This window comes from Salinifilum ghardaiensis, assembly GCF_054491345.1.
This window is the reverse complement of the sequence record NZ_CM137101.1, coordinates 3,486,384-3,543,568: the sequence shown is the minus strand read 5'-3', so window position 1 is coordinate 3,543,568 and position 57,185 is coordinate 3,486,384. Positions and strand designations below refer to the sequence as shown.

Here is a 57,185-nt window from a genome sequence, read left to right as displayed (position 1 = left end):
TAGTCCAGGCCGGCCCGGCGCAGCTTCGCGTCCTCCACCGAGAAGCCCAGCGGTTCGACCAGGTGCAGCGCGGCGCCGCAACCGGCCGCCATGCGGATGGCGTTGCCGGTGTTCCCGGGGATTTCCGGTTGGTAGAAGACCACGTGAAACACCTGGAACCGTATCGCACCCGGCCGGCGCGCCCGCGGCGGCGCGGGCTCCGCCGGGCGTGCGCGCGGGCACCCCGCCGCGTTCTGGTATGCAAGGAGCATGGCGACGCGGGGGAAGGCTCAGCAGCGGACTCCGGCGGAGCACCTGCCGATCGCCCGCGTCCTCGTCGACGTCGCCCTGCCCGCGCACCTGGACCGCACCTTCGACTACCGGGTGCCCGAGCACCTGTCCGCGACGGCGCGGGTGGGCTGCCGGGTGCGGGTGCGCTTCCGGGGCAAGCTCGCCGACGGGTTCGTCCTCGAACGCGCGGGGAGCACCGACTTCCCCGGCAAGCTCGCCTGGCTGGAGCGCGTCGCCTCCGCCGAGCCGGTGCTCACCCCCGAGCTGCTGGAGCTGTGCCGCGGCGTCGCCGCCCGCTACGGCGGCATGGTCTCGGACGTGGTGCGGTTGGCCGTGCCTCCGCGATCGCCCTCGGGGGAGAGGACCGCGCCGACCGGGCCCGCCGCGGCGCCCGCCCGTCCCGCCGCCGAGGCGTGGCAGCGCTACGCCCGCGGTCCCGCCTTCCTCGACGCGCTCGCCGGTGAGCGCGGCCCCCGCGCCGTGTGGCAGGCGTTGCCGGGGGAGGACTGGCCGCGGCGGCTCGCGGAGGCCGGTGCCACGGCGGCCTCCTCCGGCAGGGGTGCGCTGCTGGTGGTGCCCGACCACCGCGACCTGGCGCGGCTGCACGAGGCCTGCGTCGAGCTGCTCGGAACCGGCGGGGTGGTTGCGCTGACCGGGGAACTGCCCCCGGCCGAGCGGTACCGGCGGTGGCTGGCGGTGCTGCGCGGCTGCGCCCGCGTCGTCGTCGGCACCCGCGGCGCCATGTTCGCGCCGGTGCGCGACCTCGGTCTCGCCGCCGTGTGGGACGACGGGGACGAGCTGCACAGCTACCCGCAGGTGCCCTATCCGCACGTGCGGGACGTGCTCACCCACCGCGCGCACAGCAGCGGTGCCGGGCTGCTCGTGGGCGCGTTCGCCCGCACCGCGGAAGCGCAGCTGCTCGTCGAGTCCGGCTGGGCACCGGAGATCACCGCCGACCGCGGCACCGTGCGCGCCGCGTCCCCGCGGATGACCGCCATCGGTGAGCACGACTCCCAGCTCGCCCGCGATCCCGCCGCCCGCGCGGCCCGCCTGCCGTCGGTGGCCTTCGACGCGGCCCGCGCAGCGCTGCAGCGCGAGGCCCCGGTGCTCGTGCAGGTCCCGCGCAGGGGCTACGTGCCGGCCCTGGCGTGCGCCGACTGCCGGGAACGCGCCCGCTGCCGCCACTGCGCCGGACCGCTGGCGCTGTCGTCGCACGGCGACGGCGGGGCGCGGCCCGCGTCCTGCCGGTGGTGCGGGGCGACCGAGGCCGCGTTCCGCTGCCCGCAGTGCGGCTCGCGGCGGCTGCGCGCCGTCGCCGTCGGCGCCGAGCGCACCGCCGAGGAGCTCGGACGCGCGTTCAGCAACGTGCCCGTGCGCACCTCGGGTGCGGGGGACGTGCTGGCCACCGTGCCCGCGAGACCCGCGCTGATCGTGTCGACACCGGGGGCGGAACCGGCCGCCGAGGGCGGCTACGGGGCCGCGCTGCTGCTCGACGGCAGCACCCTGCTCGGCAGGCCGGAACTGCGGGCGACCGAGACCGCGCTGCGGCTGTGGTTCACCGCCGCGGCCCTCGTGCGCCCGGCGAGCGCGGGCGGGCGCGTCGTCGTCATGGCCGACTCCGACCTGCAGCCCGTGCAGGCGCTGGTGCGCTGGGATCCGGGGTGGTACGCGGAGCTGGAACTGGCCGAGCGCGAGCAGCTCGGATTCCCGCCCGCCCGCCGCGTCGCCGCCGTCGACGGCACTCCCGAAGCCGTGGAGTCCCTCGTGGACTCGGCCGAACTGCCCGACACGGCCGAGGTGCTCGGCCCCGTGCCGCTCAGCGAGATCGCGGGCGCGAGCGCCGCCGACGAGGAGGACGAGCGCGAGCGCTTGCTGGTGCGCGTGGACCGGAGCGAAAGCCGAGCCCTGGCGCAGTCCCTGCACGCGGCGCAGGTCGCGCGCGCCGCGCGGAAGGCCAGCGAGCTGCGGGTCCGACTCGACCCGCTGGAGATGATCTAGCGGTCGCCGCTGCTGCGGTTCGCTGCTGCGACCGCCGCCGGGCGCTCAGCGCGGCGGCGGGCTCGTCCCCCGACCGAGCGGCGGCACGTCCCTCAGGCGTCGGGGATGTTCTCGAGGACCTCGGTGGCGATCGTGTCGGCGTAGCCGCAGGGGTCCTGCATCTCGGGTGCCTTGCCGCCGGTGCGGGTGAAGTCGACGCGGAACGACGCGCTGTCGGGGACGCCGACGTCCGTGGAGCAGAGGCGGCTCTGCCGGCCCTCGTGGTTGGCGGGATATCCCTGCACCTCGGCGGGCGGGGCGCAGCCGGCGAGGCCGAGCGCGGCGAGCCGCGGTGGGGCCGAGGGCGGTGCGGGCGGAGCACGGTCGTGGTCCTCACAGTTGCCGGGATGTCGCTTCGTCGTCGGTGGCGCGGTGGTCGCGCTGGGCTGCTTCCAGCTGCTCGATCTGGCTCTGCAGCCGATCGATGGTCTTGTCGACGACCCAGGCGAGCTGGCCCGGCTCCTCGCCGGCCATGTTCCCCGGGGACTGCTTGATCTTCCGGCTGACCTCGTCCTCGGCCGGGCCGGCGAACTCGCGCAGGTCCGTGGCTCTGCGTTGGATCATCCGCAGTTTCTCTGCTGGAGTTCGAGCGATCAGTGCCTGGTCCGGAGAGCACTGCACAACCCCGCGCCGGCGGGCGGGCCGGAATCGGGGCATTCGATGCGCGCCCGCTCGCATCACCCGGCAGCACCGGCCGGGGCGGGCCGGCGGTTGCGGAGCGGGCGCCGGAGGCGCAGCGCCTGCTGGGCCCGCTCCGCCCGCTGCGGGACTCCCGGTTTCCTGCGAGGGCGGTTTCCTGCGAGGGCGGTTTCCTGCGAGGGCGGTTTCCTGCGAGGTCCCGGCACCGCTCGCCGTTCAGCCCGTGGACTTGGACAGCAGGGTCAGCTCCTCCTGCGTCAGCTCCAGCTCGACCGAGGCCAGCAGGGCTTCGAGCTGGTGCAGGTCGCGGGCGCTGGCGATCGGCGCCGTCACGCTCGGCTGCTGCCGCAGCCAGGCCAGGGACACGGCCGTCGGGGTGCTGCTGTGCGCGGCGGCGACCTCGTCGAGGGCGGCCAGCGCGCGCTGCCCGCGTTCGTCGAGGTAGGCCAGCGCGCCTTCCGCGCGCGGCCCGTCGGCGGTGCCGTCGTTCGTGCGGTACTTGCCGGTCAGGAAGCCCTTGGCCAGCGAGTAGTACGGCAGCACGCCGAGCCCTTCCCGGTGGGCCAGGTCGGCCAGCTCGGTTTCGTAGTCCCGCTCCACGAGGTTGTAGTGCGGCTGCAGCGCGACGTAGCGGGGCAGCCCGTCCCGGTCGGCCGCGCGCAGCGCCGCGTCGAGCCGCTCGGCGCTGAAGTTCGACGCGGCGATGTGGCGCAGCTTGCCGGCGCGGACGAGCTCGTCGAGCGCGCCGAGGGTCTCCTCCACCGGTACCGACGGGTCGTCGAAGTGCACGTAGTACAGGTCGATGTGGTCGGTCCCCAGCCGCCGCAGCGAGTCCTCGGCCGCGGCGCGGATCGCCGGTGCGGTGGTCCCGTTGTTCGGCGGGAGCGCACCGCCCTTGGTCGCGAGGACGACGTCGTCGCGCCGGCCGCGCCGCCGCAGCCAGTCGCCGATGATCGTCTCGGACTCGCCGCCGGAGTTGCCGGTGGCGAACGCGCTGTACACGTCCGCCGTGTCGATGAAGTTGCCACCCGCCGCGGTGTAGGCGTCGAGCACGGCGAAGGACTGCTCCTCGTCGGCGGTCCAGCCGAAGACGTTGCCGCCGAGGTTGAGGCCGAACACGTCGAGGTCGCTGTTTCCGATCGTGGTCATGCCACCGACCCTAGCCCAGTTCGCGCGGAGGCCCAGTTCGCGCGGGTGCCGGCCCGCCCGAGCCCGCTCCGCGCGGGCGCCCGGTCCTCGGGAACCGGTGCCCTGTCCGGAGCATCCTCGGTTGCACGGTGCGTGCTGTTGTGCGCGCGGGCGGTGGTGGGCAGAGTTGGGAGATCACTGCTTCGGTGGAGGTGCGGATGTCGACGGGACGGGTGCTGATCGGGCTGCTGTGCGCGGGGGTGTTGACGGTGTCGGCGACGCCGGCGGCGGCCGGTGGGGCCGGGCGGCACGTGCCCGCGCCGCCGAAGCGGTCCGAGGCCGCTGGGTACGGCGGTGCGGTCTCCAGCGTGGACGCGGACGCGACGCGCGCGGGCATCGGCGTGCTGCGCCGCGGGGGGAGCGCGACCGACGCGGCGGTGGCGGTGGCCGCGGCGCTGGGGGTGACCGAACCGTACTCCGCGGGCGTCGGCGGGGGCGGCTACTTCGTGCGCTACGACGCCGACACCGGAGGAGTGTCCACGATAGACGGACGCGAGACCGCCCCGGCCGCGGCGCACGAACGCATGTTCACAGTGGATGGTCGGCCGATGCCGCGGGACGAGGCCATCACCAGCGGGCTGAGCGTCGGCGTGCCCGGTACGCCGATGCTCTGGCAGGAGGCGCTCGACCGCTGGGGGAGCGAGGACCTCTCCGAGGTTCTGCGGCCCGCGGAACGCCTGGCGCGCAACGGGTTCACCGTCGACGAGACGTTCCGCGAACAGACGCGGGAGAACGCCGAGCGGTTCCGGGACTTCCCCGCGACGGCTGAGCTGTTCATGCCCGGCGGCGAACCGCCCGAGGTCGGCACGCGGATGCGCAACCCCGACCTCGCCGAGACCTACCGGATGCTGGCGCGCGACGGGGTGGGGGCGTTCTACGACGGGCCGATCGGCGCCGACGTCGTCGACACCGTCAACGACCCGCCGGTGCGCCCCGGCGCGGACCGCACCGTCCGCCCGGGCGGGATGAGCCGGCAGGACCTGCGCGACTACCGCGCCGCGGAGCGCGAACCCGCGCGCACCACCTACCGCGGCCGCGAGGTCCACGGCATGGCCCCGAGCAGTTCCGGCGGCACCACCGTGGGCGAGGCGCTGAACATCCTGGAGCGCTCGGACCTGTCCGGCATGGACCGGACGAGCTACCTGCACCGGCTGTCCGAGGCCACCAAGATCGGCTTCGCCGACCGCAACCGGTGGGTCGGCGACCCCGCCTACTCCGACGTGCCCACCGAGGAACTGCTCGGCGATCGGTTCGCCGCCGCGCGGGAGTGCCTCATCGACGACGGCGCGGCGCTGCCGACCCCGGTCGCCCCGGGCGACCCGCGGGACCCGGCGGACTGCCGGGGCGGTACCGCACCGCAGCGCCCCGATGCGGAGGGGCCGAGCACGACCCACCTGACGGTCGCCGACGCCGAGGGCAACGTCGTCTCCTACACGCTGACCATCGAGCAGACCGGCGGCAGCGGGATCACCGTGCCCGGCAGGGGCTTCCTGCTCAACAACGAGCTCACCGACTTCTCGTTCACCCCGCACGCGCCCGGCGTGCCGGACCCGAACCTGCCGGAACCGGGCAAGCGACCGCGCAGCTCGATGAGCCCGACCATCGTCACCGAGGACGGCCGGCCCGTGGCGGCGCTCGGAACCCCGGGCGGGACGACGATCATCACCACCGTCACGCAGCTGCTCACCGAGCACCTCGACCGCGGCCGCACGCTCGCGGAGGCGATCGCCGCACCGCGGATCTCGCAGCGCAACGAGTCCGAGACCGACGCCGAACCGGCGTTCCTCGCCCGGCCGGAGGCCGCGGAGCTCCGGGCGCGCGGGCACCGCTTCGCGGAGGCGGACGAGATCGGCGCGGCGACAGGTGTGCGCCGCCTGCCCGACGGGCGGTGGGTCGCCGCGGCCGAACCGACCCGGCGCGGCGGCGGCTCCGCGGAGGTGGTCGTGCCCGCGCCCGCGCCGTGATCGGCCGCGCTCCCGCCCGGGGCGTTCGGTGCCTCGGGCGGGCACCCGCGGACGCCCTCCGCGGTGGCGGCTCCGTAGACTCGGTGGGCAGTCACCGCGCGTCGATCCCCAGGAGCCCCCGTGACAGTTCAGCCCGTCCGCCTGTTCGGCGATCCCGTGCTGCGCACTCCCGCCGAGGAGGTCGTCGACTTCGACGGGGAGCTGCGCACCTTGGTCCGGGACCTGTGGGACACGATGGAGGAGCAGGGCGGAGCCGGTCTGGCCGCTCCCCAGCTGGGCGTGGGGCTGCGCGTGTTCACCTACCACTGCGACGGCTTCGCCGGGCACCTGATCAACCCGAGCTTCGACGTGGTCGGTGACGAGGAGCAGTTCGGCCCCGAGGGGTGCCTGTCGATCCCGGGCATGGGTTGGGACTGCCTCCGGTACCGCCGGGTCGTGGCGCGGGGCTGGAACATGCACGGCGAACCGGTCGAGGTCGAGGGCAGCGACCTGCTCGCCCGCTGCATCCAGCACGAGACCGACCACCTCGACGGGGTGCTGTTCGTCGACCGGCTGGACCGGGCGACGCGCGAGCGCGCGCTGCGCGAGATCGGGCGGGCCGAGTGGTTCGACGGAGCCGAACCGGTGATCAAGCAGAACCCGCATCCGTTGTTCGGGGGGCAGTGACATGCGGCTGGTGTTCGCGGGAACGCCCGAGGCGGCCGTACCGGGTTTGCGCGCGCTGCTGGCCTCGCCGCGGCACGAGGTCGCGGCCGTGGTGACGCGGCCGGACGCGCCGACCGGCCGGGGGCGCAGGGTGGAGCGCTCCCCGGTGGGCAAGGTCGCCGAGGAGAACGGCCTCGAGGTGCTCGCCCCGGAGCGGGCCGATGATCCCGCCTTCCTGGAGCGGCTGGCCGGGATCGGCCCGGACTGCTGCCCGGTGGTGGCCTACGGCGCGCTGCTCAAGCAGCGGGCGCTGGAGGTTCCGCGGCACGGGTGGGTCAACCTGCACTTCTCCCTGCTGCCGGCCTGGCGCGGGGCGGCGCCGGTGCAGGCGGCGCTGCGGCACGGCGACGAGATCACCGGGGCGAGCACGTTCCGCATCGTGCCGGACCTCGACGCGGGACCGGTGTTCGGCGTGGTGACCGAGGAGATCGGAGCGCGCGACACGGCGGGCGAACTCCTCGCCCGCCTGGCCGAGTCCGGCGCGCGCCTGCTCGAGTCCACGATGGACGGAATCGAGGACGGCGTGCTGCAGGCCCAGCCGCAGCCGGACGAGGGCGTCAGTTACGCGTCCAAAGTGACCGTCGAGGACGCCAAAGTGGACTTCACCCGGCCGGCCCACCTGGTCGACAGGCTCATCCGCTCGGTCACGCCCGAGCCGGGCGCGTGGGCCTGGCGGGACGGGGAGCGGTTCAAGCTCGGACCGGTGCGCCCGCTGCCCGATCGGCCGCGACTGCCACCGGGCGAGATCGCGGTGGAGCGCAAGCGCGTGCTCGTGGGCACCGGCACCGATGCCGTCGAGCTCGGTGACGTGCAGGCTCCGGGCAAGAAGCGCATGTCCGCGCCGGACTGGGCGCGCGGGACGCGGATCGAACGAGGAGAGCAGCTGACGTGAACGACCGCGGCAAGGACCGTCGGACGGGTGGACCGCGCCGCGACGCGCGCTCCGGCGGCAACGGCCACCGGGCCGGCAAGCCCGACCGGTCCGGTGGGAAGGGCCAGAGCTCCGGCGGTGGCCACCACTCCGGCGGCGAGAAGGACCCCGCGCGGCTGGCCGCGCTGGACACGCTGCGCGCGGTCCGGGAGCGCGACGCCTACGCCAACCTGGCGCTGCCGAACCTGCTGCGGCAGCGCAACATCACCGGTCGGGACGCGGCCCTGGCCACCGAGCTCGCCTACGGCGCCAGCCGGGCCCAGGGCCTGCTCGACGCGATCATCGGCGAGTGCAGTTCGCGCCCGCTCGGCGAGATCGAGCCGAAGCTGCTCGACGCGCTGCGCATCGGCGTGTACCAGCTGCTGCGCACGCGCATCCCCACGCACGCTGCCGTCGGCGCGACCGTGAACCTGGTGCGGGCGATCATGGGCGATCGGCCGGGCGGGTTCGCCAACGCGGTGCTGCGGCAGGCGGCCAAGCACGACGAGCAGGGGTGGATCGACGAGGTCGCCCCGGACGCGGCGGAGGACCCGGTGGGGAACCAGGCCGTGCGCCACGCCCACCCGCGGTGGATCGCGCAGGCCTTCGCCGACGCGCTCGGCTCCGCGGCGGAGCTGGGCGACGTGCTCGCCGCCGACGACGCGCGCCCGGAGGTGCACCTCGTCGCCCGTCCCGGGCAGATCAGCGCCGACGAGCTCGCCGCGGTCACCGGTGGTGATCCCGCGCCGTACTCGCCGTACGGGGTGCGGCTGGAGGCCGGCGCGGGCGATCCCGGCGACCTGGAGCCGGTGCAGGAGGGCTTCGCCGGGGTGCAGGACGAGGGCAGCCAGCTGGTCACGGTCGCGCTGACCAAGGCCGAGCTCGGTGCGGGCCCGGACGAGCGCTGGCTGGACCTGTGCGCCGGCCCGGGTGGCAAGGCCAACCTGCTCGGTTCGCTGGTCACGATGGACGGCGGTCAGCTGGACGCGGTGGAGCAGGCGTCGCACCGCGCGGACCTCGTGCGCCGCGCCACCGAGGAACTCTCGGTGAACGTGTACGAAGTGGACGGTCGTGATCCCGGGCTCGAGCCGGGCTACGACCGGGTGCTGGTGGACGCTCCGTGCACCGGGCTCGGCGCGCTGCGGCGCCGGCCGGAGGCGCGGTGGCGGCGGCAGCCGTCCGACGTCGGGGACCTCACCGAGCTGCAGCGGGAACTGCTGCGCTCGGCGGTGCGCCTGACCCGCTCCGGCGGTGTCCTCGCCTACGTGGTCTGCTCGCCGCACCTCGCCGAAACCGGAGGAGTGGTGTCCACTGTGGTCCAGCTCGGGGACGTGGAGCAGCTCGACGCGCGCCCGCACTTCCCCGGGGTGCCCGATCTCGGGGACGGGCCCGGGGTGCAGCTGTGGCCGCACCGGCACGGCACGGACGCGATGTACTGCGCGCTGCTGCGGAAGCGGTGAGAACCATGAGCGCTGAGCACGTCCCCGCGCCGGAGCAGGCGCGGCGGTGGGCCGAGTGGCTCGACGCCGCGTTGCGGGAAGCCCGGGCGGGGGAGGCCGAAGGCGGGATCCCCATCGGCGCGGCCCTGTTCGACGCGGACGGAAACCTGCTGGGACGCGGGCGCAACCGCCGCGTCCAGGACGACGACCCCGCGGCGCACGCGGAGACCGCCGCGTTCCGCGCCGCCGGACGGCAGCGCTCCTACGCGGGAACGACGATGGTGACCACGCTGTCGCCGTGCTGGTACTGCAGCGGCCTGGTCCGGCAATTCGGCATCGGGCACGTCGTGATCGGGGAGGCGCGGAACTTCCACGGCGGGCACGACTGGCTGGCCCAGCACGGGGTGCGCGTGGGGATCCTCGACGACGCGGCGTGCCGGCGGATGATGGCCGACTTCATCGCGCGGCGCCCGGAGCTGTGGAACGAGGACATCGGCGGGTGAACTCCGCGGTGCGGGAACTCCGCGGTGCGGCCGCCGCGCCCGGCGCGGCCGCCCGCCGACAGGAAGGAGCAGGTGATGGTGATGTCCGAGCAGTCCGCTGCGGCCGCGGGGACGGAATCCCCGGGGACGGGCGCCGGGGGCGCGAGCGGCGGCGCCGCGGGCACCCCGGTGCGCGTGACCCGCACCGGCGAGCACGCGTTCACGGCCGTCAACGAGCGCGGCGCCGAGGTCGCCATCGGCCGCGAAGGTGCGCCCGGCGCGTTCACCCCCGGTGAGCTGCTGCTCGCGGCCATCGCCGGTTGCTCGGCGGTGACCGGCGAGAACCTGCTCGTGCGGCGCCTGGGCGAGGACGCCGAGATCACCGTCGACGCCGACCGGACCAAGAACCCGGAGGACAAGCACCGGTTCGCCACCGTGCGGACGCAGCTGCGCGCGGCGCTCGACGAGATCGACGACGCCGAGGAGCGGGAGAAGCTCGTCGCTGCGGTGCAGCGCGCCATCGCGAAGTACTGCACCGTCAGCCGCACCGTCGCGGAGGGCACTCCGATCCACCTCGACATCGCCGACGCGCGGGGAGCGGAGGGGTAGTCGTCGTGGACGACACCGCGCACGCGCAGCAGGAGACGGCGTCGCCGGGACTGCGGCGGGAGCTGAACGGCCGCCAGGTGACGATGCTCGCCGTCGGCGGGGCGATCGGGACCGGGCTGTTCCTCGGCTCGGGCCTGGCCGTCTCCATCGCCGGCCCGGCCGTGCTCATCGCCTACCTCGTCGCGGCGCTGGTCGCGCTGGCGCTGGCGTACGCGCTGGCCGAGATGGTCGTGGTGCATCCGGAAGCCGGGGGTTTCGGCCCGATCGCCCAGCGCTACCTCGGCGGGTCGGCCGGGTTCGTGCAGCGCTGGATCTACTGGGCCGCCCAGGTGGTCAACATCGGCAGCGACGTGGTCGCGGCGGGGCTGTACGTGCAGTTCTGGTACCCGGACCTGCCGCTGTGGCTGCCCGTGGTGCTCTTCTCCGCGCTGCTGCTGGCGGTCAACGCGGGCGCGGTGCGCTTCTTCGGCGAGTTCGAGTACTGGTTCGCGATGGTCAAGGTCGTCACGATCATCGCGTTCATCGCCATCGGCCTGGCCGGCATCTTCCTCGGCCTGCCCGGCCGCGAACCCCTCGGGCTGGCCGCGCTGACCGAGCACGGCGGCTTCCTGCCGAACGGCGTGGGCGCGGTGTGGCTGGCGCTGACGATCGTCACGTTCTCCTACCTGGGCACCGAGGCCGTGGCGGTGGCCGCGGCCGAGTCGCGGGACCCGGGCCGGGACGTCCCGCGGGCGGCCCGCGGGATGGTGCTGCGGCTGGCCCTGTTCTACGTGCTCGGCATGTTCGTCGTGGTGGCGATCCTGCCGTGGAACCAGGTCTCCACCGAGGAGGACGTGCTGCAGAGCCCGTTCGTGCGGCTGTTCGCGATGGTCGGCGTCCCCGCCGCGGCGGGCGTGATGAACTTCGTCGTGCTCACGGCCGCGCTCTCGGCGGTGAACACGAACCTGTACGTCTCCTCCCGCATGGGGCACTCGCTGGCCCTCGACGGGTACGCCCCGCGCTGGTTCGCCCGGGTCGGCCGCAACGGGGCACCGCGGCGCGCGCTGGGCCTGTCCGCGGTGGGACTCGTGCTGGCCGCGATCGTCTCCGCGGTCTCGCCGGAGACGGCGTTCCCGTTCATGGTGGGGCTGGCGCTGTTCGGCGCGCTGGTGACGTGGCTGATCGTGTTCGCCAGCCAGCTGGCGTTCCGCCGCCGGCGCCGCGCCGAGGGGATGCCCGCCTCCTCGGTGCGGCTGCCGGGTGCGCCGGTGACCACGGTGCTGGCGATGCTGTTCCTCGCCGCGGTGCTGGCGACGATGCCGTTCACCGAGCAGTTCGCCACCGCCTGGCAGGCGGGGGTGCCGTTCCTGGTGCTGCTGCTGGCGGTCTACGCGGTGGTGCGGCGCCGGCAGCGCCGCGGCTGACACCCGCCGCAGCCGACCCGTCCCGGCACCCCGGCCGGTCGCACCCGACTGGACGTTTCCGCACCGCCGCGGCTGCTGCACGCTGGGGGCAGCCGCGGAAACACGCGCAGGCGCGGGCAATTCGGGTGCGCGGGACGGACATGGCTGCCAAGTACGCCCAGATCGCCGAGGACCTCCGGGAACGCATCGCAGCAGGGGAGTACGCACCGGGTGCGCTCCTGCCCAGCGAACCGGAGCTCGGAGAGCTCTACGGCGTCAGCTGGATCACGATCCGCTCCGCTTTCGACGAGCTCCGGGACGAAGGAGTGCTCACCGGTGCCCGCGGAAAGGGGTCGTGGTGGCGCCACCGAAGCGGATCACACGGGTCAACTCGCAGGAACGGCTGTCGCGGGCCCGGCGGCAGGCGAACGCGGCGGCCTTCCTCGCCGAGGCCGACCGGTACGGTTTCCGGGCCTCGAGCAGCGTCAAGGTCCGGTTCGAAGCAGCGGGGGACGACTACGCCGCGGTGCTCGGCATCGCCCCGGAGGAGGACGTCTGCGTGCGCGACCGCGTGCTGCGCGCCGACGGCGAACCGGTGCAGCTGGCCACCTCCCGCCTGCCGCGCGCGGTCACCCGCGGCACGGCGCTGGAAACCGCGGACACCGGCACCGGCGGTGCCTACGCGCGGTTGGACGAGTCGGTGGGGTTGACCCGGTTCGCCGAGAGCGTCGGCGGGAGGGCGGCCACGAGCGCGGAGCGCTCGGCGCTGAGCAGCACCGTGGTGCTGCACGTGCGGCGGCTGGCCTACTCCGGCGCGCGCGTGGTCGAGTGCAACGACATGATCATGCCCGCCGACCGCTACGAGCTCGAGTACAGCTGGCCCGCGGACTGAGGCGTCCCAGGACTGAGGATTCCCAGCGCAGCGGCCCCATCGGAGGAGGCGGCGGGCCCGGGTGCGGGGTGCGCGAGCCGCCGCCTGAGCCCCCGCGCGCCCCCGCGGACGGCCGGAGCCGGATGTACCCGGAAGCGGGATTTACAATCCCGCTGTGTCGAACGGACAGCGAACCGCCCAACCGCTCATCGCCCCGTCCATCCTGTCGGCCGACTTCGCGCGGCTCGCCGACGAGCTCGCCGCGATCGACGGCGAGCCCGGCCAGCGCGCCGACTGGGTCCACGTCGACGTGATGGACGCGCACTTCGTGCCGAACCTGACGATCGGCCTGCCGGTGGTCGAATCACTGCTCAAGACCACCGACATCCCGCTGGACTGCCACCTGATGATCGACGACCCTGACCAGTGGGCGATCGGTTACGCCGAGGCCGGCTCGCACAACGTGACCGTGCACGTCGAGGCCGCCGAGGACCCGGTCGCCCTGGCGAAGGACCTCCGCGCGGCCGGGGCCCAGGCGGGCCTGTCGATCAAGCCGAACACGCCGTTCGAGCAGTACGTGGACGTGCTGCGGCACTACGACACGCTGCTGGTCATGTCGGTGGAACCGGGCTTCGGCGGGCAGAAGTTCATGCCCGACGTGCTCGAGAAGGTCCGCGCCGCGCGGCGGATGGTCGACACCGGCCACCTCAACCTGCTCGTCGAGATCGACGGCGGCATCAACAACGACACCGTGGAGCAGGCGGCCGAAGCGGGCGTGGACTGCTTCGTCGCCGGCTCCGCCGTCTACGGCGCCGAGGACCCCGCCCGCGCCGTGCGCGCGCTGCGCGAGCAGGCCGCGCCGGGTTTCGCGCACGCGAGGCAGTGACCCGTGCACGAGCGGGAACCGCAGGACCGGTCCACCGCCCCCGCCGGGGCCGGTGCGGGCGCTGACGCCTGGGACGCGGCCATGCTCGACGCGATCGACCTCGGCCGGGGCGCGCGCGGCTCCACCAGCCCCAACCCGCCCGTCGGCTGCGTCGTCCTCGACGCCGAGGGGCGCGTCGCCGGGCGCGGTGCCACCCGCCCGCCCGGCGGGCCGCACGCCGAGGTCGTCGCGCTGGAGCAGGCCGGTGCGCGCGCGGCGGGCGGAACCGCGGTGGTCACGCTGGAACCCTGCGCCCGCGCGGGGCGCACCCCGCCGTGCGTGGACGAGCTCGTGAACGCGGGCGTGGCCCGCGTCGTGCACGCCGTGTCCGACCCGCACCCCTCCGGGGCCGGCGGCGCCGAGCGGTTGCGCGCCGCCGGGGTCGAGGTGCGCTCGGGAGTGCGGGCCGCCGAGGCGGCCGCGGGGCCGCTGCGCGCGTGGCTGCACTTCGCCCGCACCGGACGCCCGCACGTGACGTGGAAGTACGCGGCCAGCCTGGACGGCCGGTCCGCGGCCGCCGACGGCACGAGCCAGTGGATCAGCTCCGCGGTCTCGCGCGCCGAGACGCACCGCCTGCGCGGCGCGGTCGACGCGATCGCGGTGGGCACCGGCACCGTGCTCACCGACGACCCGCAGCTGACCGCCCGCGGTGCGGACGGCGAGCCGCTGCCGCGGCAGCCGCTGCGCGTCGTCCTCGGCGACCGGCCGCTCCCGGTCGGCGCGCGGATCACCGACGCCTCGGCCGAGACCGCGCACCTGCCGGGCGGCGATCCGGACGCGGCGCTGGCGCAGCTCGCCGAGCGCGGAGTCGTCGACCTGCTGCTCGAAGGGGGGCCGCACCTGGCCGGGGCGTTCATCGCCGCCGGACGCGTGGACCGCGTCCTGGCCTACATCGCGCCGGTGCTGCTGGGAGCGGGTCCGGCCGCACTGGTCGACGCGGGCATCGGCACCCTCGCCGAGGCCCAGCGCTGGGAGATCGAGGACGTCGCCCGCACCGGAGGCGACCTGCGCGTCAGCGCGGTGCCCCGGACGACCCCGACAGCATCGTGAAGCGAGGAGGCAGCAGGTGTTCACCGGCATCGTCGAGGAGCTCGGCACGGTCGTGGCGGTGGAGCCGCACGAGGCCGGCAGCCGGTTGACCGTGTCCGGGCCGCTGGTGACGGGCGATGCCCGCCACGGCGACTCCATCGCGGTCAACGGCGTGTGCCTGACCGTCGTGGAGGTGGTCGGCGACCGGTTCACCGTCGACGTCGTCGAGGAGACGCTGCGGCGCTCCTCGCTGCGCGGCGGAGTGGTCGGCGACCGGGTCAACCTGGAGCGGGCCATGGCTCTCGGGGACCGCCTGGGCGGCCACATCGTGCAGGGGCACGTCGACGGCACGGCCGCCGTCCGCGGTATCGACGCGGAGGGGCTCACCCGCTTCGACCTGCCCGCGGAGCTCGCCCGCTACGTCGTGGAGAAGGGCTCGATCACCCTCGACGGCGTCTCGCTGACGGTGGCCTCGCTCGGCGAGACCGACTTCGGCGTGGCCCTGATCCCCACCACCGAGGAGCTCACCACGCTCGGCGGCCGCACCGCGGGTGACGTGGTCAACATCGAAGTGGATGTGCTGGCCAAACACGTGGAACGCTTGTCCGCAGCGCAACTCAGTCGTGTCCGCCCCGACGCCGCGGCGCGCGGAGAGGACAATGGCAAGGACGGGATCCCGCAGCGCTAGCGGCGCGAGGGGTTCGCAACGAGCAGGCCGGCAGGCCAGACGGGAAAAGGCACGGCACCGTGGACACCAGTTCCTTCACAAGCATCGAACGCGCTCTCGCGGACCTCCGAGCGGGACGGCCCGTGGTCGTCGTGGACGACGAGGACCGCGAGAACGAGGGCGACCTGATCTTCGCCGCGGAGCACGCGACGCCCGAGCTCGTCGCGTTCATGGTCCGCTACACCTCCGGTTACCTCTGCGTGGCGTTGACCGGTCAGGACTGCGACCGGCTCGACCTGCCGCCGATGTACTACTGGAACCAGGACCGCAAGGGCACGGCGTACACGGTCACCGTGGACGCGGCCGAAGGCGTCAGCACCGGCATCTCCGCGGCCGACCGGGCGCGGACCACGGCACTGCTGGCCGATCCCGACGCGACGCCGGCCGACCTCACCCGCCCGGGGCACGTGGTGCCGCTGCGCGCCCGGGACGGCGGGGTGCTGCGCCGGCCCGGGCACACCGAGGCCGCGGTGGACCTGGCGCGGCTGGCCGGCACGCGCCCGGCCGGTGCGCTCTGCGAGGTGGTCAGCCAGAAGAACGAGGGCGAGATGGCCCGGCGGGACGAGCTGGACCTGTTCGCCGCCGAGCACGACCTGGCGCTGATCACGATCGCGGACCTCATCGCCTACCGGCGGCGCTTCGAGAAGCAGGTCGAACGCGTGGCCGAGGCCCGCATCCCCACCGTGCACGGCACGTTCCGCACGGTCGGCTACGACAGCACCCTCGACGGCATCGAGCACATCGCGCTGGTCTACGGCGAGATCGGCGACGGCGAGGACATCCTCGTGCGGGTGCACTCGGAGTGCCTCACGGGTGACGTCCTCGGCTCGCTGCGCTGCGACTGCGGCCCGCAGCTCGACGCGGCGATGGCCAAGGTCGCCGAAGCCGGCCGCGGCGTGGTGCTGTACATGCGCGGGCACGAGGGCCGCGGCATCGGCCTGCTGCACAAGCTGCAGGCCTACCAGCTGCAGGACCGCGGTGCCGACACGGTGGACGCGAACGTCGAGCTCGGCATGCCCGTGGACGGCCGCGACTACGGCCAGGGCGCGCAGATCCTCCGCGACCTGGGGATCAAGTCGATGCGCCTGCTGACCAACAACCCCGACAAGCGCGTCGGGCTGGAGGGATACGGCCTGCGCATCGTCGGCCGGGTCCCGCTGCCCATCCGCCCGAACCCGGAGAACCTGCGCTACCTGCAGACCAAGCGCGACCGGATGGGCCACGACCTGGACAATCTCGAGGACGGCGAGGACTCCTCGATCGGCGACACGGGAGTGACGGCATGAGTGGCGAGGGGCGCCCGCGGGTCGACGTGCCGCGGGCCGGAGGACTGCGCATCGGCATCGCCGCGATCCGCTGGCACGCGCAGTTCGTCGAGCAGATGCTCGTGCGGGCGCAGGAGGCCGCCCGCGAGGCCGGCGCGGCCGAGCCCGCGGTGGTGCGGGTGCCCGGTTCGGTCGAGCTGCCCGTGGTGTGCCAGCAGCTCGCCCACCAGCACGACGCCGTCGTCGCGCTCGGCGTGGTCGTCCGCGGCAGCACACCGCACTTCGACTACGTGTGCGACTCGGTGACCCAGGGGTTGACCCGGGTCGCGCTGGACGAGTCCACCGCGGTGGGCAACGGCGTGCTCACCTGCGAGACGGACCAGCAGGCGCTCGAGCGCGCCGGCTTCGAGGACTCGGTGGAGGACAAGGGCTTCGAGGCGACCGCCGCGGCGCTGGAGACGGCGCTGGTGCTGCGCGACCTCCGCGGCGGCGACATCGGGGAGCGCGGGTTCCTGTGAGCGCCCAGCGAGTAGAGGTCCGCCCCCGCAAGGTGCGCCGGGTGGCCGTTCCGGTGTCGGTGGTGCTCGTCGCGCTGTTCGTCGTCGTGGCCGTGATGCTGCGCGAGACTCCCACCGGCGTGTACTTCCGCGTGTCCGACCAGGTGTCCATGGCGCTGCTCGGCGTGCTGCTCGGCGCGGCGGCCCTGGTGCCCACGCTGCCGCGGTTGCGGGCCGACCGCTCCGGGGTGGAGGTGCGCAACGCGTTCATCAGCAAGCACCACCCGTGGAGCGAGGTGCGGGGCATCACCTTCCCCGAGGGGGCGGCGTGGGCGCGCGTGGAACTGCCCGACGACGAGTACACGCCGGTGATGGCGATCCAGGCCACCGACGGCGAGCACGCCGTGGTCGCGATGCGCCGGCTGCGCGAACTGCGCCGCACCGCCGAAGCCGAGCGGGGAGCGGAGCAGCGCGAGCAGGACCCGCAGGATCCGGACGCGGACGCGGGGCACCGCTCCCCCTCCGAGCAGCAGGACTCCGAATCCTGAGGTCCCGCTGAGCGCGCGCGGTGTGCCCCGCGTGCCTGTGGCCAGGGGTGTGTGCACTTTCCCGTGGGGTTCAAACGCTGGTTCGGGTGGGGCGCGCCGGATGGGAGGAAGCCGGCTCCGAGCGGATCCGATGACGGAGGAAGGGGGCGAATGTGCTCGACGACACCGCGTTCGTCGACCACGTCGCGGACGGTCTGGCGGCGCTGCCGGGCGTCGTCGCGGTGAGCTTGGGCGGTTCGCGCGCCGAGGGCACCCACCGCGCCGACAGCGACTGGGACGTCGCGCTGTACTACCGCGGCGGGTTCGACGCGGCGGACCTGCGCGCGCTCGGCTGGCCCGGTGAGGTGTTCGACCCCGGGGACTGGGGCCGCGTGTTCAACGGCGGGGCCTGGCTGGAGGTCGACGGGCGCCCGGTGGACGTGCACTACCGCGATCTCGACGACGTGGAGTTCCACCTCGCCGAGGCGCGGCAGGGCCGGTTCGCCTGGGAGCCGCTGCTGTTCCACCTCGCCGGCATCCCCGGGTACCTGGTGGTCGGCGAACTGGCGATCAACCGGGTGCTGCGCGGTGACCTGCCGCGGCCCGAGTTCCCCGCGGCGCTGCGCCGCAGCGCTCCCGAGGTGTGGTGGCAGCAGGCCGATCTCGGCCTGTCCTACGCCCGGGCGAACCACGCCCCGGCCGGGCGGGCGGCGCAGACGGCGGGAGCGGTGTCCCAGGCCGCCTGCCAAGCGGCGCACGCCGTGCTCGCCGCCCGCGGCGAGTGGGTCACGAACGAGAAGCGGCTGCTGCGGCGCGCTGGGCTGGAGGGCATCGACCCCCTGCTCACCGGACTGCCCGGCGGTTCCGCGGAGCTCGTCGAGCTCGTGGACACCGCGCGGTCCCGGCTGCGGGCGGCGGTCGAGGCGGCCCGCCTGGAGTAACCCCGTCCGGAGCGACCGGGATCGGCGCGCACCCGGACCCGCCTCGTTCCCCTTGTCTTCCCGCCGGCACCCCCTTCCCCCGACCGCGCCGAGCGGGTGCGGTCGGGGGTGCGCTCACGCCGGGCGCGGCGGGCGGATGGCATCGGCCGCCAGGGCGATGAGCACGGCCAGCGCCGCGGGCACCGCCAGGCCCGCGGTGAGCCCGAACGCCTGCGCCACCAGGCCGATCACCACGGGTCCGGCGAGCAGCCCGGCGTAGCCGAAGGTGGCGACCTGGGCGAGGTCGCGTCCGCTGCGCTGCCGGTCGCGGTTGCCCGCGGCGTTGAACACCTGCGGAACGATGCACGACAGGCCCGCGCCGAACAGGGCGAACCCGGCCAGCGCCACCCACGGGTCGCGCACGAGCAGCGTCATCGCCAGTCCGCAACCGGCGACGAGCCCGCAGGCGCGCACCAGCGCCACCGCACCGAAGCGCTGCACCAGCCCGTCGCCGAGGAACCGGAACACCGCCATGGCCGCGGAGAACACCGCGTACCCGGTGGCGGCCACGGCCGGACCCGCGTGCACCACCTCGGTGAGGTAGAGCGGCGACCAGTCGGCCATGGCGCCCTCGCCGAGCGTGCAGCAGAAGCCGAGCGCGCCGAGCAGCACGATGATCGCCGGGACCCGCGCGCGGGCCGGCGCCGGCTCCGCCCCCGGTGCCTCCGCGGCCGGGCCGTCCTCCGAGGGCAGCAGGAACCGCCGGGACAGCAGCACCACCGCCGCCAGCACCGCGGCGGCGGTGAGGAAGTGCGGGGCCACCGGCACCCCGGACCGCGCGGCCAGCGCCCCGAACCCGGCGCCCAGCAACCCGCCGATGCTGAACAGGGCGTGGAACGTGGTCAGGATCGGTCGCCCGTAGCGGTGCTGCACCCGCAGCGCGTGGCTGTTCATCGCCACGTCGACGGTGCCGTGCCCGATGCCGAACAGGGCCACCGCCCCGACCAGCGCGGGCAGGTTCGGCGCGATCCCGGGCAGCAGCACGCTCCCGGCGAGCAGGACCCCGGCGGGGCCGAGCACGCGGGCGCTGCCGAACCGGTCGGCCAGGCGGCCGACGCCCTGCATCGCCACCACCGAGCCGGCGGCGAGCGCGAACAGCGCGACCGTCACCCCCGCCTCGTCGAGCGCGAGGTCGCCGGCGATGGCCGGGATGCGCGAGGTCCAAGTGGCCAGTGCCACCCCGGTGACCACGAAGTAGCCGGTGACCGCCCAGCGGGCGCGGCGTTCGGTGCGGCTCGGGGCGGTCGTCGTCGGCTCGACCACGTGGTTCCTTCCCGGACGGCGGAGTGGATCGCGGTCCCGCATCCTGCCGGGCGCCCGCGTGGCGGCGGAAGAGCGGGGCGCATCAGTCGGTGCACCGCCACGTCCGGCGGGCCGGGTACCGCGCGGCCCGCGCACCGGTGCGCACCGCCGCGCCCGGATGGGGGACAATGGCGGTGGCAGGTCAGGCGGCAGTCAGTCCGTGTGGGAGGGGATCGTGAGCGCAACCGCGGAACGCGCGACGGCCGAACCGGCGGGTCCCGGGGTGCGCCTCGGTGACATCCAGCTGCGCAACCGCCTGGTCACCGCCTCCAGCCTGCTCGGCTACGGGGTCTCCAACGCCCGCGTCATGGCCTACGGGATGAGCCCGATCTCCCAGTTCGTGCCGCTGGAGCGCTTCGGCGCGGTCACCACCCGCACCCTCACCGTCGAGCCCCGCGAGGGCCACTTCACCACGCGCGACCAGTGGCCGCTGCGCGAGCTGCCCTCGCTGCTCAAGCGCTACGGCCGCGCGCTGCGGCAGGTCGACGGCGGCTGGCTCAACGCCTTCGGCTGGTGCAACGTCGGCATCGACAGCTACCTGCGGGACTACTACCCGCGCACCCGCGGCCAGAACACGATCATCTCGGTGGGCGGGTTCTCCGCCGAGGAGTTCGTCACCCTCGTCGACCGGATCAACGCTGCCGTGCCCGCCGGGGACATCGCGGCGGTGGAGTTCAACGTCTCCTGCCACAACGTCAACTTCGACTTCAACGCGATCATCGAGTCGGTGCTGGCCGAAGCGGTTCCGCGCAGCGCACACCCGGTGATCCTCAAGCTCTCCCCGGACTACGACTACCTCGGCCACGCGCGCCTGGCCGCCGATTACGGGGTCTCCGCGCTGACGGCGATCAACACGGTCAAGGGGCTGCGGCTGGACCCGGGGACGGGCGCGCCGCTGCTGGCCAACGGCTTCGGTGGGGTCTCCGGGCGGGCGATCAAGCCGATCGGCCTGCGCGTGGTGCGCGAGCTGCGCGACGCCGGCGTGCGGCTGCCGATCATCGGCACCGGGGGGGTGCGCACGTTCGACGACTGCCGCGAGTACTTCTGGGCGGGCGCCGACGCGGTCAGCCTCGGCAGCGCCAGCTGGTTCGCCAGCTACCCGGGCTACGCCCTCTCGCCGGTGCACGGCGCGCGGATCCGCCGGCTGCTCAACCGGGTGGAGCGCTGCGAACCGCCGCAGCGCGGCTGAGCGAGCGGCCTGCCCCGTCAACCGCGGTCGGGCCGCACGCCCCGCGGGGTGCAGGGTTCGAACACGGGGGAGGGAACCACGTAAGCTGGGGCCGTGGCCGATCCGTCCACCTACCGCCCCGCCCCCGGAACCATCCCGGACCAGCCCGGTGTGTACCGGTTCCACGACGAGTCCGGGCAGGTCATCTACGTCGGCAAGGCGAAGAGCCTGCGCAGCAGGCTGTCGAACTACTTCGCCGACCTGTCGCGGCTGCACCCGCGGACCCAGCGGATGGTCACCACGGCCACCGGCGTGCGGTGGACGGTCGTCAACACCGAGGTCGAGGCGCTGCAACTGGAGTACTCCTGGATCAAGGAGTACGACCCGAAGTTCAACGTCCGCTACCGCGACGACAAGTCCTACCCGGTGCTGGCGGTGACGCTGCACCAGGAGTACCCGCGGCTGCACGTCTACCGGGGGCCGCGGAAGAAGGGCGTGCGCTACTTCGGCCCGTACGCGCACGCGTGGGCGATCCGGGAAACGCTGGACACGCTGCTGCGCGTGTTCCCCGCGCGCACCTGCTCGGACAACGTGTTCCGGCGGCACGCGCAGATGGGCCGGCCCTGCCTGCTCGGCTACATCGGCAAGTGCTCCGCGCCGTGCGTGGGCCGGGTCGACGCCGCGGACCACCGCGCGATCGTCGACGACTTCTGCGACTTCCTCGCCGGGCGCACCGACCAGCTCATGCGCCGCCTGGAACGCACCATGCAGGAGGCCTCCGAGCAGCTGGAGTTCGAGCGGGCCGCGCGGCTGCGCGACGACCTGGAGGCGCTGCGCCGCGCCATGGAGAAGCAGGCGGTGGTGCTCGGCGACGGCACCGACGCCGACGTGGCCGCCTTCGCCGAGGACGAGCTGGCCGCGGCGGTGCAGGTGTTCCACGTGCGCGGCGGCCGGGTGCGCGGGCAGCGCGGCTGGGTCATCGACAAGGTCGAGGACACCGACCTGGCGGGGCTGACCGCGCAGTTCCTCACCCAGTTCTACGGGGAGCAGGCCGCGCTGGCCGACCAGGCCGACGCCGGCGGCAGCCCCGTGCCCAAGCGGATCCTCGTGCCCCAGCTGCCGGAGGACGTGGAGACGATCTCCTCCTGGCTCGGCGAGTTGCGGGGCAGCAAGGTCGCGGTGAGCGTGCCGCAGCGCGGTGACAAGCGCACCCTGCTGGAGACGGTCCAGCGCAACGCCCAGGAGGCCTTCCAGCAGCACAAGCTGCGCCGCGCCGGTGACCTCACCGCGCGCTCGGCCGCGCTGCAGGAGCTGCAGGAGGCGCTCGCCCTGGACAGCGCGCCGCTGCGGATCGAGTGCGTCGACGTCAGCCACGTGCAGGGCAGCGACGTGGTCGCCTCGCTGGTCGTGTTCGAGGACGGCGTGCCGCGCAAGTCCGAGTACCGGCGGTTCTCCGTCCGCGAGGGAGCCGAGGGCGGTGACGTCGCCTCGATCGCCGAGGTGGTGCGGCGCCGGTTCGCCCGCTACCTCGCCGAGACCGGCGGCACGCCGGAGGGCGTGCAGCCCGACGCCACCAGCGAAGCCGCCGAGGTCGGAACGGGGACCGGGGCCGCAGCGGACGTCGGGGCCGCAGCGGACGCCGGGGCCGCAGCGGACGCGGAGACCGCCGGCGGCCAGGAGTCCGGTGCGGAGGCCACCGCGGACGAGGCGGGGACGGCCCCGGGCATCGACCCGGAGACCGGGAAACCGCGCAAGTTCTCCTACCCGCCGAACCTGCTCGTGGTCGACGGCGGTGCACCGCAGGCCAACGCCGCGGCCGACGCGCTGGCCGAGCTCGGGGTGACCGACGTGGCGGTCGTCGGCCTGGCCAAGCGGCTCGAGGAGATCTGGCTGCCGGCCGAGCCGGACCCGGTGGTCCTGCCGCGCACGAGCGAGGCGCTGTACCTGCTGCAGCGCGTGCGGGACGAGGCGCACCGGTTCGCGATCAGCTACCACCGCTCCAAGCGCAGCAAGCGGATGACGGCCTCCGAGCTGGACTCGATCCCGGGGCTGGGCCAGACGCGGCGCGCCGCCCTGCTCAAGCACTTCGGCTCGGTGCGCAAGCTGCGGCAGGCCGGCGTGGACGACATCGCGCAGGTGCCCGGCATCGGGCGGCGCACCGCGGAAACCGTGCGCGCCGCGCTCGCGGGGGAGCAGAATGGTGGCACGGGTTGATCTCGGCGAACACCGAAGGGGGAGGACGTGAGCGAGGAGCAGTCGGGCATCGAGGTCGCGCTGGTCAGCGGCCTGTCCGGCGCCGGCCGCAGCACCGCGGCCAAGTGCCTGGAGGATCTGGGCTGGTTCGTGGTGGACAACCTGCCACCCGAGCTGATCTCGACGATGGTGGAACTGGGGGCGCGGTCGAGCGGGGCGATCACGCGGGTCGCCGTGGTCATGGACGTGCGCAGCCGGGCGTTCACCGAGGACCTCGGCTCGGTGATCAAGGACCTGGACGCGCGGGGCTACAAGCCGCGCGTGGTCTTCCTCGAGGCCACCGACGCGGAGCTGATCCGCCGGTTCGAGCAGGTGCGGCGGGGGCATCCGCTGCAGGGGGAGGGCCGGCTGGCCGACGGGATCGCCGCGGAGCGGTCGCTGCTGTCGAAGCTGCGCGCCGAGGCCGATCTGATGCTGGACACGACGGGGCTGTCGGTGCACCAGCTGCGGTCGAAGATCGAGGACGCCTTCGGCAGCGAGGCGCACACGAGCACGCGGGTGACGGTGCTGTCGTTCGGCTACAAGTACGGGCTGCCGATGGACGCCGATCTGGTGATGGACTGCCGGTTCCTGCCGAACCCGTTCTGGATCCCGGAGCTGCGCGAGCACAACGGGCTCGACGAGGAGGTCAGCAACTACGTGCTGGGGCAGGAGGGAGCTGACGAGTTCCTCACCCGCTACCGGGAGCTGCTGCAGCTGGTCGGCGCCGGGTACCACCGCGAGGGCAAGCGCTACCTCACCCTGGCCATGGGCTGCACCGGTGGCAAGCACCGCAGCGTGGTCCTGGCGGAGGAGCTGGCCCGCCGCCTCGGCGAGGACGGGAGCGTGGTCAAGACCGTGCACCGGGATTTGGGGCGCGAGTGAACGCGGGGGAGGATGCGCACGCGCGAACCGGGGACGCCGCGGCGCCCCGCGTGGTGGCGCTGGGCGGCGGGCACGGCCTGCAGGCCACGCTGTCCGCGCTGCGGAGGATCACGCCGAACGTGACCGCGGTGGTCACCGTGGCCGATGACGGCGGCTCCTCGGGGCGGCTGCGCCAGGAGCTGGGCATGCTCCCGCCGGGTGATCTGCGCAAGGCGCTCGCCGCGCTGTCCGGTGCGGAGGACGCGGAGCGGCTGTGGTCGCAGCTGTTCGAGCACCGCTTCGGCGGCAACGGCGCACTGGCCGGGCACGCGGTCGGCAATCTCGTGCTGGCCGGGCTGCTGGACGTGCTGGGCGACCCGGTGCGGGTGCTCGACCACGCCTGCGCCCTGCTCGGCACCGCGGGGCGGGTGCTGCCGATGTCGCGGAGTCCGCTGGACATGCAGGCGGACGTGGTCGGGCTCGACTCCGATCCGGACGCGGTGCGGTCCATCCGGGGTCAGGTCGCCATCGCGAGTACACCCGGTCGTGTGAAACAGGTGCGATTGTTCGCCGCGGGGGAGGAGGACCCGCGGGGTTGCCCGGAGGCCGTGCAGGCCGTGCGGGAGGCCGATCTCGTGGTCCTCGGGCCCGGCTCGTGGTTCACCAGCGTGCTGCCGCACGTGCTGGTCCCGGAGCTGCGGGAGGCTCTCGTGGCCACGGAGGCGCAGCGGTTCGTCGTCCTCAATCTTGTCCCTCAACCAGGTGAAACGGCGGGTTTCTCGCCCGAGCAGCACCTCGACGTACTCTCGCAGCACGCGCCGCAGCTGCGGGTCGACGCGGTGTTGGCCGACGCCGCCTCCGTGCCGACTCCGGGACGCCTCCGCGCTGCGGCGGATGATCTCGGTGCGCAGACTGTGCTGTGCACCATCGCTTCCGGGGCCGCCCGAGGGCGGCACGACCCGGAGGCGTTGGCGGCGAGCCTGCGAACCGCGCTGGAAAGGAGGATGGACCGGTGGCGATGACCGCAGCGGTCAAAGACGAATTGAGTCGGTTGTCGGTGACCAAGACGTGCTGCCGGCGGGCTGAGGTGTCCTCCCTGCTGCGCTTTTCCGGCGGTCTGCACATCGTTGCCGGACGGGTCGTCGTCGAGGCCGAGCTGGACAGCGGATCCACGGCGCGTCGGCTGCGCAAGGAGATCCACGACCTGTTCGGGCAGCACTCCGACGTGCACGTGATCACCTCGGGCGGCCTGCGCAAGGGCACCCGGTACGTGGTGCGCGTCGTCTCCGGGGGGGAGAGCCTCGCGCGGCAGACCGGCCTGCTCGATCCGCGCGGTCGACCGGTCCGCGGACTGCCGGCCCACGTCGTCTCCGGCGGCGAGTGCGACGCCGAGGCCGCCTGGCGGGGTGCGTTCCTCGCGCACGGCTCGCTGACCGAGCCGGGGCGGTCCTCCTCGCTCGAGGTGACCTGCCCCGGGCCGGAAGCGGCCCTGGCGCTCGTCGGCGCGGCCCGGCGGCTCGGCGTGCAGGCCAAGTCGCGGGAGGTGCGCGGCGCCGACCGCGTCGTCGTCCGCGACGGGGACACCATCGGCGCGCTGCTCACCCGGATCGGGGCGCACACCAGCGTGCTCGCCTGGGAGGAGCGGCGGATGCGCCGCGAGGTGCGGGCCACGGCCAACCGCCTGGCCAACTTCGACGACGCCAACCTCCGCCGGTCCGCGCGGGCGGCCGTGGCCGCGGCCGCCCGGGTGGAGCGCGCGATGGAGCTGCTCGGCGGCACCGCCCCGGAGCACCTGCTGGTGGCGGGCCGGCTGCGGCTGTCGAACCGGCAGGCCTCCCTCGAGGAACTGGGCCAGCTCGCCGATCCGCCGATGACCAAGGACGCCGTCGCCGGGCGGATCCGGCGGCTGCTGGCCATGGCGGACAAGCGCGCCCGCGAGCTCGGCCTGCCCGACACCGAGTCCGCGGTGACCCAGGAGATGCTCGAGGCCGAGGTCTGACCCGCCCAGGTGGGGCGCTGACGTGCGGCGGGAGGCCGGTCGGCGCTGCGCGCACCGCCGGGTGCGCCCACCCGGGGGACAGATAGGGTGGAACCGAGACCAGCAACCTCACCCACCGCCGCGGCGGCTGGGTCAGTCACGAGGAGAGATCAGCGTGACCACTCGCGTAGGGATCAACGGCTTCGGTCGCATCGGTCGGAACTTCTGGCGCGCCGCGCTCGCCAGCAACCAGGACATCGAAGTCGTGGCCGCCAACGACCTCGGCGACGTCGCGACCATGGCGCACCTGCTGAAGTACGACAGCGTCCTCGGGCGCCTCGACGAGGAGGTCAAGGTCACCGACGAGGGCATCGAGGTGGGCGGCAAGCTCATCAAGATCCTCGCGGAGAAGGACCCGGGCAAGCTGCCGTGGGGGGACCTGGGCGTGGACGTGGTCGTCGAGTCGACCGGTCTGTTCACCCAGGCCGAGCAGGCGCGCAAGCACGTCGACGAGGGCGGCGCGCGCAAGGTCCTGATCTCGGCTCCGGCCAAGGGCGAGGACCTCACCGTGGTGCTGGGCGTCAACGACGACCAGTACGACGGTTCGCAGACCGTCCTGTCCAACGCCTCGTGCACCACCAACTGCCTGGCGCCGATGGCCAAGGTGCTCAACGACTCCTTCGGCATCGAGCAGGGCCTGATGACCACGGTGCACGCCTACACCGCCGACCAGAACCTCCAGGACGGCCCGCACAAGGACCTGCGCCGCGCGCGTGCCGCCGCGGTCAACGTGGTGCCGACCTCCACCGGTGCGGCCAAGGCCATCGGCCTGGTCCTGCCGGAGCTCAACGGCAAGCTCGACGGCTACGCGATGCGCGTGCCGGTGCCGACCGGTTCGGTCACCGACCTGACCGCCACGATCTCGGCCAGCGGCGTCACCGAGGAGGACGTGAACGAGGCGTTCCGCGAGGCCGCTGCCGCCGGCAGGCTGCAGGGCGTGCTGCGCTACAGCGAGGACCCGATCGTCTCCACCGACATCGTCACCGACCCGCACTCCACGATCTACGACGCGCCGCTGACCAAGGTCATCGGCAACCAGGTCAAGATCGTCGGTTGGTACGACAACGAGTGGGGCTACTCCAACCGCCTGGTGGACATCACCGCGCTGGTCGGCAAGAAGATCTCCTGAGTCGGAACCCGGAGCGGATCGTGAAGAACCTGGACGATCTGCTGTCCGCGGGTGTTGCGGGTCGGCGCGTGCTCGTGCGCGCCGACCTCAACGTCCCGCTGGACGGCGAGACGATCACCGACGACGGCCGGGTGCAGGCGGTGCTGCCGACGCTGCGGAAGCTGCAGCAGGCCGGCGCGCGCACGGTCGTCACCGCCCACCTGGGGCGGCCCAAGGGCGAGCCGGACCCGCAGTTCTCGCTGCGCCCGGTGGCCCGGCGCCTGGGTGAGCTGCTGGACACCACCGTGGACCTGGCCGGCGATGTCGTCGGCGAGTCCGCGCAGGACCGGGTGCGGGCGCTGGCCGACGGCGGCGTCGTGCTGCTGGAGAACGTGCGTTTCGACCCGCGGGAGACCAGCGAGGACGACGCCGAGCGGGCCGCGCTGGCCGACGAGCTGGCGGCGCTGGTCGGTTCCGAGGCGGCCTTCGTCTCCGACGGTTTCGGCGTGGTGCACCGCAAGCAGGCCTCCGTCTACGACGTGGCCAAGCTGCTGCCCGCCTACGGCGGCGGTCTCGTTCTGTCCGAAGTGGACGTGCTGCGCACGCTGACCGGTGATCCGCAGCGGCCGTACGCGGTCGTGCTCGGCGGTTCGAAGGTCTCCGACAAGCTCGGCGTGATCCAGGCGCTGCTGCCCAAGGTGGACGAGCTGCTCATCACCGGCGGCATGGCCTACACGTTCCTGGCCGCGCAGGGCTACGAGGTCGGCCAGTCGCTGGTGCAGCAGGAGCAGCTGGACAGCACCCGCGAGCTGCTGCGCGAGCACGGCGACAAGCTCATGCTGCCGGTCGACGTCGTCGTCGCCGACCGGTTCGCCGCCGACGCGGCCACGCGGACCGTGGCCGTGGACGAGATCCCGGCCGACTGGATGGGCCTGGACATCGGCCCGGACAGCCGCCAGCGCTTCGCCGAGGTCATCGGCGGTGCCCGAACCGTGTTCTGGAACGGGCCCGCGGGCGTGTTCGAGTTCGCCGCCTTCGCCGAGGGCACCCGCGCCATCGCGCAGTCCGTCGTGGACTCCTCGGCGTTCAGCGTCGTCGGCGGCGGCGACTCGGCGGCGGCGGTGCGCCAGCTCGGCCTGCCCGAGGACGGCTTCTCGCACATCTCCACCGGAGGCGGAGCTTCCCTGGAGTTCCTGGAAGGCAAGACGCTGCCCGGCGTGGCGGTGCTGGAAGGCGGTGAGTGATGAGCCGGCTGCCGCTGATCGCGGGCAACTGGAAGATGAACCTCAACCACCTCGAGGCCATCGCCCTGGTGCAGAAGCTCGCCTTCGCCCTGCCGGAGAAGTACTTCTCCAAGGTCGAGGTGGCCGTGCTGCCGCCGTTCACCGACATCCGCAGCGTGCAGACGCTCGTCGACGGCGACAAGCTGCTGGTCAAGTACGGCGCGCAGGACGTCTCCCAGCACGACTCCGGTGCCTACACCGGTGAGGTCTCCGGGAGCATGCTGGCCAAGCTGGGCTGCAGCTACGTCGTGGTCGGCCACTCCGAGCGCCGCGAGCAGCACGCCGAGACCGACGAGGTCGTCAACCGCAAGGTGCGGGCGGCGTTGAAGAACGGGATCACGCCGATCACGTGCGTCGGCGAGGCGCTGGACGTGCGCGAGTCCGGCGAGCACGTCGCCCACTGCACCGGCCAGCTCATCGAGGGGCTCAAGGGCCTCCGGGCCGAGCAGGTGCGCGGGAGCGTGATCGCCTACGAGCCGGTGTGGGCCATCGGTACCGGCAAGGTCGCCACCTCCGAGGACGCCCAGGAGGTCTGCGGTGCGCTGCGGCGGGCGCTGACCGACAAGTACGGCCCGGAGGTGGCCGAGGAGGTCCGCATCCTCTACGGCGGCTCGGTGAAGTCGAGCAACATCGGCGAGCTGCTCGGCCAGCAGGACATCGACGGCGCGCTCGTCGGGGGCGCGAGCCTCAACGGCGACGAGTTCGCCAAGATGAGCGCGATGGCCGCGGGCGGCCCGCTGCCGTGACCGCACTGCGGTGGACCTCCCGGGGGCGCCGCGAGGACGTTGGCGGGGCGCCGGTCGCGGGTCCGCTCGCGCCGGCGCCCGCGCTCTCGGCGGGTGCCCGTGCGCACCGGCGCGGGTGGTGCCTCGTTACCCTGGCGCCGTACCGCACCGCGCGTGGGGTCGTCCGCGAGCGACCGGGTGATCACCTGCGGTGGGCTCCCCGGTACGCTGTGTTGCGAACCGCTGTACGAACGAGGACGAGATGACTCTTATTCTGCAGATCGCGCTGCTCGCGCTGAGCGTGCTGCTCGTGTTGCTGGTGCTGTTGCACAAGGCCAAGGGCGGCGGACTGTCCTCGCTGTTCGGCGGCGGTATGCAATCCAACCTGGCCGGTTCCAGCGTGGCGGAGAAGAACCTCGACCGCTTCACGCTGTTCGTCATCGCGTTGTGGGTGATCTGCATCATCGGGACCGGCCTGCTGATCAAGATGGGCGGCTAGGACGAGCGCTCGCGAACCGCGATCGGGGCGGTCCGCACGGCGGCTGCGGCGGCGCCGGTGCGCAGCGGAGACCGACCGCTCCGAGCACGCGTTCGCAAGTCACACGGTGGGGTGAACAGAGATGACTGGCGGCGAGGCCATTCGCGGGGTGCGGGTCGGTTCCGGGCCGAACGTGAGCGAGGCGGAGCGCGGTGAGTCCGCGCCGCGGCAGCGCGTGGACTACTGGTGCGCCAACGGGCACCGGGTCCGCCCGTCCTTCGCCGCGGACGTCGCGCCGCCGGCGGAGTGGGAGTGCTCGCGCTGCGGCCAGCCCGCGGGCCGCGACCGCGCGGATCCGCCGGAGGGCCGGCGCACCGAGCCGTACAAGAGCCACCTCGCCTACGTGCAGGAACGCCGCACCGACGCGGACGGCGAGGCCCTGCTGGGCGAGGCGCTGAACCGGCTGCGCGCCCGCCGCGGCGAGGCGTGACCCCCGCGGCGAGCCCCGAACGCCCCGGCACCCCGACCGCACCTCCCGGGGTGGCGACGTTCCCCGGGAGTCCGGGCGAGGAGCGGTGCGCGGCCGGGCCCGGCTGCTCCTCCGGTGAGCGCGGGGCGCGGCCGCGTGGTCGCGGACGGTGTGGCCTACGTCTAGGCCGGAGGTCAGCGCTGCGCCCACCGGGTTAGGCTCGCCGCCTCGAACAGCGCTCCGGCACCCGGTCGGGCGCCTCGCACGCGGAGGTGAGAGCCATGATCCCTGCCACGACGGACCTCGCGGACCGCGACGGCGAATCGGTCCGCAGCTGCGATGTGCAGTTCCGCGACTGCGGCGGCGTCGTGCACTTCTCCGGGACGATCCGCACGGTCCGCTGCTACCAGGACAACGGCCTGGTCAAGAAGATCCTCGCCGAACCGGGTGAGGGTGCGGTGCTCGTCATCGACGGTGCCGGATCGCTGCACACCGCGCTGATGGGTGATCTCATCGCCGAGTCCGGTCGCGCGCAGGGCTGGAGCGGGGTGCTCATCAACGGCGCGGTGCGCGACGCCGCCGTGCTCGCCGACATGCAGTTCGGCGTGAAGGCCCTCGGCACGAACCCCCGCAAGAGCTCCAAGACCGGCGAGGGGGAGCGCGACGTCCCGGTCGAGCTCGGCGGGGTGCGCTTCGTCCCGGGCGAGCACGTCGTCTGCGACCGCGACGGCGTGGTGGTCACGGCCGACCTCGCGTTCTGATCACCGCGGGGCGGGAGTACGCTGCGCGGGTGCTTTCCGGAGGCATGGCGTCACCGAACACGCCTCAGGTCACGGCGCAACGCTCGGGGGCGGCGGCACTGCTGCGGCGGCCGCCGGTCCTCGTCGTACTCGGATTCGCCCTGATGATCGCCATCGGCACGGGAGTGCTCATGCTCCCGATGATGACCGAGACGGGCGAGGTCGACTTCGTCACCGCGCTGTTCACCGCCACCTCGGCCGTGTGCATCACCGGCCTGATCGTGGTGGACACGCCGGGCTACTGGTCCACCGCCGGAGAGGTCGTCCTGCTCGTGCTGTTCCAGATCGGCGGCGTGGGCATCATGACGCTGGCCTCGCTGCTGAGCGTGGCGGTGTTCCGCCGCTTCGGCCTGCGGATGCGGCTGAGCGCGCAGACCGAGACCAAGACGCTGGGTCTCGGCGAGGTGCGCGGGGTGGTGTGGCGCATCCTCGTGCTCGCGGTGACGATCGAGACGATCACGGCGGTGTTCCTGGTCACCCGCCTGCACGCGACCTATGGGCGGGACCTGCCGAGCGCGCTGTACGAGGGGATCTTCCACGCCGTCTCGGCGTTCAACCACGCCGGGTTCGCCCTGTACTCCGACAGCCTGTCCGGCTTCGTCGGCGATGCGTGGGTGTGCTTGCCGGTGATCTTCGCCGTCATCGCCGGCGGGCTCGGCTTCCCGGTGTGGCTGGAGCTGTTCCACCGGTGCAGCACGCCCCGGCAGTGGAGCCTGCACACCAAGATCACCCTGCTGGCCACGGGCGTGCTCTTCGCCGTCGGCATCATCGCCGTCATGGCCGGGGAGTGGACCAACGAGTCGACGCTCGGACCGCTGTCCTGGCCGGAGAAGCTGCTGGCGGCGACCTTCGCCGGCGTCATGCCCCGCACGGCCGGGTTGAGCACGGTGCCGGTGGAGGACATGCACGCGGTGACCCTGCTCGTGCAGGACGTGCTCATGTTCATCGGCGGCGGCAGCGCGGGCACCGCCGGCGGCATCAAGGTCACCACGTTCGCGCTGCTGGCGTTCGTCATCTTCGCCGAGATCCGCGGGGAGCCCAGCGTGCACGTGATGGGGCGTAGGATTCCCGAAGGGGTGCAGCGGCAGGCACTGACCATCGTGCTCATCGGCGTGGCCGCTGTCGTGGTGTCCACGATCGTCCTGCTCGCCATCACTCCGTTCCGGCTGGACCGGGTGCTGTTCGAGTCGATCTCAGCGTTCGCCACCGTGGGGCTGTCCACGGGGATCACCGGGGAGCTGCCCTCGGCGGGGCAGGTCCTGCTGGTGGTGCTGATGTTCATCGGGCGGCTCGGTCCGATCACGCTGGCGTCGGCGCTGGCCCTGCGGGAGCGCACGCGCCGCTACGAACGACCCGAGGAGCGACCCATCGTTGGCTAGACGAGGCACGGAGAACCAGATCGTCGTCATCGGCCTGGGCCGGTTCGGCAGCTCGCTGGCCTCCGAACTCATCCAGGGCGGGGCCGAGGTCATGGGCATCGACAGCCGCCCCACCGTGGTCCAGCGGCACGCCGACTCGTTCACGCACACGGCCGTCGCCGACACCACGGACCGGGAGAGCCTGCGCCAGCTCGGCGTGCACCAGTTCCGGCGCGCCGTCGTGGCCATCGGCACCAGCTTGGAGGCCAGCATCCTCACGACCTCGCTGCTGGTCGACTTCGGCATCCCGAACATCTGGGCCAAGGCGACGAGCCGCCAGCACGGCCGGATCCTGGAGCGGGTCGGCGTGCACTACGTGGTCCTGCCCGAGCACGACATGGGCGAACGCGTGGCGCACCTGGTCACCGGCCGGATGCTCGACTACATCGAGATCGAGCACGACTACGCGCTGGCGAAGACCCTGGCGCCGGTGGAGGCGGTGGGGCGCTCGCTCGGCGAGACCCAGCTGCGGCACAAGTACGGCGTCACCGTGGTGGGGATCAAGACGCGGGGGCGCGAGTTCACCTACGCGACGGCCGCGACCGTGGTGCAGGAGGGCGATGTGCTCATCGTCGCCGGCAACACGCGGGCCGTGGAGCACTTCTCCGACATCACCTAGCAAGACCCCCGGGGTGTTCCCCCGCCGTCCCCCGCGCTACCCGTCCCGCTCGGTGCGCACGGGGCGGCGCGCGGAGGTGTCGACGTCGAGCTGGAAGACGTCGGGGCGGGCGTAGTGGCCCGCGACGTCGAAGTCGTACTTGCCCTCCGCGATCTGCCCGAGGTCGAGCCGTGCGTGCAGCACCGCCTCCTCGTCGAGGGACGGTCCGGCGAGGACCTCCCCGAGCGGCGAGACGATGACCGAGTTGCCGCGGCACAGGACTTCTTCGGAGGACCCCTGCAGCGGGTAGTCCGCCGGGTAGTCGCCGCGGCGGGCGAACTGGTTGGCCGACAGCACGAAGCACCGTCCCTCGGCAGCCACGTGCCGCATGCCGGCGACCCAGGTCTCCCGGGCGTCGGCGGTCGGCGCGCAGTACAGCTGCACGCCCTCGGAGTACATGTGCATCCGCAGCAGCGGCATGTAGTTCTCCCAGCAGATCACCGTGCCGAGGCGGCCGAGCGGGGTCTGCACCACCGGCATCGTCGAGCCGTCCCCGAAGCCCCACACGAGCCGTTCGGCCGCGGTGGGCATGAGCTTGCGGTGCTTGCCGAGCAGTTCGCCGGAGGGGGCGAACATCAGCGCGGTGCAGTAGAGCGTGCCCCCGTCCCGCTCGATCACGCCGATGACCAGGTGCACGCTGTGCGTCCGAGCGAGCTCGCCCAGCCGCTCGCAGGTCGGGCCGGGCACGTCCACGCTGGACTCCCAGTAGCGCCGGTACCAGCGGCGCCCCTCGGGAGTGCGCTCACCGACGCTGGCGCCGAACGTGAGGCCGCGCGGGTAGGCGGACACGAAGGCTTCCGGGAACACCACGAGCTCGGCTCCGCCGGCGGTGGCGCGCTGCAGCAACCCCTCGGCCTTGTCCAGGGTCGCACCGGGGTCGAAGGCCACCGGTGCCGCCTGCACGACCGCCGCATCGACCGTTCGCTCGTTCACATCCGCCTCCTGGGGTGCGTCTGATCGCCGGGGGAACGGTCGCACAGCAACGCGCCCGGCACCACGCCTCGGCGCGAACGGGTCCGGCGCGAACGGGGAGCATCGCCAACACCGCAGGACTCCGCCGCGGAGGGCGGGGAGCACGTCAGCGCGGCACGAGAACGGGGCGTGCCCGCGCGGCAGCACCGCGCGGGCACGCCCCGTTCAGCACGCGAGGCCGGTGCCCCGGAGAGCCCTCGGAGCGGCTGGCCGAGCACGCGGCCGCCGGTCCCCGCGCGGTCGGTCAGCCGCCCGCCGGCAGCTCGGCCGCGGCGGCTTCGTCCAGCAGGCACAGCGTCCGCTGGCGGCCCCGCGCGCCCGCGGCCGGGATGTCCGCCGGCGGAGTGGCCCCGTCCAGCGCGGCGGCCACGGCCTGGGCCTTGCCGGAACCGGTCGTCATCAACCACACCTCGGTGGCGGCGTTGATCGCCGGCAGCGTCAGCGAGATCCGCGCCGGCGGCGGTTTCGGGCAGTCCCGCACGCCGACGACGGTGCGCACCGACTCCCGCACGTGCGGGGTGTCGGGGAACAGCGAGGCCGTGTGGCCCTCCTCGCCGACGCCGAGCATGCACACGTCGAACCGCGGCACCCGCGGGTGCGCACCATCCGGCGCGTGCTGGGCCAGGACCTCGGCGTAGTGCTCCGCGGCCGCTTCCACGTCCTCGCCGAACGCGCCGTCCGCGGGCGGCAGGCAGTGCACGCGGCGCGGGTCGAGCCGCAGGTGGTCCAGCAGCACCTGCCGGGCCTGCCGTTCGTTGCGCTCCTCGTCGTCCGCGGGGACGTAGCGCTCGTCGCCCCAGTAGACGTCGACGCGCGACCAGTCCACCGCGTCCCGGGCCGGGGACGTGCGGACGTGCTCCAGCACGGCGTTGCCGGTGCGGCCGCCGGTGAGCACCACCGAGGCGGCGCCGCGCTCGGCCTGGGCGTCGGCCAGCTTCGTGATCAGCCGCGCCGCGGCCGCCGCGGCGAGCAGATCACCGTTGTCGTGGACGAGGACGGTGCTCATGCTCCGGCCTCCGTTCCCGCCGCGGCCTGCTCCTGCTCGGAGGACCGCGCCTCCTCCGGGCTCTGCCGGTCGACGCGGTCGAGCCAGCCCAGCGTCTCCTCGTAGATCTCGTCGCGGTCGAGGCGGCGCAGCTCCTCGCTGAGGCAGTCGCGCACGTGCCGGCGCTGCAGCGCCACCCGCCGCTCCGGCTGGCCGGGCTGGGTGAGCGTGCCTGTCTGGCCGTCCGGGCGGATGATCTCGATGTTGCCGGAGGGGCGTTCCAGCACGGCCGCGACGATGCCGGGGCCGCGCTCGTGCTCCTGGCGCCGCACCGTGATGTTCAGGTTGCTGGCCAGCCACGCGGCCAGCAGGTCCGTGGACGGCGAGTCCGCGGCACCGGTGACCGCTGCCGCGGTGATGTCCTCGTGGGGCGGCAGGTCCAGCGCGGCGGTCAGCAGCGCGCGCCACGAGGTCAACCGGGTCCAGGCCAGGTCCGTGTCGCCAGCGGAGTAGGACTTCACCCGCTGCCGCAGCGTCTGGATGGGGTCGACCTCGGCGGCCGCGTCGGTGATCCGCCGGTGCGCCAGCGCCCCGATCGGGTCCTTGGCCGGGTGCTCCGGCGCGTCGGAGGGCCACCAGGCCACCACCGGGGTGTCGGAGAGCAGCAGCGGCACCACGCAACCCGCTCCCTCGTCCGCCAACGGGCCGTACAGCCGCAGCACGAGCACCTCGGAGGCCCCGGCGTCACCGCCGATGCGGATCTGGGCGTCCAGCCGCGGCGCGGCTTGCCGGGCCCCGCGCGCCACCACGATCACCCGGCAGGGGTGCTCGCGGCTGGCGTCGTTGGCGTCCTGGATGGACTGCTCCACCTCGGTGCCGTCCCCGGTGACGATGACCAGGGTGAGCACCCGGCCCAGCGCGACCGCACCACCGGTCTCGCGCAGCTCGACGAGTTTGTTGTTCACCTGCGACGTGGTGGTCGACGGCAGGTCGATGATCACGGTCGCCTCCAGGAGCGTCCACTGCGGGCCAGCATCTTGTCCGCCGACGGCGGGCCCCACGTGCCCGCCTTGTACTGCTCGGGCTTCCCCCGCTCGGCCCAGTGCTCCAGCACCTGGTCGAGGATCTGCCAGGACAGCTCGACTTCCTCGTTGACGGGGAACAGCGAGGGCTCGCCGAGCAGCACGTCGAGGATGAGGCGCTCGTAGGCCTCCGGGGAGGACTCGGTGAAGGCGTGACCGTAGCCGAAGTCCATGGTCACGTCCCGGACCTCCATGGAGCTGCCGGGCACCTTCGCGCCGAAGCGCATGGTCACGCCCTCGTCCGGCTGCACCCGGATGACCAGGGCGTTCTGCCCGAGCTCCTCGGTCATCGTGCTGTCGAACGGCAGGTGCGGGGCGCGCTTGAACACCACGGCGATCTCGGTGACCCGCCGGCCCAGCCGCTTGCCGGTGCGCAGGTAGAACGGCACTCCGGCCCAGCGGCGGCTCTCCACTTCCAGGGTGAGCGCGGCGAAGGTCTCCGTGGTGGAGTCCGCGGCGAAGCCGCCCTCCTCGTGCAGGCCGGGGACGAGCGAGCCGCCCTGCCAGCCGCCGGTGTACTGGCCGCGGGCGGTGGTCTGGTCGAACGGTCCGACAGGTTTCGTCGCCGACAGCACCTTGCTCTTCTCCGCCCGCAGGTCCTGCGGGGAGAACGAGACCGGCTCCTCCATCGCCGTCAGCGCCAGCAGCTGCAGCAGGTGGTTCTGGATCACGTCGCGGGCGGCGCCGATGCCGTCGTAGTAGCCGGCGCGGCCGCCGAGGCCGATGTCCTCGGCCATGGTGATCTGCACGTGGTCGACGTAGTGCGAGTTCCACAGCGGCTCGAACATCTGGTTGGCGAACCGCAGCGCCAGGATGTTCTGCACCGTCTCCTTGCCGAGGTAGTGGTCGATGCGGAACACCGACTCCTCGGGGAAGACCTCGTTGACGATGCGGTTGAGCTCCTGGGCGCTCTCCAGGTCGTGGCCGAAGGGCTTCTCCACGACCACGCGCCGCCAGCTGTCGTCCGACTGCTGCGTCAGGCCCGAGCGGGACAGCTGGGTGAGCACCGTGGGGAAGGCCTTCGGCGGCACCGACAGGTAGAACGCGTGGTTGCCGCCGGTGCCCCGCTCGGCGTCGAGCTCCTTGACGGTGTTCGCCAGCTGGTCGAACGCGTCGGGGTCGTCGAAGGAGCCGGAGACGAAGCGGATGCCCTCGGCCAGCCGGTCCCACACGGTCTGGCTGAACGGGGTCCGCGCGTGCTCCTTGACGGCTTCCCGGACGATCTCCTCGAAGTCCTGGTTCTCCCAGTCGCGCCGGGCGAAGCCGGTCAGCGCGAAGCCGGGCGGCAGCAGGCCCCGGTTGGCGAGGTCGTAGATCGCCGGCATCAGCTTCTTGCGGGAGAGGTCCCCGGTGACGCCGAAGATCGTCAACCCGCACGGGCCCGCGATGCGCGGCAGCCGCTTGTCGCGGGGGTCGCGCAGGGGGTTGACCTGTCGGGTGTTGTCGGTGGAGGCAGTCACGCCGCACCCCCTCGGGGGAGTTGCTGGATGGCTTGCATGAGCTCGACGAGCCCCGCAGCGCGGTCGGTCAGGTGCAGCCGCAGCACGGGGCGGCCGCGGTCGGCCAGGACCTGGCCGTCACCGAGCGCCTGGGCGCGCTGCAGACCGCCCAGCGTGTACGGGCGGTCGGTCACCTCGAGGTCCTGCTCGGTGGACCCGGTCAGCTGCAGGAACACGCCGTTCTGGTGCCCGCCCTTGTGGTACTGGCCGGTGGAGTGCAGGAATCGCGGGCCCCAGCCGAAGGTCGTCTGCAGACCGGTGCGGCGGGCGATCTCGGAGCGCAGCACGGACGCCGAGGCGTCGTCCAACCGGTCGAGGTAGGCCTGGACCGCCACGTAGCCGGTGCTCGTCGCGTTGCTCAGGAACACGCGCAGCGCATCGGCCACCGACCCGGTGCCGGCGCTGAGCCAGTCGCCGGAGGGGTGGACCTCGATGGACCCGTCCACCAGGGCCGGCGTGGCCGCGGGGCCTCCGGTCGGCCCGTCGAGCAGCGCGCGGGCGGCCTTCTTGGCCGCCTCCACGTCGGGCTGGTCGAACGGGTTGATGCCGAGCAGCCTGCCCGCCAGCGCGGTGGCGAACTCCCACAGCAGGAACATGCCGCCGAGCGGGCCGGTGGACGACACGGCCGCGCCGGAGGCGGCGGGCCCCACGGCGACCGGGGTGGCGTCGGAGCCGGCGTCGCCGAAGCCGGGGGCTTCCGGGTTCTCCACGACGACGGGCAGCAGCCCGGTGCCGTTCTTGCCGGTGGACTCGGCGATGAGCTGCTCCACCCAGTCGCCGAAGCCGGCGATGCCCGAGCCGGTGTCGGCGAACACGAGCTTCTCGGCGCCGCCGGCGTGCGCGGCCCCCAGCGCTCCGGCCAGCCACAGGGCGGGGTTGTCGGTGCTGTCGGCGCGCAGCCGGTCGAACGCGGCGGCGGCGTCGTCCAGCAGCGTGGCGATGTCCGCGCCGGCGAGTCCGGCCGGGACCAGTCCGAAGGCGGTCAGCGCCGAGTAGCGGCCGCCGACGTTCGGGTCGGCGGTGAACACCTTGCGGTAGCCGGCCTCGTGCGCGGCCGACTCCATGGGGGAGCCGGGGTCGGTGACGACGATGATCCGGCTCACAGGATCGATTCCGTTGTCGGAGAAAGCCTTCTCGAAGATCCGGCGGTGGCTGTCGGTCTCCACGGTGGTGCCGGACTTCGACGAGACCACGAGGACGGTGCGGTCCAGGTCGCCCTGCAGCGCATCGTCCACCTGGCCCGGGTCGGTCGTGTCCAGCACGGTCAGCGGCACGTTCGCCGTCGCGGTGATGACCTCGGGTGCCAGCGAGGAGCCACCCATGCCGGCCAGCACGATGCGGTCCAGGCCCTCGGCGTGCAGTTCGGCGCGCAGCGCGTCGATCTCGGCCAGCAGCGGGCGGGAGCTCTCGTGCAGCGTCGTCCAGGAGAGCCGGACGGATGCCTCGCTCTCAGCGGCAGGGCCCCACAGGGTGGGGTCGCCTGCCGCGAGCTTGCCGGCAACCTCCTCGGCGGCGAGCCGCTCGACCAGCGGTCGAGCTTCGGCCGCCAGCGTCACATCGGGAATGTCGACGGAAAGATCGGTTGCCAATGTTGTTCCTTTTGCACGATCGGTGATGTGGCGGGAAGCGACCACAGTGTCGCCCATCCGGGCCGGCGCGGCAGGCAGCACGCGCCGCGCCGGCCCGGGATCGGAGCCTGTCCCTGACTCCCCGTCGCGAGCGGGTGCGCGGCGTTGCGGAACAGGTCCTCGGGGACGAGGCGAGCGGCTCAGCCGGCTCGCCGCAGCTGGTCGGCCACGGTGTCGAGTAGTTCGTTCCAGGACTTCTCGAACTTCTCCACGCCCTCGCGCTCCAGCACCGCGTACACGTCGTCGAGGTCGATGCCCAGCTCGCTGAGGCGGTCGAAGACCTGCTGGGCGCGCTCGGCGGTGCCGGTGACGGTGTCACCGCGCACGTCGGCGTGGTCGGCGGTGGCGTGGAGGGTGTCCTCCGGCATGGTGTTGACCGTGTTCGGCGCGACCAGCCCGTCGACGTAGCGGGTGTCGGACATCGCCGGGTCCTTCACGCCGGTGGAGGCCCACAGCGGACGCTGCTCGTGCGCACCCGCGGAGGCCAGCGCCTGCCACCGCTCGGTGGAGAAGCGCTCCTGGTAGGCGGCGTAGGCCAGCTGCGCGTTGGCGATGGCCGCCCGCCCCGCGAGGTCGTCGCCGCCGTCGACCTGGGCCAGGCGCTTGTCGACCTCGGTGTCCACGCGGGAGACGAAGAACGACGCCACCGAGAAGATCGTGCTCAGGTCGTGCCCGTTGGCCTCGGCCCGCTCCAGGCCGGCCATGAACGCGTCCATGACCGCCTTGTAGCGCTCGACCGAGAAGATCAGCGTCACGTTGACGCTCACGCCCTCGGCCAGCGTGCGGGTGATCGCCGGCAGGCCTGCCTCCGTCGCGGGGATCTTGACCATGAGGTTCGGCCGGTCGACGGCCTTCCACAGGTCCAGGGCCTCGGAGACGGTGCGCTCGGTGTCGTGGGCCAGGCGCGGGTCCACCTCGAGCGAGACCTTGCCGTCCACGCCGCCGGTGGCCTCGTGGGTCTGCCGGAACACGTCGGCCGCGTCCCGGACGTCGGCGGTGGTCAGCTCACGCACCGCGTCGTCCACGCCGGCACCGCGGGCGGCCAGCTCGCGGATCTTGTCGTCGTAGTCGGCCGCGTTCGACATCGCCTTGGCGAAGATCGTGGGGTTGCTGGTGACACCCACGACCGCGTAGTCGCTGATCAGCTCGGCGAGGTTGCCGGAGTCGATGCGCTGGCGGGACAGGTCGTCCAGCCAGATCGACACCCCGGCTTCGCTCAGCGCCGTGAGGTTCGCGTTGCTCGTCACTGTGTTCCTCCGCTCACGCGTTGCGTGCGTTGCTCAGGCTGCGCCGGGCGGCGTCGACGACGGCGTCGCTGGTGATGCCGAACTCGGCGTACAGCGTCTTGTAGTCCGCCGAAGCGCCGAAGTGCTCGAGGGAGACCGCCTCGCCGGCGTCGCCCACGAACCGCTCCCACGGCTGGGCGATGCCGGCCTCGACGGAGACGCGGGCGCGGACCGCGGACGGCAGCACCTTCTCGCGGTACGCGGCGTCCTGCGCGTCGAACCACTCCACGCACGGCATGGACACCACACGGGTGGAAACGCCCTCGGCCTCGAGATTCTTCCGCGCCTCGACCGCGAGGTGCACCTCGGAACCGGTGGCAACGATCACCACCTCGGGGTTCCCGTCGTCGGCGTCGGCCAACACGTAGCCGCCGCGGGCCACGCCCGCGGAGTCGGTGCCCTCCAGCGTCGGCACGCCCTGCCGGGTCAGCGCCAGACCGGCCGGGCCGGTCGGGTTCTCCAGCACGGTCCGCCACGCGGCGACGGTCTCGTTGGCGTCGGCCGGGCGGACGACCGACAACCCCGGGATCCCGCGCAGCGAGGCGAGGTGCTCGATCGGCTGGTGCGTCGGGCCGTCCTCGCCGAGGCCGATGGAGTCGTGCGTCCAGACGTAGACCACGGGCGCGCGCATCAGCGCGGCGAGCCGCACCGCGGGGCGCATGTAGTCGCTGAACACCAGGAACGTGCCGCCGTAGGGGCGGGTTCCGCCGTGCAGGGCGATGCCGTTGAGCACCGCGCCCATCGCGTGCTCGCGGATGCCGAAGTGCAGCGTGCGGCCGTAGGGGCGGGCGGTGAACTGCGGCGTGGAGATGGACTCGGGTCCGAAGGAGTCCACGCCCTTCATCGTCGTGTTGTTGCTGCCGGCGAGGTCGGCCGAACCGCCCCACAGCTCCGGCAGCACGTCGGCCAGCGCCGAGAGCACCTCACCGGAGGCCTTCCGGGTGGCCACGCCCTTGGCGTCCGGCTCGAAGGTCGGCAGCTTCTCCTGCCAGCCGGCGGGCAGCTCGCGCTCGCGCAGCCGCTCGAGCAGCGCGTGGCGCTCCGGGTTGGCCGCGGCCCAGGCGTCGAACCGCTGCTGCCACGCGGCGTGGGCGGCCTCGCCGCGCTCGGCGACCCGGCGGGCGTGGGCCAGCACCTCCTCGGAGACCTGGAAGGACTGCTCCGGGTCGAAGCCCAGCGCCTTCTTGACCTCGGCGACCTCCTCGGCGCCGAGCGCGGCGCCGTGCGCGTCACCGGTGTTGATCTTGTTCGGCGCGGGGTAGCCGATGACGGTGCGCAGCACGATCAGGCTCGGCCGGTCGGTCTCGGCCTTGGCCGCCTCGAGCGCCTCGAGCAGGCCCTGCACGTCCTCACCGCCGTGCACCGTCACCACGTGCCAGCCGTAGGCCTCGTAGCGCTTGGCGGTGTCCTCGCTCAGGGCGATGTCGGTGTTGTGCTCGATCGAGATCTCGTTGGCGTCGTAGATCACCGCGAGGTTGCCGAGCTGCTGCGTACCGGCCAGCGAGGAGGCCTCGGAGGTGATGCCCTCCTCGATGTCGCCGTCCGAGGCGAGCACGTACACCTGGTGGTCGAACACGCTCTCGCCGGTCGCCGCCTCCGGGTCGAACAGACCCCGCTCGCGGCGCGCGGCCATGGCCATGCCCACCGCGGTGGCCAGTCCCTGGCCGAGCGGGCCGGTCGTGGTCTCCACGCCGGCGGTGTGGCCGTACTCCGGATGCCCCGGGGTCTTCGACCCCCAGGCGCGCAGGGCCTTGATGTCGTCCAGTTCCAGCCCGTAACCGGACAGGAACAGCTGCAAGTACAGCGTGAGGCTCGAGTGCCCGGCGGACAGCACGAAGCGGTCGCGCCCGATCCAGTCGGGATCGCCGGGATCGTGCCGCATGACGCGCTGGAACAGCGCGTAGGCGGCGGGAGCCAGGCTCATCGCGGTTCCCGGGTGGCCGTTGCCGCGGTTCTCCACGGCCTCGGCGGCCAGCACCCGCACCGTGTCGACGGCGCGCTGGTCCAGCTCGGTCCAATCCTCGGGAAGTCGCTTCGTGGTCAGGCGTTCAAGATCATCGGTGACGGACACGGACGCAGCTCCAGTAGTTCCCTCGGCGCGGTGGGCGTACCTGTACCCACCGCGGTTGTCCCTCGTCCGACGGGCAGCTTAATCGTGCCGGTACCGGCACGCGCCACCAGTCGGCATTGACGTCGTCCGCGCACGGCGGTGCGGACACACGCGCGCGTAGCAGACCGTTCGCCGGGATCGTTCCAGAGGCGCTTGCGGTCGGCCCGACCGGGCTCGACACCCGGCGGGCCGCACTCGGATCGCCGGGATCGGGGTCGTGGCCGCGCGGCGGTCCCCCGTGTGCGCGGGACCGCCGCCCAGCGTACGCCCGTGCGGTCACAGCGCGTGGGCGCCGGGTTGATCGCCCGGGCCATCCCCCGGGCACGGACGGGCGTGTAGCGCGCCTACTATTCGGGGAGGCCGGAGCTTTCGTGCGAAACACGTGCGGAAGCGCCGGTAGCCGAGGAGCAAGGAGCCAGCCGTTGGTGAGCGCGTCGTGACCAGCACGCTCGGAACCCCCGTCCGGCACGCCCGGCGCCCCGCCGAGCTGCTCAGGGCCTACGCCGGGTTGATCAAGCCGTACGTGATCGAGCTGCTGCTGGTCACCACGATCCCGGCGATGCTGCTGGCCGAGCGCGGCATCCCCGACCCCTGGTTGGTGTTGGCGACGCTGCTCGGCGGCGGCATGGCCGCGGGCAGCGCGAACGCGCTCAACTGCGTCGCCGACGCGGACATCGACCAGGTGATGAAGCGGACCCGGGCGCGTCCGCTCGTGCGGCACACCGTGTCCAACCGGCACGCCCTCGTCTTCGGCCTCGCGCTCGGCGCCGGCTCCTTCGCCTGGCTGTGGGCGACCACGAACCTGCTGGCCGGCGCGCTGGCCGTGGCCACGATCCTGTTCTACGTCTTCGTCTACACCCTGCTGCTCAAGCGGCGCACCACGCAGAACATCGTCTGGGGCGGCGCAGCCGGCTGCATGCCCGCCGTCATCGGCTGGGCGGCGGTCACCGGCCGGGTCGAGTGGCCCGCGCTGGTCATGTTCGGCATCGTGTTCTTCTGGACGCCGCCGCACACCTGGGCGCTGGCGATGAAGTACCGGGAGGACTACGTCCGGGCCGGGGTGCCGATGCTGCCGGTCCTCGCCGAGGCCGCCGAGGTCTCCCGCCGCATCCTCGTGTTCAGCTGGCTCATGGTCGTGTGGTCGCTGCTGCTCGTGCCGGTGGCCGGCTGGCTGTACGCGGTGTGCGCCGCGCTCGCCGGGGCGTGGTTCGTCGGCATGGCCCACCGGCTGCACGCGCGGACCAAGCGCGGTGCGAGGACCAGGCCGATGCGGCTGTTCCACATGTCCAACACCTACCTCATGCTCGTCTCGGTGGCGCTGTCCGCGGACTCCGCGCTGGGCCTGGCCGTGCTCGGCTGGCCCGCGTAGCCCGAGCGGTCCCGGCCGAACCCGGCCCCGGTGCGGTTCCGCCGGGCAGGTGTCCCGATCCGCGGGGAGATCCCCGCCGCGCCGGTCATGACCTAGGCTGAACGGCATGAGGTGGTCGTGATGGCACCCCGGATCACCGAGCAGCAGCGCGCCGCGGTCCACCGCCTGGTCGAGCGGGGAGTGCTCCGCCGCGGCCAGGTCGAGGCGGTGCTCGCCGCGCTGGAGGACCCGGAGCCGCCGCCCGGTTCCGGGGAAGGCTCGCAGGAGGGGGGCGGTGGCGACGGCGCGCTGCGGTGGGGGCGTTCCCGGCGGAGCGTGCTCTTCGAGGTCCTGGCCTACGTGGGCGGCACCCTCGTGCTGGGCGCTGCCGTGTCCGTGCTCGCCCTGACCTGGGGCGAGCTGAGCCGCGCCGGTCAGGTCTCCGTGCTCGGCGCGGTCACCGCGGTGCTGCTGGTCGCCGCGCTCGCCCTCGCCGGCGGTCCGCGCGCCCTGCTGCGGTTGACCGGGGCGCGGCAGCGCGTCGTCTCGCTGCTGCTGGCCTTCGCCGGAGTCGCCCTGGCCGGCGCGGTCGGCGTCGCGCCCTCCGGGCACACGGGCAACCTCGACTGGTCGATCACCGGCTTCCTCGCGGTGCTGCTCGGGTACCTGGTCGTGCCCGCCGCGCCGGGCGCGCTGCTGACGTGCCTGTTCAGCGCCCTGCTGACCGGCACCCTCGTCGACGAGTACGGCGGCGGCAGCGGTGCGCTGGGCACGGCGCTGCTGCTGCTCGGGCTCGCCTGGGCGGTGCTCGCGCTGGTCGGGGCGCTGCCGCAGCGCGCGCTGCCGCTGAGCGCCGGGCTGGTCATCGCCCTGTTCGGCGCGCAGTGGTTGCAGGGAGTCGCGCAGCCCTGGGGGTACGGCGCGACGCTGGTGCTGGCCGCGCTGTGCTTCGCCGGGTTCTTCGCCCGCCGCGACCAGGTCCTGCTCGCCGGTGGTGTGGTGGGGTTGACGATCGCCGTGCCCGAGGCGGTGTGGGACCTCACCGAGGGGGCGCTGGGCGGCCCGGTCGTCGTGCTCATCGCCGGGGTGGTGCTGCTGGTCAGCGCCGTGCTCGGGGTGCGGTGGGAACGCTCCCGCGCGCAGCCCTCGCGCCCGCGGGGCGCCGGGTGAGGCGCCGCGGGCGGGTGAGCGGTCGCGCGGGCGGTGGCTCCCGGTGTCCGCTGCCCGGGGCGGGTGGCGGGGGCAGCCGGGGAACGGAGGTTCCTCCCAGCTCCCCCGGGCCACCCGCCCCAGCAGCCGATCCGCGGAGCCCCTACTCGTTCGGCCGGATCAGCAGCTGGCCGCTGGTGCGCCGCCCCTCCAGGTCGCGGTGCGCCTGGGCGGCCTCGGCGAGCGGGTAGCCGTGCCCGATCCGCGGGCGCACCCTGCCCTCCTCGAGCCAGCTCCACAGGTCACCTGCGCGCCAGTCCAGCTCGGCGCGGGTGAGGATGTGGTGGGCGAGGCTCGGCCGCGTGAGGAACAGCGAGCCACCGGAGTTGAGCCGCTGCGGGTCGACCGGCGGCACCGGTCCGCTGGCCGCGCCGAACAGCGCGAGCACGCCGCGCGGGCGCAGGCTGGCCAGGCTCGCGTCGAAGGTGTCCTTGCCGACGCCGTCGTAGACCACGTCCACGCCGCGGCCGTCGGTGAGCGAGGAGACCTCGGCGGCCACGTCCTCCTCGGTGTAGCGGATGACCTCGTCGGCCCCGTTCTCCCGCGCGGTGCGCTCCTTCTCCTCGGTGGAGACGGTGCCGATGACGTTGCCGCCGGCGGCCTTGACCAGCTGCGTGAGCAGCAGCCCCATGCCGCCCGCGGCGGCGTGCACCAGCGCGGTCTCCCCGGTGGAGACCGGGTAGGTGCTGGTGACCAGGAAGTGCGCGGTCATGCCCTGCAGCAGCGAGGCAGCGGCGGTGCGCTCGTCCACTCCCGCCGGCAGGCGCACCGCCTTGTCCACCGGGACGGCGGTCCGCTCGGCGTACGCGCCCGGCGTCATGGCCCACGCGACGCTGTCGCCCGGGGCGAACCCGGTCACCTCCGCACCGGCCTGCACGACGCGGCCCGCGCCCTCCACTCCGGGGGTGAACGGCAGCGTCATCGGGTAGAGCCCGCTGCGCTGGTAGGTGTCGATGAAGTTCACCCCTGCGAAGGAGACCTCGACCAGCAGCTCGCGCGGTCCCGGTTCGGACGGTGCGACGTCGGTCAGCTCCAGCGCCTCCGGACCCCCGTGCTCCCGTACCCGTATTGCGCGCATGCACCCACCTTCCACGTGGTGATCGGACCGCCTCCACCGTAGTGCGCTCGGTCGTCGGCGCGCGATCTCGGCCCCGCGCGCCCGACCCGCCCGCGCGTGCGAGGCGTGCGCCACTCCCGGGCTCCCCATCGGGCGGGGACCGCGGCTACGATCACGGTGTGGCTGAGACGCAGGAACAGCAGGTGGAACCGTCCGCGCAGGAAGTGTCCGCGGCGAACGAGTTCGTCCGCGCGCACGGGGGCTCGGCGCGCGCCGTCGTGGAGAACATGGGCCGTGCGGGCGCCCGCGTGGTGCTGATCGGGCAGGACGGCGCCTTCGGCGACGTCGTCGTCGCGGACGCTCCCACGGGCAAGGCCCTGGTGGCCGCCGTGGACGGGCTGACCGAGCACGACTGGGACGCGGAGACCACGAGCGCGCTGCGCATCGGTCCGGAGCACCGCTACCGCATGGGCGGGGTGCGCCGGTGACCGCGCCGCACGTGCTGCTCGCCAGCTGCACCGGCCTGCCCGCATCCGACGGGGACGAGTCGGGCCTGGTCGCTGCGCTGGGAGCGCTCGGCGTGCGCGCCGAGTGGGCGCCCTGGGACGACGTCGAGACCGACTTCGCCGCGGCCGATCTGGTCGTGCTGCGCGCGACCTGGGACTACGCGCACCGCCGCGAGGAGTTCCTCAAGTGGTGCGAGTCGGTTCCGCGGTTGGCCAACCCGGCGCCCGTGGCGCGGTGGAACACCGACAAGGCCTACCTGCTCGACCTGGCCGGGCGGGGCGTGCCGGTGATCCCGACCCTGGTCCTCGGGCCGCAGGACACCCCGGAGTGGCCGGGGACCGAGTTCGTCGTCAAACCGGCCGTGGGCGCGGGTTCGCGCGGAGCGCGCCGGTTCCGGCCGGACGAGCGGGACGCGGCCGCCGCGCACCTCGCCGCGCTGCGCGGGGAGGGGACCCGCGCGGTGGTGCAGCCCTACCAACCGGCCGTGGACCGGGAGGGGGAGACCGCGCTGGTCTTCGTCCGGGGGGTGTACTCGCACGCCTTCCGCAAGGCTCCGATGCTGCCCGCCGGGGAGTCCGCCGAGCTGGACCCCGCGGGGTTGTTCGCCGGGGAGAAGCTGCGCCCGGCTCTGCCGGGGGAGGACCTGCGGCGCGTGGCCGAGGACGCGCTCGACGCGGCCTGCCGGGTGCTCGGGCTCGGCAGGGCCGAGCTGCTCTACGCCCGGGTGGACCTGGTGCGCGATGCCGCGGGCGAGCCGCTGCTGCTCGAGCTCGAGGTGACCGAGCCCGCGCTGGGCTTCGCGCAGACCGATACCGCCGCCGCGCTGGACCGCTTCGCCTCTGCGGTGCGCGCCGCCCTGGTGGGCTGAGGCGGCGAGCGGAGCGCTCCGCCGCCGCTCCTGACCCGCAGCCGCGCCCGCCGCGGTTCCGTCGCCGGGTCGTTCCTCCGCCGCTGCCGGGCTGCGGCTGCTTCCGCTCCCGCGGGACCGCCCCCCGGTCGGTGGCGCGCCGCCGATCGGATTTGGCCACGCGCTCCACGTGCATTACGTTTTCAGTAGTTACTGAACTCGATCTCGGGGGAGGCGCCGTGGCCGAGTACGTCCAGCGCACCGATCGTCCCGCCATGTCCGAGTGGGTCGAGCAGATGGCGGCGCATTTCGAGGCCACCGAGGGGATGCCGCTCATCGCGGGCCGGATCCTGGCCTTCCTGCTCATCTGCGACCCGCCGGAGCGCACGGCCGCGGAGCTCTCGCACGCGCTCAGCGCCAGCACCGGTTCGGTCAGCACGAACGTCCGGCTGCTCATGCGGCTCGGCGTGGTGTCCAAGACCACCCGCCACGGCAGGGAGGCCGCGCTCTACCGGGTGGAGGAGGACCACTGGCCCGAGCTGGTCCGGCTGCGCATGCGCCGCGTCACCGAGATCGAGGAGCTCACCGAGCAGGGGCTGCGCATGTTCAGCGGGCAGAGCGAACGGGCCCGCCGCCTGCGCACGGTGCACGAGTTCTACCGCTGGCTGTCCGCGGAGCTGCCGGAGCTGTGGCGGCGCTGGGAGCGCGAGCAGCGCGGGCGCTGACCGGAACCGGGGCGGCAGGCGCGGTCAGCCGCGGCTGCCCGCCGCGGCCGCGGCGGCGGTGCTCCCCGGTGCGGGGGCGGGCACCGCTCCGCGGTGGCGCGCCTCGCTCCACAGCAGGCCGGTGCTGATGATCACCAGCGTCGCCCCGAGCACGTGCAGCACGACGAGCAGTTCGGGCACGCCGAGGTAGTACTGCACGGAGCCGAGCGCTCCCTGGGCCAGCACGACGACGGCGGCGCCGCCGTAGACGCGGAGCAGGCCCTTGGTGGGGCGCGTGCCGCGCAGCCACACGCCGAACACGGCGAGGATGAGCACGTAGGCCATCGCCAGGATGGCGTGCGTTTCGGCCAGCCGCGGCACCGGCAGGTCCAGCCGCGGCGTGGCCGCGTCCCCGGCGTGCGGCCCGGCGGCGGTGACGAGCGTGCCGGCGAAGGCCAGTCCGAAGGTGACCACGACCAGCGCCACGAGCAGCCGGCGGGAGCGGGCGGGCACCAGCCAGGTCGGCGGCCCGTCGCCCTCGCGGGCGGCCTTGAACAGCTGGGTGGCCACGTAGATCAGGACCGCCGAGAGCATGAAGTGGATCGACACGCTCCACCACAGCAGGTCGACCCACACGGTCATGCCGCCGATCACCGCTTGCACGACCACGCCGAGCGGCATGATCAGCGCGTAGGTGCGCAACCGCCGCCGCGTCGGGCGCACCAGCCACGCGGCGATGCAGCACAGCAGCGCGATGATGCCCACGGCCGGTGCCAGCATGCGGTTGCCGAACTCGATGGCCTGGTGCAGCGCGGCCACCTCGGGGTGCGGCTGGGGCACGAGGCTGCCCGGGAAGCACTGCGGCCACGTGGGGCAGCCGAGCCCGGACTCGGTGACGCGCACGGTCGCGCCGGTGATCGAGATCAGCGTCTGACTGATCACCACCAGCAGCGACAGCGCACGCGCGGCGGCGGGAGCGGAGTTCGAGATTCGCGCAAGCACCGTGGGCACGGAACCGATGGTAAGCACCGCGCCCCTCCCGCCCCGCCGCAGGGCCGCCCCGGCGTGATCCGGAGCTCCTCCACCGCCGCGCGCCACGGGCGTCAGTCGCGGCCGAACAGCTCCCGCGGAATGCCGCCGGCCTCGAGCACCAGGTGCGACAGGCGCTCGGCGTGGTCGAACAGCTTCTCGGCCCCGGCGGTGCCGATCGCCTCCCACGGCGGCATCGACATCGCGTCGGTGTGCGCTTCGACCTCCTCGCGCAGCTGCGCGCCCGCGTCGGTGATCTCGCCGTCGGCGTCGACGAGGCCGCGCTCGCGCAGCCCGTCCAGCGCCGCGTCCCACTGCTGGTCCGACCACTCGCGCAGCGACTTCGCCGCGGAGGGCTTGAAGCCCTTGCCTGTGCAGCAGTGCAGCACCAGCGCGGACAGCCCGTCGAGGCCGGCCTGCTGCAGCGCTGCGATGTGCGCGTCGCCGCGGAACTCCCGCAGCAGGGTGATCGCGTGCCACAGCCGCATCGCCGGCCGTTCGGGCCAGGCCACGTCGGCGTGCCCGGCGAACAGCGGCTTGCCCGCGACCGGGCAGGCCCGCGCCGCGCGCTCGGCCAGGTCGGCCGCTTCGGCGACCCAGGGCTCTGCGAGCGCTTCGGCGCCCGCCATGCGGGTCAGCGCGGTCTCGGCGGCCCGGTAGCGGGTCGCGATGATGGTCTCGGGGGAGGCGATCGACCAGGCGTGCGGGATGGACCGGGCGACGGAGTCCGGGTTGAAGTTGTAGAAGGTCGCCGCCACGACCCCGGGGCCGACCGGCCCCATGGCGGCCGCGCGGCCGGCGTAGTAGGCCATGCGCCCGCGGCCCAGGCCCAGTTCGGCGAAGGCCTCCTCGGCCTCCGGGGCGAAGTAGATCATCGAGTGCGGCGCTTGCAGCGCGGAGGCTGCTCGCCGGGCGATCTTGGTCATGGGGGCACTCTAGAACGCGGAGCTGAGCGTGTCCCGGGTCCGTGCCCGCTCGTTCGCGGACTCGCGGAGTGCCGGGGCGGCCCGGACCGCGTCAGGTCAGCCGCGTGGCGCGGCCGGCGAGACCGCCGGCGGCGACGCCCCAGGCGAGCAGCACGAGCACCGGGCCCCACCCGGGGGCGGTGCCGTGCAGCAGGGTCGCGTCGAGCCCTTCGGCCAGTGCCCCGGACGGCAGGTAGCCGACGGCGGTGCCGAGGTGGGCGGGCAGCTGGTCGGCGGGCAGGGCCAGGCCGCCGGCGAAGACCAGCGCCAGCCAGATCGCGTTCGCCAGGGCCAGCACGATCTCGGCGCGCAGCGCGCCACCGACGAGCACGCCGAGCCCGCCGAAGGACAGCGTGCCGAGCACCAGCACGCCGATCGCCGGCAGGACGCCCGGCAGGTGGGGGGACCAGCCGAGCAGGGCGGCGACGGCGCCGAGCACCACCGCCTGGATCGCGACGACGAGCAGGGTGGCCAGCACGCGCCCGGCGACGAGCGCCCAGCGCGGCAGCGCGGTGGCCGCCAGGCGTTTGAGCACCCCGTAGCGGCGGTCGAAGCCGAGCGCGATCGCCTGACCGGTGAAGGCGGTGGACATGACCGCCAGCGCGAGGATGCGCGGGGTCACCGAGTCCACCCGCGGTTCGGGCAGCTCGCCCAGGTGCAGCAGGCTCAGCCCGACGAGCATCACCAGCGGGATGATCAGCGTCAGCAGCACCTGCTCGCCGTGCCGCAGGATGAGCAGCGTCTCGACGCGGGTCTGCCGCGCGAGCATCCGCGCGGCGCTGCCGCGGCCGGGGGCGGGCAGGAACGTGCCCGCGGGGAACGCCGAGCCGCGGCCGCCGGCCGCGCCACCGCCGGAAGCGCCACCGCCGGAGGGGCCGGCGCCGGAGGGGCCGGCGGCGGTCACCGCGGTGTCGCCGCGCAGGTTGGTTTCGGGCTCCGCACTCACGATCGCAGCTCCCGTCCGGTCAGCTCCAGGAACACGTCTTCCAGGCTGCGCCTGCTCACCCGCAGCTCCTGGGCCAGGACCCCGTGCTGGGCGCACCAGGAGGTCACGGTCGACAGCATCTGCGGGTCGACGTCGCCGTGCACCACGTAGTCTCCCGGGCGCAGCTCCCGCGCCGAGCAGTCCTCGGGCAGGGCGGCCAGCAGCAGCTCGAGGTTGAGCCCCGGCTGGGAGCGGAACCGCAGCTGCTGGCGCCCGTCCGGCGGCTCGGTGAGCTCGGTGACGGTGCCGCCGGCGACGCCGCGGCCGTGGTCGACGATGACGACCCGGTCGGCCAGCTCCTCGGCCTCGTCCATGAGGTGGGTGGTGAGCAGGACGCCGACGCCGTCGCGGCGCAGGGCGGACACGAGGTCCCAGACCAGGTGCCGCGCCTGCGGGTCCATGCCGGCGGTGGGTTCGTCGAGGAACACCAGCTCGGGCCGCCCGACGACGGCGCAGGCCAGCGACAGGCGCTGCTGCTGACCGCCGGAGAGCCGCTTGAAGGGGGTGCGCCGGGCACCGGAGAGCCCGAGGACGTCGAGCAGCCACCCGGTGTCGAGCGGGTTCGCCGCGCAGGAGGCGACGAGGTCGAGCATCTCCTCGACCCGCACGCCGGGGTAGGCGCCGCCGCCCTGCGGCATCACGCCGATGCGCGGGCGCAGCCGGGCGGCCTCGGCGGCCGGGTCGAGCCCGAGGACGCGCACTTCGCCGCTGTCGGCGCGCTGGAACCCCTCGCAGATCTCCACGGTCGTGGTCTTGCCCGCCCCGTTGGGGCCGAGCAGCGCGAGCACGCTGCCGCGCGCCATGTCGAGGTCGAGCTCGGCGACGGCCTGCGTGCCGCCGAAGCGCTTGGTCATCCCGCGGAGGTGGACGGCCGGACCGCCGGCGCTGTCCACGGGGCCCCAGTTCGCGGTGTCCCGGCCTAGGCTCACAGGAACCCAGCCTAGGCCGTGCCGTGAATCTCGCCGCCACGGGTGCCGGGCGGAGCCCGGCCCGCCCCCGCGGCGCGGGGGCTACTCGGGCAGGCCGAAGCGGCCGCGGAGGGGAGCGGGCCAGGGCAGCCGGTGGCGCAGGAACCACGTCAGCGCGCCGAACACGAGCAGGGCGGCGACCACGGCCAGCGGCACCTGGTAGGCGCGCAGGACGAAGCCGGCGCCGGTGGGCGGGATGAACAGCGACACGGCCGCGCAGATGGCCACGGCGGTGATGCGGAACCGGCGGTCGTTGGTGGCCAGGGCCAGCGGGACGATCGCCCACAGCAGGTACCACGGCCACAGCACCGGCGCGCTCAGCGCGAGCACCAGCCACGTCACCCCGAGACCGACGAGCGGGGTGGTGCGGCGGCGGAAGGTCAGCCACAGCATGACCAGGCACACCACGCCGGCGATGGTGTAGCCGAAGTACTTGGTGATCTCCAGCATCGCCTCGGTGTGGTTGCCGAGCCCGAGCAGCATGCCCGCTCCGGCGCCGGTCATGCCGAAGGCGGTCAGCGGTGCGAGGAAGCTCTTCACCCGGTTGGGCACGTCGAGGGTCTCGAGCCAGCCGAGCCCCCAGCCGCTGGCGAGGGTGATCAGGGTCATGGTGGCGAGGAACACGGCCAGCAGCACCGCGCCCACGCGCAGCAGCTCGCCGAAGCCGCCCCTGCGGCGCACCACCAGGGCCATGCCGAAGAACCCGAGGGCGACGAAACCGGGCAGCTTGATCGCGCCGCCGAGGGTGAGCAGCACGCCGACGGCGATGGTTCCGGGCCAGTTGTTCCAGCGCAGCCCCAGTTCGAAGGCGGCGAGCGCGATGCCGACCATGAGGATGTCGTTGTGCATGCCGCTGACGACGTGCAGCAGCACGACCGGGTTGAGCGCGCCGAGCCACATCGCCGGCACGGGGTGCACCCCGCAGCGGCGCGCCAGGTGGGGGACGGCCCAGATGGCCGCGGCCAGGCCCAGCAGCATGACCAGGCGCCACACGAGCACGCCGAGCACGACGTTGTCGCCGATCACCCGCGAGATCAGCTGGCCGAGCATGAGGAACAGCGGCCCGTAGGGCGAGGGCGTGTCGCGCCAGATGTTGGGGACGTTGGCGGTGAACGGGTGCTCGATGCCCAGCGCGGTGTCGGAGCCGAGGACGTAGGGGTCGAACCCGCGTGCGGCCACTTCGCTCTGGGCCAGGTAGGAGTACATGTCCGTGCTGAACAGGGGCGGTGCCACGGCCAGCGGCAGCGCCCACATGACCAGCGTGCGCCCGGTGCGGGCCATGGACATGATGCGGCCGCGGCCCGGTCGGGCCAGCGTGCCGAGCCAGAGCCAGGCGGCGACGAGCATGAACACGCCGAGCCACGCGCAGGCCATGGACACGGTGGGGATGCGCGGGAACAGGCCGAGCACCCGCACTCCGGTGATGGGGTTGTGCACCGGGTTGGCGCCCGCGCCGATGGCGCCGGCGGCGAGGACCATCGACCCGGCCGTGCCGAACCGCCGGACGACGTCGCAGCGCCGCTGCTCCCGCGCGCTCAGCTCCTCCGGCTCGCGCTCGCGTTCCGCGCGGCCCACCCGCTGTTCGGGGTTCCGGTCGAGCGTCGGCTCACCGGACGTTTCACCTGACGCCACGCCGACGAAGCGTACTGGGTGACCCGGATCACCACATCGGCCCGGATGCGGGGCGGGGCCGCATCCTGACGAGGTTCGACAAATTAGATAACATCACTGTTGTGGAAAACACCGGAGTCCCGTCCCGGGGAGCCCCGTTCCGCGGTGCCTCGTCCCGGGAAGCCCCGCCCCGAGAAGGGGGGGTCGTGGCCGGACCGGAAACCGATCCGGCCGGCCCCGGCGTGTCCCACAGCGAAGGACGGACGCGCAACGAGGTCGCGCGGCTGCTGCTGCAGCGGGGGCCGATCACGGCCGCCGAGGTGGCCGCGGAGCTCGGAGTGAGTCCTACCGCAGTGCGCAGGCACCTCGACGCCCTCGTGGCGGAGGGGGAGGCGTACTCGCGGGAGGCTTCCCCGCGCAGCCGCCGCGGCAGGGGGAGGCCGGCTCGTCTGTTCCTGTTGACCGAAGTGGGCCGTGCCCGGTTCGGGCACGCGTACGACGATCTGGCGGTGGCCGCGCTGCGGTTCATCGCCGAGCAGGAAGGCGAGCAGGGCGTGCGCCAGTTCGCCGAACGGCGGATGGCCGGCCTCATGGCCGAGCACCGGGCGGCCCTCGAGGCCGCGCGGACCCAGGCCGAACGGGCGGAGGTCCTCGCTCGCGCTTTGTCCGAGGAGGGATACGCTGCGACGACGCGGGACGTCGGTAGCGGTGAGCAGATCTGCCAACACCACTGCCCGGTGGCGCACGTGGCTGCGGACTTCCCGCAGCTGTGCGAAGTCGAGACGGAGGCTTTCGCCGAAGTCCTCGGCACCCACGTGCAACGGCTGGCCACGATCGCCAACGGCGACGCGGTGTGCACGACCCACGTGCCGCACAGCCGGTACGCGAAGCGGAGCGGCGGGCACCGTTCCACTTCACCTGAGACTTCCGCGGATCCGGTATCGGAGACGCGGGAACCTGCCCCGAGTCCACACGGAGGGGAGTCCACATGACTGCCGCTGCGGAGCAGCGACCCACCACATCCGGCCAGCTCAGCCAAGAGGAAACTCTGGAGACGCTGGGCAACTACGAGTACGGCTGGGCCGACCCGGACGTCGCGGGCGCCAACGCGCGACGGGGCGTCGACGAAGAGGTCGTCCGGGAGATCTCGGAGAAGAAGGGCGAGCCCGAGTGGATGCTGGAGGCCCGGTTGAAGGCCCTGCGCCTGTTCGACCGCAAGCCGCTGCCCACCTGGGGTGCTGACCTCTCGGAGATCGACTTCGAGAAGATCAAGTACTTCGTCCGGTCCACCGAGGAGCAGGCCCAGACCTGGGACGACCTGCCCGAGGACATCAAGAAGACCTACGACAAGCTCGGCATCCCCGAGGCGGAGAAGCAGCGCCTCGTCGCCGGCGTCGCCGCGCAGTACGAGTCCGAGGTCGTCTACCACCAGATCCGCGAGGACCTGGAGGCCCAGGGCGTCGAGTTCCTGGACACCGACACGGCGCTGCAGAAGCACCCGGAGATCTTCAAGGAGTACTTCGGCTCGGTCATCCCGGCCGGCGACAACAAGTTCTCCGCGCTCAACAGCGCGGTGTGGTCCGGCGGTTCGTTCATCTACGTGCCGAAGGGCGTGCACGTCGACATCCCGCTGCAGGCCTACTTCCGGATCAACACGGAGAACATGGGCCAGTTCGAGCGGACGCTGATCGTCGTCGACGAGGGCGCCTACGTGCACTACGTCGAGGGCTGCACCGCTCCGATCTACTCCAGCGACTCGCTGCACTCGGCGGTCGTGGAGATCGTGGTCAAGAAGAACGCCCGCTGCCGGTACACGACCATCCAGAACTGGTCGAACAACGTGTACAACCTGGTCACCAAGCGGGCCAAGGCCGAAGAGGGCGCGACCATGGAGTGGGTCGACGGCAACCTCGGCTCCAAGGTCACCATGAAGTACCCCTCGGTGTTCCTCATGGGCGAGCACGCCAAGGGCGAGGTGCTGTCGGTGGCCTTCGCGGGGCAGGACCAGCACCAGGACGCGGGCGCGAAGATGGAGCACATGGCTCCGCACACGTCCTCGTCGATCGTGTCCAAGTCGATCGCCCGCGGCGGTGGCCGCACCTCCTACCGGGGGCTGGTCAAGGTGGCCAAGCGCGCCAACCACTCCTCGTCCAACGTCAAGTGCGACGCCCTCCTCGTGGACACCGTCAGCCGGTCGGACACGTACCCGTACGTGGACATCCGGGTGGACGACGTGAACATGGGCCACGAGGCGACCGTGTCCAAGGTGAGCGACGACCAGCTGTTCTACCTGATGCAGCGCGGTCTCACCGAGGACGAGGCGATGGCCATGATCGTGCGCGGCTTCGTCGAGCCCATCGCGCGCGAGCTGCCCATGGAGTACGCACTGGAACTGAACCGACTCATCGAGCTGCAGATGGAAGGGGCCGTCGGCTGAGATGGCAGACACCAAGCTCGACCCGACCGGGTCTTCGTCCACCGCGAACGAGGGTGCCGAGCCCGCTCAGCACGGCCTGAGCGAGCACTCCCACGGCGGTGAGGTGCCGCAGATCTCCCGCGGCCAGCGCTTCACCTCCTACGACGTCGAGGCCTTCGAGGTCCCCGGCGGTCGCGAGGAGGACTGGCGCTTCACGCCGATGAAGCGGCTGCGCGGCCTGCACGACGGCTCCGCCGTGGCCACCGGCTCGTTGCGGGTGGAGGTCGACGGCCCCGAGGCCAAGGCCGAGACCGTGGGTCGCGAGGACTCCCGGCTCGGCGACGGCGGCGTCCCGGCCGACCGGGTCGCCGCCCAGGCCTGGAGCGCGTTCACCGAGGCCACGATCGTCACGGTGCCGAAGGAGACCCGTCCCGAGGGGCCGATCACCGTGACGGTGCACGGCCCCGGTGAAGGCGAGACCACCTACGGCCACGTCCAGGTGCGCGCCGAGCAGTTCGCCGACGCCACCGTGGTGGTCGACTACCGCGGCAGCGGCACGATCGCGGACAACATCGAGTTCGTGGTCGAGGACTCCGCGCGGCTGTCGGTCGTGTCCGTGCACGACTGGGCCGACGACGCCGCGCAGGTCAGCTCGGAGCACGTCACCCTGCGGCGGGACGCGCAGTTCAAGCACCTGGCCGTCACCCTCGGTGGCGACCTGGTGCGCGTGAACACCACGCTGAACTACTCCGACAAGGGCGGCGACGCCGAACTCCTCGGCCTGTACTTCGCCGACGAGGGCCAGCACCTGGAGCACCGGATGCTCGCCGACCACTCGCAGCAGAACTGCCGCAGCAACGTGCTGTACAAGGGCGCGCTGCAGGGCCAGTCGGCGCACACGGTGTGGATCGGCGACGTGCTCATCCGCGCCGCGGCCGAGGGCACCGACACCTACGAGCTCAACCGGAACCTGGTGCTCACCGAAGGC

Annotated in this window: 55 protein-coding genes and 1 pseudogene (2 of these 56 cut by a window edge); 38 read left to right on the top strand and 18 right to left on the bottom strand. The window is 73.4% G+C overall.

Annotated features, from left to right (window positions below; genetic code table 11):
- On the bottom strand, window positions 1–152 hold the beginning of the coding sequence (locus ACVGV0_RS16090) for a tRNA (cytidine(34)-2'-O)-methyltransferase (RefSeq protein ID WP_459156509.1). It extends 364 nt beyond the left edge of the window; only the first 152 of its 516 coding nucleotides appear in the window; it begins with the start codon at window positions 150–152; its stop codon lies beyond the left edge, outside the window.
- A gap of 97 nt (window positions 153–249) precedes the next feature.
- Between ACVGV0_RS16090 and ACVGV0_RS16085 the strand changes: the two genes are divergently transcribed.
- The gene (locus ACVGV0_RS16085) at window positions 250–2,268 is read left to right on the top strand and encodes a primosomal protein N' (RefSeq protein ID WP_459156508.1); all 2,019 of its coding nucleotides are present in this window, start codon (window positions 250–252) and stop codon (window positions 2,266–2,268) included.
- 92 nt (window positions 2,269–2,360) lie between these two features.
- On the opposite strand, the gene ACVGV0_RS16080 is transcribed toward ACVGV0_RS16085, so the two are convergent.
- The 3 genes from ACVGV0_RS16080 to ACVGV0_RS16070 all read right to left on the bottom strand — a co-directional run bounded on the left by ACVGV0_RS16080 (window position 2,361) and on the right by ACVGV0_RS16070 (window position 4,095).
- Window positions 2,361–2,552 (bottom strand): DUF3558 family protein, encoded by a 192-nt coding sequence (locus ACVGV0_RS16080; RefSeq protein WP_459156507.1) that lies wholly within the window; start codon window positions 2,550–2,552, stop codon window positions 2,361–2,363.
- A gap of 88 nt (window positions 2,553–2,640) precedes the next feature.
- Complete coding sequence (locus ACVGV0_RS16075; protein WP_459156506.1) at window positions 2,641–2,871, bottom strand: hypothetical protein; 231 nt, start codon at window positions 2,869–2,871, stop codon at window positions 2,641–2,643.
- Between the two features lie 291 nt (window positions 2,872–3,162).
- On the bottom strand, window positions 3,163–4,095 hold the full coding sequence (locus ACVGV0_RS16070; RefSeq protein ID WP_459156505.1) for an aldo/keto reductase: 933 nt from the start codon (window positions 4,093–4,095) through the stop codon (window positions 3,163–3,165).
- A 197-nt stretch (window positions 4,096–4,292) separates the two neighbouring features.
- On the opposite strand from ACVGV0_RS16070, the gene ggt reads away from it, so the two are divergent.
- From ggt to ACVGV0_RS15990, 16 genes and pseudogenes are all read left to right on the top strand, one after another.
- Window positions 4,293–6,098 carry a gamma-glutamyltransferase gene (gene ggt / locus ACVGV0_RS16065; protein WP_459156504.1) on the top strand — a complete coding sequence of 602 codons (1,806 nt, stop codon included), beginning with the start codon at window positions 4,293–4,295 and terminating at the stop codon, window positions 6,096–6,098.
- A 120-nt stretch (window positions 6,099–6,218) separates the two neighbouring features.
- Window positions 6,219–6,764, top strand: coding sequence for a peptide deformylase (gene def / locus ACVGV0_RS16060; protein WP_459156503.1), 546 nt, complete (start codon window positions 6,219–6,221; stop codon window positions 6,762–6,764).
- Between the two features lies 1 nt (window position 6,765).
- Window positions 6,766–7,695: a methionyl-tRNA formyltransferase gene (gene fmt / locus ACVGV0_RS16055; protein ID WP_459156502.1), complete on the top strand. Its 930-nt coding sequence runs from the start codon at window positions 6,766–6,768 to the stop codon at window positions 7,693–7,695.
- Window positions 7,692–9,173 carry an RsmB/NOP family class I SAM-dependent RNA methyltransferase gene (locus ACVGV0_RS16050; protein WP_459156501.1) on the top strand — a complete coding sequence of 494 codons (1,482 nt, stop codon included), beginning with the start codon at window positions 7,692–7,694 and terminating at the stop codon, window positions 9,171–9,173. Before fmt ends, ACVGV0_RS16050 begins: the two co-directional genes overlap by 4 nt.
- Before the next feature lie 5 nt (window positions 9,174–9,178).
- Complete coding sequence (locus tag ACVGV0_RS16045; protein ID WP_459156500.1) at window positions 9,179–9,655, top strand: nucleoside deaminase; 477 nt, start codon at window positions 9,179–9,181, stop codon at window positions 9,653–9,655.
- 75 nt (window positions 9,656–9,730) lie between these two features.
- Entirely contained in the window at window positions 9,731–10,243 is a 513-nt protein-coding gene (locus ACVGV0_RS16040) for an OsmC family protein (protein ID WP_459156499.1), read from the top strand.
- A 5-nt stretch (window positions 10,244–10,248) separates the two neighbouring features.
- A complete protein-coding gene (locus tag ACVGV0_RS16035) occupies window positions 10,249–11,646 on the top strand; it encodes an amino acid permease (protein WP_459156498.1) in 1,398 nt (465 codons plus the stop codon).
- Window positions 11,647–11,786: 140 nt separating this feature from the next.
- Window positions 11,787–11,918, top strand: a pseudogene (locus ACVGV0_RS16030) (GntR family transcriptional regulator); the annotation flags it as partial.
- A 65-nt stretch (window positions 11,919–11,983) separates the two neighbouring features.
- Entirely contained in the window at window positions 11,984–12,517 is a 534-nt protein-coding gene (locus ACVGV0_RS16025) for a UTRA domain-containing protein (RefSeq protein WP_459156497.1), read from the top strand.
- A gap of 154 nt (window positions 12,518–12,671) precedes the next feature.
- Window positions 12,672–13,382, top strand: coding sequence for a ribulose-phosphate 3-epimerase (gene rpe / locus ACVGV0_RS16020; RefSeq protein ID WP_459156496.1), 711 nt, complete (start codon window positions 12,672–12,674; stop codon window positions 13,380–13,382).
- 81 nt (window positions 13,383–13,463) lie between these two features.
- Complete coding sequence (gene ribD / locus ACVGV0_RS16015; protein ID WP_459160030.1) at window positions 13,464–14,471, top strand: bifunctional diaminohydroxyphosphoribosylaminopyrimidine deaminase/5-amino-6-(5-phosphoribosylamino)uracil reductase RibD; 1,008 nt, start codon at window positions 13,464–13,466, stop codon at window positions 14,469–14,471.
- A gap of 16 nt (window positions 14,472–14,487) precedes the next feature.
- Window positions 14,488–15,138 (top strand): riboflavin synthase, encoded by a 651-nt coding sequence (locus ACVGV0_RS16010; protein WP_459156495.1) that lies wholly within the window; start codon window positions 14,488–14,490, stop codon window positions 15,136–15,138.
- Between the two features lie 59 nt (window positions 15,139–15,197).
- Window positions 15,198–16,463 (top strand): bifunctional 3,4-dihydroxy-2-butanone-4-phosphate synthase/GTP cyclohydrolase II, encoded by a 1,266-nt coding sequence (locus tag ACVGV0_RS16005; RefSeq protein WP_459156494.1) that lies wholly within the window; start codon window positions 15,198–15,200, stop codon window positions 16,461–16,463.
- Complete coding sequence (gene ribH / locus ACVGV0_RS16000; RefSeq protein WP_459156493.1) at window positions 16,460–16,960, top strand: 6,7-dimethyl-8-ribityllumazine synthase; 501 nt, start codon at window positions 16,460–16,462, stop codon at window positions 16,958–16,960. Before ACVGV0_RS16005 ends, ribH begins: the two co-directional genes overlap by 4 nt.
- A 41-nt stretch (window positions 16,961–17,001) precedes the next feature.
- A complete protein-coding gene (locus tag ACVGV0_RS15995; protein WP_459156492.1) occupies window positions 17,002–17,487 on the top strand; it encodes a PH domain-containing protein in 486 nt (161 codons plus the stop codon).
- A 152-nt stretch (window positions 17,488–17,639) separates the two neighbouring features.
- The gene (locus ACVGV0_RS15990; protein WP_459156491.1) at window positions 17,640–18,407 is read left to right on the top strand and encodes a nucleotidyltransferase domain-containing protein; all 768 of its coding nucleotides are present in this window, start codon (window positions 17,640–17,642) and stop codon (window positions 18,405–18,407) included.
- A 114-nt stretch (window positions 18,408–18,521) separates the two neighbouring features.
- Here ACVGV0_RS15990 and ACVGV0_RS15985 read toward each other — a convergent pair whose 3' ends face one another.
- Window positions 18,522–19,709, bottom strand: a complete 1,188-nt coding sequence (locus ACVGV0_RS15985; RefSeq protein WP_459156490.1) for an MFS transporter — start codon at window positions 19,707–19,709, stop codon at window positions 18,522–18,524.
- Window positions 19,710–19,923: 214 nt separating this feature from the next.
- On the opposite strand from ACVGV0_RS15985, the gene ACVGV0_RS15980 reads away from it, so the two are divergent.
- The 13 genes from ACVGV0_RS15980 to ACVGV0_RS15920 all read left to right on the top strand — a co-directional run bounded on the left by ACVGV0_RS15980 (window position 19,924) and on the right by ACVGV0_RS15920 (window position 32,950).
- A complete protein-coding gene (locus ACVGV0_RS15980; RefSeq protein ID WP_459156489.1) occupies window positions 19,924–20,937 on the top strand; it encodes a beta/alpha barrel domain-containing protein in 1,014 nt (337 codons plus the stop codon).
- Window positions 20,938–21,030: 93 nt separating this feature from the next.
- The gene (gene uvrC / locus ACVGV0_RS15975) at window positions 21,031–23,130 is read left to right on the top strand and encodes an excinuclease ABC subunit UvrC (RefSeq protein WP_459156488.1); all 2,100 of its coding nucleotides are present in this window, start codon (window positions 21,031–21,033) and stop codon (window positions 23,128–23,130) included.
- Between the two features lie 27 nt (window positions 23,131–23,157).
- Window positions 23,158–24,033, top strand: a complete 876-nt coding sequence (gene rapZ / locus ACVGV0_RS15970; RefSeq protein WP_459156487.1) for an RNase adapter RapZ — start codon at window positions 23,158–23,160, stop codon at window positions 24,031–24,033.
- Entirely contained in the window at window positions 24,030–25,034 is a 1,005-nt protein-coding gene (locus ACVGV0_RS15965; RefSeq protein ID WP_459156486.1) for a gluconeogenesis factor YvcK family protein, read from the top strand. Before rapZ ends, ACVGV0_RS15965 begins: the two co-directional genes overlap by 4 nt.
- The gene (gene whiA / locus ACVGV0_RS15960) at window positions 25,025–26,011 is read left to right on the top strand and encodes a DNA-binding protein WhiA (protein WP_459156485.1); all 987 of its coding nucleotides are present in this window, start codon (window positions 25,025–25,027) and stop codon (window positions 26,009–26,011) included. Before ACVGV0_RS15965 ends, whiA begins: the two co-directional genes overlap by 10 nt.
- Before the next feature lie 154 nt (window positions 26,012–26,165).
- The gene (gene gap, locus ACVGV0_RS15955; protein WP_459156484.1) at window positions 26,166–27,179 is read left to right on the top strand and encodes a type I glyceraldehyde-3-phosphate dehydrogenase; all 1,014 of its coding nucleotides are present in this window, start codon (window positions 26,166–26,168) and stop codon (window positions 27,177–27,179) included.
- 20 nt (window positions 27,180–27,199) lie between these two features.
- Complete coding sequence (locus tag ACVGV0_RS15950; RefSeq protein ID WP_459156483.1) at window positions 27,200–28,402, top strand: phosphoglycerate kinase; 1,203 nt, start codon at window positions 27,200–27,202, stop codon at window positions 28,400–28,402.
- Window positions 28,402–29,187: a triose-phosphate isomerase gene (gene tpiA, locus ACVGV0_RS15945; RefSeq protein ID WP_459156482.1), complete on the top strand. Its 786-nt coding sequence runs from the start codon at window positions 28,402–28,404 to the stop codon at window positions 29,185–29,187. Before ACVGV0_RS15950 ends, tpiA begins: the two co-directional genes overlap by 1 nt.
- Before the next feature lie 241 nt (window positions 29,188–29,428).
- Entirely contained in the window at window positions 29,429–29,665 is a 237-nt protein-coding gene (secG, locus tag ACVGV0_RS15940) for a preprotein translocase subunit SecG (protein ID WP_459156481.1), read from the top strand.
- A gap of 121 nt (window positions 29,666–29,786) precedes the next feature.
- Window positions 29,787–30,134, top strand: a complete 348-nt coding sequence (locus ACVGV0_RS15935; protein ID WP_459156480.1) for an RNA polymerase-binding protein RbpA — start codon at window positions 29,787–29,789, stop codon at window positions 30,132–30,134.
- A 260-nt stretch (window positions 30,135–30,394) separates the two neighbouring features.
- Window positions 30,395–30,874 (top strand): ribonuclease E activity regulator RraA, encoded by a 480-nt coding sequence (gene rraA, locus ACVGV0_RS15930; protein ID WP_459156479.1) that lies wholly within the window; start codon window positions 30,395–30,397, stop codon window positions 30,872–30,874.
- Between the two features lie 44 nt (window positions 30,875–30,918).
- Complete coding sequence (locus ACVGV0_RS15925; RefSeq protein WP_459156478.1) at window positions 30,919–32,292, top strand: TrkH family potassium uptake protein; 1,374 nt, start codon at window positions 30,919–30,921, stop codon at window positions 32,290–32,292.
- Window positions 32,285–32,950, top strand: a complete 666-nt coding sequence (locus tag ACVGV0_RS15920; RefSeq protein ID WP_459156477.1) for a potassium channel family protein — start codon at window positions 32,285–32,287, stop codon at window positions 32,948–32,950. The genes ACVGV0_RS15925 and ACVGV0_RS15920 overlap by 8 nt, the downstream gene beginning before the upstream one ends.
- A 36-nt stretch (window positions 32,951–32,986) precedes the next feature.
- On the opposite strand, the gene ACVGV0_RS15915 is transcribed toward ACVGV0_RS15920, so the two are convergent.
- The 7 genes from ACVGV0_RS15915 to tkt all read right to left on the bottom strand — a co-directional run bounded on the left by ACVGV0_RS15915 (window position 32,987) and on the right by tkt (window position 42,512).
- On the bottom strand, window positions 32,987–33,922 hold the full coding sequence (locus ACVGV0_RS15915) for a nitrilase-related carbon-nitrogen hydrolase (protein ID WP_459156476.1): 936 nt from the start codon (window positions 33,920–33,922) through the stop codon (window positions 32,987–32,989).
- Between the two features lie 283 nt (window positions 33,923–34,205).
- Window positions 34,206–34,967 (bottom strand): 6-phosphogluconolactonase, encoded by a 762-nt coding sequence (gene pgl / locus ACVGV0_RS15910; protein WP_459156475.1) that lies wholly within the window; start codon window positions 34,965–34,967, stop codon window positions 34,206–34,208.
- Window positions 34,964–35,947, bottom strand: coding sequence for a glucose-6-phosphate dehydrogenase assembly protein OpcA (opcA, locus tag ACVGV0_RS15905; RefSeq protein WP_459156474.1), 984 nt, complete (start codon window positions 35,945–35,947; stop codon window positions 34,964–34,966). Before opcA ends, pgl begins: the two co-directional genes overlap by 4 nt.
- Window positions 35,944–37,488 carry a glucose-6-phosphate dehydrogenase gene (zwf, locus tag ACVGV0_RS15900; protein WP_459156473.1) on the bottom strand — a complete coding sequence of 515 codons (1,545 nt, stop codon included), beginning with the start codon at window positions 37,486–37,488 and terminating at the stop codon, window positions 35,944–35,946. Before zwf ends, opcA begins: the two co-directional genes overlap by 4 nt.
- Window positions 37,485–39,116, bottom strand: a complete 1,632-nt coding sequence (locus ACVGV0_RS15895) for a glucose-6-phosphate isomerase (protein WP_459156472.1) — start codon at window positions 39,114–39,116, stop codon at window positions 37,485–37,487. The genes zwf and ACVGV0_RS15895 overlap by 4 nt, the downstream gene beginning before the upstream one ends.
- A 179-nt stretch (window positions 39,117–39,295) precedes the next feature.
- On the bottom strand, window positions 39,296–40,402 hold the full coding sequence (gene tal, locus ACVGV0_RS15890) for a transaldolase (RefSeq protein WP_459156471.1): 1,107 nt from the start codon (window positions 40,400–40,402) through the stop codon (window positions 39,296–39,298).
- 13 nt (window positions 40,403–40,415) lie between these two features.
- Complete coding sequence (gene tkt / locus ACVGV0_RS15885) at window positions 40,416–42,512, bottom strand: transketolase (RefSeq protein ID WP_459156470.1); 2,097 nt, start codon at window positions 42,510–42,512, stop codon at window positions 40,416–40,418.
- A gap of 475 nt (window positions 42,513–42,987) precedes the next feature.
- Between tkt and ACVGV0_RS15880 the strand changes: the two genes are divergently transcribed.
- Window positions 42,988–43,920 (top strand): heme o synthase, encoded by a 933-nt coding sequence (locus ACVGV0_RS15880; protein ID WP_459156469.1) that lies wholly within the window; start codon window positions 42,988–42,990, stop codon window positions 43,918–43,920.
- A gap of 120 nt (window positions 43,921–44,040) precedes the next feature.
- On the top strand, window positions 44,041–45,069 hold the full coding sequence (locus ACVGV0_RS15875) for a DUF2157 domain-containing protein (RefSeq protein ID WP_459156468.1): 1,029 nt from the start codon (window positions 44,041–44,043) through the stop codon (window positions 45,067–45,069).
- 142 nt (window positions 45,070–45,211) lie between these two features.
- On the opposite strand, the gene ACVGV0_RS15870 is transcribed toward ACVGV0_RS15875, so the two are convergent.
- Window positions 45,212–46,186 (bottom strand): quinone oxidoreductase family protein, encoded by a 975-nt coding sequence (locus ACVGV0_RS15870; RefSeq protein ID WP_459156467.1) that lies wholly within the window; start codon window positions 46,184–46,186, stop codon window positions 45,212–45,214.
- A gap of 158 nt (window positions 46,187–46,344) precedes the next feature.
- Between ACVGV0_RS15870 and ACVGV0_RS15865 the strand changes: the two genes are divergently transcribed.
- The 3 genes from ACVGV0_RS15865 to ACVGV0_RS15855 all read left to right on the top strand — a co-directional run bounded on the left by ACVGV0_RS15865 (window position 46,345) and on the right by ACVGV0_RS15855 (window position 48,244).
- Window positions 46,345–46,653, top strand: coding sequence for a hypothetical protein (locus ACVGV0_RS15865; RefSeq protein WP_459156466.1), 309 nt, complete (start codon window positions 46,345–46,347; stop codon window positions 46,651–46,653).
- On the top strand, window positions 46,650–47,540 hold the full coding sequence (locus tag ACVGV0_RS15860) for an ATP-grasp domain-containing protein (RefSeq protein ID WP_459156465.1): 891 nt from the start codon (window positions 46,650–46,652) through the stop codon (window positions 47,538–47,540). The genes ACVGV0_RS15865 and ACVGV0_RS15860 overlap by 4 nt, the downstream gene beginning before the upstream one ends.
- A gap of 218 nt (window positions 47,541–47,758) precedes the next feature.
- On the top strand, window positions 47,759–48,244 hold the full coding sequence (locus ACVGV0_RS15855; protein ID WP_459156464.1) for a GbsR/MarR family transcriptional regulator: 486 nt from the start codon (window positions 47,759–47,761) through the stop codon (window positions 48,242–48,244).
- A gap of 24 nt (window positions 48,245–48,268) precedes the next feature.
- On the opposite strand, the gene ACVGV0_RS15850 is transcribed toward ACVGV0_RS15855, so the two are convergent.
- The 5 genes from ACVGV0_RS15850 to mptB all read right to left on the bottom strand — a co-directional run bounded on the left by ACVGV0_RS15850 (window position 48,269) and on the right by mptB (window position 53,802).
- Complete coding sequence (locus ACVGV0_RS15850) at window positions 48,269–49,234, bottom strand: COX15/CtaA family protein (RefSeq protein ID WP_459156463.1); 966 nt, start codon at window positions 49,232–49,234, stop codon at window positions 48,269–48,271.
- Between the two features lie 92 nt (window positions 49,235–49,326).
- On the bottom strand, window positions 49,327–50,178 hold the full coding sequence (locus ACVGV0_RS15845) for an SCO6745 family protein (protein ID WP_459156462.1): 852 nt from the start codon (window positions 50,176–50,178) through the stop codon (window positions 49,327–49,329).
- Window positions 50,179–50,269: 91 nt separating this feature from the next.
- A complete protein-coding gene (locus tag ACVGV0_RS15840) occupies window positions 50,270–50,986 on the bottom strand; it encodes an ABC transporter permease (RefSeq protein ID WP_459160029.1) in 717 nt (238 codons plus the stop codon).
- Between the two features lie 173 nt (window positions 50,987–51,159).
- Window positions 51,160–52,056, bottom strand: coding sequence for an ABC transporter ATP-binding protein (locus ACVGV0_RS15835; protein ID WP_459160028.1), 897 nt, complete (start codon window positions 52,054–52,056; stop codon window positions 51,160–51,162).
- A gap of 156 nt (window positions 52,057–52,212) precedes the next feature.
- Window positions 52,213–53,802: a polyprenol phosphomannose-dependent alpha 1,6 mannosyltransferase MptB gene (mptB, locus tag ACVGV0_RS15830; protein WP_459156461.1), complete on the bottom strand. Its 1,590-nt coding sequence runs from the start codon at window positions 53,800–53,802 to the stop codon at window positions 52,213–52,215.
- A 185-nt stretch (window positions 53,803–53,987) separates the two neighbouring features.
- Between mptB and ACVGV0_RS15825 the strand changes: the two genes are divergently transcribed.
- The 3 genes in view from ACVGV0_RS15825 to sufD are tightly spaced (at most 1 nt apart) and all read left to right on the top strand, a layout consistent with a single transcriptional unit that may run on beyond the window.
- A complete protein-coding gene (locus ACVGV0_RS15825) occupies window positions 53,988–54,773 on the top strand; it encodes a helix-turn-helix transcriptional regulator (protein WP_459156460.1) in 786 nt (261 codons plus the stop codon).
- Complete coding sequence (gene sufB, locus ACVGV0_RS15820; protein ID WP_459156459.1) at window positions 54,770–56,218, top strand: Fe-S cluster assembly protein SufB; 1,449 nt, start codon at window positions 54,770–54,772, stop codon at window positions 56,216–56,218. Before ACVGV0_RS15825 ends, sufB begins: the two co-directional genes overlap by 4 nt.
- A 1-nt stretch (window position 56,219) precedes the next feature.
- On the top strand, window positions 56,220–57,185 hold the 5' portion of the coding sequence (gene sufD / locus ACVGV0_RS15815; RefSeq protein ID WP_459156458.1) for a Fe-S cluster assembly protein SufD. It continues 255 nt past the right edge of the window; the window shows 966 of its 1,221 coding nt (coding positions 1–966); its start codon is at window positions 56,220–56,222; its stop codon lies beyond the right edge, outside the window.

Bases quoted from the DNA above. Each gene is read 5' to 3' on its own strand.
- ACVGV0_RS16085 (WP_459156508.1), top strand. From the start codon at position 250: ATGGCGACGCGGGGGAAGGCTCAGCAGCGGACTCCGGCGGAGCACCTG.
- ACVGV0_RS16075 (WP_459156506.1), bottom strand. From the start codon at position 2,871: ATGATCCAACGCAGAGCCACGGACCTGCGCGAGTTCGCCGGCCCGGCC.
- ACVGV0_RS16070 (WP_459156505.1), bottom strand. From the start codon at position 4,095: ATGACCACGATCGGAAACAGCGACCTCGACGTGTTCGGCCTCAACCTC.
- ggt (WP_459156504.1), top strand. From the start codon at position 4,293: ATGTCGACGGGACGGGTGCTGATCGGGCTGCTGTGCGCGGGGGTGTTG.
- fmt (WP_459156502.1), top strand. From the start codon at position 6,766: ATGCGGCTGGTGTTCGCGGGAACGCCCGAGGCGGCCGTACCGGGTTTG.
- ACVGV0_RS16045 (WP_459156500.1), top strand. From the start codon at position 9,179: ATGAGCGCTGAGCACGTCCCCGCGCCGGAGCAGGCGCGGCGGTGGGCC.
- ACVGV0_RS16040 (WP_459156499.1), top strand. From the start codon at position 9,731: ATGGTGATGTCCGAGCAGTCCGCTGCGGCCGCGGGGACGGAATCCCCG.
- ribD (WP_459160030.1), top strand. From the start codon at position 13,464: ATGCTCGACGCGATCGACCTCGGCCGGGGCGCGCGCGGCTCCACCAGC.
- ribH (WP_459156493.1), top strand. From the start codon at position 16,460: ATGAGTGGCGAGGGGCGCCCGCGGGTCGACGTGCCGCGGGCCGGAGGA.
- tpiA (WP_459156482.1), top strand. From the start codon at position 28,402: ATGAGCCGGCTGCCGCTGATCGCGGGCAACTGGAAGATGAACCTCAAC.
- secG (WP_459156481.1), top strand. From the start codon at position 29,429: ATGACTCTTATTCTGCAGATCGCGCTGCTCGCGCTGAGCGTGCTGCTC.
- ACVGV0_RS15935 (WP_459156480.1), top strand. From the start codon at position 29,787: ATGACTGGCGGCGAGGCCATTCGCGGGGTGCGGGTCGGTTCCGGGCCG.
- rraA (WP_459156479.1), top strand. From the start codon at position 30,395: ATGATCCCTGCCACGACGGACCTCGCGGACCGCGACGGCGAATCGGTC.
- ACVGV0_RS15925 (WP_459156478.1), top strand. From the start codon at position 30,919: ATGGCGTCACCGAACACGCCTCAGGTCACGGCGCAACGCTCGGGGGCG.
- pgl (WP_459156475.1), bottom strand. From the start codon at position 34,967: ATGAGCACCGTCCTCGTCCACGACAACGGTGATCTGCTCGCCGCGGCG.
- ACVGV0_RS15875 (WP_459156468.1), top strand. From the start codon at position 44,041: ATGGCACCCCGGATCACCGAGCAGCAGCGCGCCGCGGTCCACCGCCTG.
- ACVGV0_RS15870 (WP_459156467.1), bottom strand. From the start codon at position 46,186: ATGCGCGCAATACGGGTACGGGAGCACGGGGGTCCGGAGGCGCTGGAG.
- ACVGV0_RS15845 (WP_459156462.1), bottom strand. From the start codon at position 50,178: ATGACCAAGATCGCCCGGCGAGCAGCCTCCGCGCTGCAAGCGCCGCAC.
- ACVGV0_RS15840 (WP_459160029.1), bottom strand. From the start codon at position 50,986: ATGCTCGCGCGGCAGACCCGCGTCGAGACGCTGCTCATCCTGCGGCAC.
- ACVGV0_RS15835 (WP_459160028.1), bottom strand. From the start codon at position 52,056: ATGACCAAGCGCTTCGGCGGCACGCAGGCCGTCGCCGAGCTCGACCTC.
- sufB (WP_459156459.1), top strand. From the start codon at position 54,770: ATGACTGCCGCTGCGGAGCAGCGACCCACCACATCCGGCCAGCTCAGC.